The following is a 48,676-nucleotide window of genomic DNA, read 5'->3' as shown; positions in this document are numbered from 1 at the left end:
CCGTCAGGCGTGACGACCATCACCTCGGCACCACCCCTGTCCCTTATACCCATCTAGATGCGTATAACAGACAGCCTGGTGGCGGCTTCGCAAGCGATTGCGTGTCGATCGAGGCCGACCAGGCGCAGCGCTATCGGGACGATCTTGTTGATCGACCACATGGCGAGGAATTCGGCGCGCCGGATCTGATCGTCCAGCGTGCCGCGCGTGCCGGCGATCAGCGGCACCATCGGCTTCAGCAGGCGATCGCGCACGTCGGCCTGCATGTTATCGTTGAGGGTGATACCGTAGCCGCCGAGCACGGGGCAGGCGCAGGCGGGCTTGTCGCTATGTTCCTCGCCATTGAACCAGGCGACCATTTCCATGAAGCACATGCCTTCGGCGGCGCTGGCATGGCTGCCGTGCGACAGGCGAACTTCGGTGATGCCGGCGAAATCGATCATTCAATCCTCCTTGGAACCGAGCCGGTGCTGTGGATCGACGGCGGGGCCCGTGGCCGCCGGCGAACAAGGGAAGGCCGCCGCTTCCTCGATCTTGGTCTTCGCGATCGACAGTTCACGGCTGGAGCGGATGCCGTCGAGATATTCGATTACCATTGGCGCTCGTCCCAGCAGGTGTCGCACTCAGCCCAGCGGTTGCCCGATAACCGGCGAAGTTCGTGGCAGGCGGAGCAGCCCGGAAGCGTGATCAGCGACCGGAGCCAGCGGCGGAGGGTGGAGAGGAGCTTCATGCGACGGCCCTCCGTAGTTCCGGCAGGGCGTCGGCATCGGCCCGGCGGCAGTGGGCGCGCAGAACCAGTTCCAGCGCATAGGCTTCCTTGTCATCCATCGCCACGCGGTGCGCCAGCGCCATGGCCACGGTGCGGTTGCCCAGCAGCGCCTCGCGCAGGAAATCGGCGATGTCGCCCTCCCGATCGCGGCGCGGATCGTAATCGCCGCGCTCGCGGATCTCGGCGATCAGGTCATCGCTGTCGATATCGTTGATGATCGTCGCAACGTCGTCGGTCGAGTAAAGCTCGATGTGGGCATCGCCGGCCCTGCCGACGATCGCGTCGTGCTCATCCTCCTCCATGTAGCCAGCTTCCAGCATGGCGGCCGCCACGGCGCGGACGTCATATTCGATATTCTGTTCGATGGTGGTCGACATGGATCGCTCCTATCCGCGCATGGGGGTGACAAGGGCCACCAGCGACGGGCGTCGTGGGGACCGGACGAGGATCGGCGCCGATCCCACCGCCTCGTCATTGGGATCGAAGCAGACCTCCAGATGATCGGCTTCGCCGAACATCTCCGCGATCGAGGCCGCATAGGATGCGTTGACGCAGATGTTCAGCGGGTGGCCCGAGAAGCGCGCCTCGATCGGCTCCAGCGCCGACGAGAAGGTGCCGCTCGCGGACAGCACGCAATCGCCGCCCAGGTTGAGGTGGATGGCCCGCGACTTGCCATCGGTGATGGCGGCGACGTCGCGGATACCGCGCGCCAGCTCGCTCGCCTGGACCTCCAGCCTGCGGGGGCTCGGCTGGGTGGGGATGATCCGGCGATAGTCGGGATATGTGCCCTCGACCGCCTTGGCGATCATCTGGGTATCGCCGATGCGGACGGCGATCCTTTGCGCGGAGGCAGCCACCTGCACCTTCGTCTCCTTGGACCCGGCCAGGAGGCGGCGGAGCAGCCCGACCGCGCCATTCGGCAGGATGAGGCCGGGCATCAGGATCGCATCTTCGGGCATCTCGATATCGGCGCAGACGAGGCGCGCGCCATCGGTGGAGACCGATCGCAGGCTGGTATCGGTGACGTGCAGGTAGACGCCGTTCAGATAGACGCGCGCCACCTCGGTGCTCATTGCGATCGAGCTGGTGTCCAGCAGCCACTGGAACTGCGCCCGATCGACCTCGAAGCGGATCGCGCCTTCTGGATCCTTCAGCGTCGCCATATCGGTGGCCGGCAGCGTCGGCAGGGTGCGGGTGGCCCGGCCCTGCTTCATCACCGCGCGGCCATCGACCAGCTCCACCGTCAATTCGCCTGGACGGAGGGATTTCACGGCCGCCGCCAGCTTGTCCTTCGGCGCCGTGAACGCACCCCGGCCGCTGGCGCCGATCTCGATCGAGACCTGGCGATCCAGATCCGTGCCGCGCAGCACCGCCGATCCCTCCTCCCGCGCGTCGATCAGCAGGTTGTTGAGGATCGGGATCGTGTTCCGCGTCGGCACGACGTCACCGATGGTGCGGATCGCCCCCAGCAGCACGTCGCGATCGAAGGTGAAATCGCTCATTCATGGCACCTTTCGAATTAGGCGGGGCGGCAAACAGACCCTGATGCGCCGCCCCGACCCGGCTCACCGCGAGCCGGATGGGAAAATCAGAAGCGCCCGCGCCGCCGCCGGTGACCGGACGGGATCGTGCCGTCGGCATTGACCCAGCGTTCGGACCCGTCAGGCGTGACGACCATCACCTCGGCACCACGCCGGCGGATGACGGGACACGGGAATTCGAAGACGGGCGACGGCGTGCCGGCCGGGCAATAGATCTCGCGCCAGGTCGACGGGCTGTAGACCGTGAGCATCTCGGCATCGGCCGGGGCGATGCCCGCGCGCTGGAGCCATGCCAGCTGGGGATCGGTGATCCGTTCGCCCGGCCGCAGCGGCCAGCGCCATGGATTGTGCTTCGATGGCGTCTCGTAGACGATCGACAGCAGCGGGAGGAGCTCGCGACCCGCATAGGGGCCGTCGTTGGCGATGCGGCCCTCGGGCAGCGGCGGCGCAAGACGGATCGCCATCAGCCGAGCACCGCCCAGGCGACGATCGCGACCGTGATCGCGTTCATGACCGCAAAGGCCGCCCATTCGCCCGGCAGCGCCGGCCGGGGCGCGAAGAGCCAGTGCCAGGCGCCGCGGGCGATCGGCATCTTGGCCGCCCGCCGCTCGGCTTCCCGGCGAACCGCGCTGCCGCTGTGGATCGCATGCGGATGGATGCCGGCCATGTTATCGGCCCTCTGTCTTGGCGATGGCAGCCCTCAGTCCGCGCCACGCGGTCATCTCGCCGCCTCCAACNCCGAGGCGAGATACTTCCGGGCATCCTCCTCGCCGGCGTAGAACTTGCCCGCCGCCGCCGGCCCGAGGAGGATCAGGCCCGCCGTCTCGGTATCGGTATCCTTTTCCAGCCGATAGCCGTCGGAACCTTCCAGGTGGACAGCCCAGCCGGCAATGCAATGCGACGTGCCGCAGTGCCACTGATCCATGACCAGCGCGTCCGGTTCGGCGAGCGCGGCTTTCGCGACTTCGCGCAGCCGGGCATCGGCATCCGATTTGGCGGCGACAGGGCGTCCGTGCACGGTGAGATTGCCCCACGCGGTGATGCTGGTGCCGCTGAGGTCGAGCCAGCCGCCGACGCTGAGGCCCTCGGGCAGCGCGGTGATGCTGGTGCCGCTGAGGTCGAGCGAGCCGCCGACGCTGAGGCCCTCGGGCAGCGCGGTGATGCTGGTGCCGCTGAGGTAGAGCGAGCCGCCGACGCTGAGGCCCTCGCGCAGCGCGGTGGTGCTGGTGCCGCTGAGGTAGAGCGAGCCGCCGACGCTGAGGCCCTCGGGCAGCGCGGTGATGCTGGTGCCGCTGAGGTAGAGCGAGCCGCCGACGCTGAGGCCCTCGGGCAGCGCGGTGATGCTGGTGCCGCTGAGGTAGAGCGAGCCGCCGACGCTGAGGCCCTCGGGCAGCGCGGTGATGCTGGTGCCGCTGAGGTAGAGCGAGCCGCCGACGCTGAGGCCCTCGGGCAGCGCGGTGATGCTGGTGCCGCTGAGGGCGAGCCAGCCGCCGACGCTGAGGCCCTCGGGCAGCGCGGTGATGCTGGTGCCGCTGAGGAAGAGCGAGCCGCCGACGCTGAGGCCCTCGGGCAGCGCGGTGATGCTGGTGCCGCTGAGGTCGAGCGAGCCGCCGACGCTGAGGCCCTCGGGCAGCGCGGTGATGCTGGTGCCGCTGAGGTCGAGCGAGCCGCCGACGCTGAGGCCCTCGGGCAGCGCGGTGATGCTGGTGCCGCGGAGGTGGAGCGAGCCGCCGACGCTGAGGCCCTCGGGCAGCGCGGTGATGCTGGTGCCGCGGAGGTCGAGCGAGCCGCCGACGCTGAGGCCCTCGGGCAGCGCGGTGATGCTGGTGCCGCGGAGGTCGAGCGAGCCGCTTACACTCTTCAGCCCGGAAATATCATCGCCGTTTCTGGGGCTGAGATCGCCCTTATAGTGACCTTCGTATCGCATGAAACGCCCTCCAACGAGCGTCTCGCGTCGGCACCGCGCCGAGGTCTGCTCGTGGGGGGTAGCTTAGTGGGGTATTACCTACTACGTCAAGCCCAAATAGTAGGGTTAAACCTACTCATCTGGCGGGATATAATCCGGCCAGAATCCCGAATCATTGCCAGCGGGCTGGGTTCTCGGGTTATTGGATGGCGGCAAGGTTGGATGCTCGCCATCAAAAGCGATGCGGATCACGCACCCGTATGAAGTGCGCTGCTGGAAGATCGCGTGGATTTCGCAGCCGCGAGCAAACATGCCGCTGATCCAGCCGCATCGCTCGGCGGTGATGTAGCCCAGCTGAACTCCGCGCGCACTAAAAACCGCCACGGCGCGAGGGTCGGCGGGGTTGTTGGGCTCGGGAAGGAGGTCCACTGGATCGCCGGGCGCGCAGATCGCTATCTCGAATCGTCGGGTCGGGCCACGTCGGTTTGGGTAGTCAGCGCCCACGACGGCGAGGCTTAGCGACCTTCGCTCGGGGGAAGGCGAGGCTACACGCACCGTCGCACCCAGTTCCTTACGCGCGGGCGCGCAAGGGAAAAGCCCCAGACATCTGCCCGAGTGCCCGTCCCGTCTTGATATAAATCGACGATGCCTACCCCAGATTCGAACACTATCCGCACGCGATCCTTCATCGGCACGGTGGCGTGGTCCAAAGAAGTCTGAATGCTAGTGAGGCATGTATGGACGTCCTCAGACGTCTTCGCGCTTTCGAAAACGGCATCTGGCGGTCTCGCCAGCATCCGCTCCACTAAGGTCGGCTTTTCCGTGCTCGCCAAGAGGGCGGCTAGTATCAGGAACATTCACCCCTCCGCATACAGATCTACATCCGCCGTCCAACCCATATCACCCGCCCGACTATGAATAGGTCTTCGGCTTGAACCTCTTGGTTGTCGACGGCTGGATTGTCGGAGATGACCAGCACCCGGCCCTTTCCGACCGAGCGTAAGCGTTTGATCGCGCCCGCCCCGTGGATGCTACACGCCCAAATGCGATCCTGCAGGTTGAGCTGGCGTTGCAGCGTGTCGAAGATAACCATGTCATCATTGATAAGCGTCGGGAACATGCTGTCTCCGTCGCCCTTGGCAACATAAAGCCGTTCAGCGGGCGAGCGCGTAATAGACCGGAGCAGGTTCGCATCGAAATCAAGCGTCCCCTCTTCGACGTAGTCGTCGATGTTCGATCCAGGGCCCATTGAAAAGCTGAGATCGATCTGTTTAAGCGCAACAGCGCCATCAGACGCATGGGCCGATCGGGTGGGCATCTGATCTGGATGCCGCTCGGCTGATGCCCGGCCCCATGCCGGATAGACGTCCTCGCCTTGCGCTGCCCTTGTAAAAAGATCCATCGGCTGTCCCAGCACGTCAGCCATCGCCCGCAGCGTTTTAACACCGGGCCGCTCTATCTTCCCCCTCTGGACATCGTAGATAGGTTTCCCCGTCGTCCCCAGTCGCCCTTGGATCAACTTGTCGTAATGATCGCGCGCGCGCGGCTGCTGATCCAATACGCGCTGGATGAACGTTTGGAGCGGGGTCATTTTCACGTGGGGCATGTGGGTTATTTCCCACGCCGGGGCGCTGAGCGCTACGCTGGGATAAACCCCACCAATTTGGCTTGACGGTAGGTTTTTACCTACGTTAGATAGGCTCCTATGACCAGTAGCCTCATCGACCAGATCGAAAACTTTCTCGGTCAGCACAGCATGTCTCCGATCACGTTCGGCCGCAAGGCACTGGGCGATCCCCATTTCGTGCGCGATTTGCGCGGCGGCCGGGATGTCCGGCTGTCCACCGTTGAGCGCGTCAAGGAGTTCATGGAAGGGTATCGCGCCGATCAGCCCCCTTTTGTGAAGCAACCCCGTCGCCACCGTCGAACGGCACCCGGGATGGCCACAGCATGACCGACCTCGAAAGGATTACGCCGAACGAGGCGGTCTCCGAGGAGCGGGTGCGCGAGATCCTCCACGAGGAGGTGACGCCGACGCTCGATAGAATTCTGGCGGAGCTTCGGGCTCTGCGCGGCGAGGAGTGACCGGCGATGTTCGTATCCCCGATCCCTAGCCTGATCTTCGCGACGCTTCGCGGGTCGATGGCCTTCCATCCGGTCGCCTCGCGGCCAGCGGATGAGCGCGAGGCCCGCGCGCTGCGGGTCTGCGATCCGGTTAAATGCCCCTCTTTCCATGGTGATCGTAATGGCTGACGCTCACAGCAATGTCGTTCCGCCCGCGCAACCTCTGACGGAAGCAGAGTTCCGCAACGCCTGGCTGCAATCGCTGGCGCGGCTGTGCGCTGCCCACGGCGACGGGCGCGTCGCCCTGGCGCTTGGCGTGTCCGAGCGGCACCTGCGCAACCTGAAGAGCGGCGCCAGCCTGCCGGCTGCGGATCGGATCTGGAACCTGTTGGCGCTGGACCCGTCCGCCCACGACGAGATCGACGCCAGGTATCAGGTGAAGAATTCGCCGATCGACGCGCTTTGCTCCACCGATCCGCTGACGCGCGACATCATCGCGCTCGCGAACGAGGTGGCGCAATCGGAGGACCCGTCCAGCCCGGGCGGTGTCGTCGTCACCGATCATGAGCTGCTTCAGAAGGACGAGCACCGGATGCGTCGCATCCACAACACGCTCGGCAGCTGGCTGAAGCGGATCGAAGCGATGCGGCGCCCGGCCATCAAGGCGGTCGCCTGACCATAGAATTGAGGACCTGATCCGGGGCTATCCCCGAGGGGAGTGAAGACATGGAAATGCTGGGTAGCGGTGCTTCGGCGATGGCCGATGCACCGGACGGAAGCGTGCGTCCCGACGATTATCGCGCCTTTCTGGAAGCGAAGGTGCCGGTGGCGGAGCGGAGCGGTCTCGATTGCTCGATCGACGATGTGAACCCGATCCTGCTGGCGCACCAGCGCGCGGTGGTCGCGTGGGCCGTGCAGGGCGGCAGGCGGGCGCTGTTCGAGGCGTTCGGCCTGGGCAAGACGATGCAGCAGCTGGAAATCTGCCGCATCATCGCCGAGGCGGCATGCGAGCCAGGCCTGATCGTCGCGCCGCTCGGCGTGCGCCGCGAGTTCCTGCGCGATGCGGCGATGCTGGGCATCGCGCTTCACTTCGTCCAGTCCGACGACGAGATCTCCGCCGTCCTGGAGGGTGGGCCGCGGGAGGATACGGCGGCATCGCTGTTCCTGACCAATTATGAGAGCGTGCGCGAGGGCAAGATCCAGCCCGGCCGCTTTACCGTCGTGAGCCTGGACGAGGCGAGCGTGCTGCGATCCTATGGATCGAAGACCTACCAGACGTTCCTGCCGCTGTTCGAGAGCGTGCCCTACCGATTCGTCGCCACCGCCACGCCATCGCCCAACCGCTTCAAGGAACTGATCCACTATGCCGGATATCTCGGCATCATGGACACGGGCCAGGCGCTGACCCGGTTCTTCCAGCGCAACAGCGAAAAGGCCAACGACCTTACCCTCTATCCCCACAAGGAAGATGAATTCTGGCTGTGGCTGAACAGCTGGGCCGTCTTCCTCCAGCGGCCCAGCGACCTCGGCTTTTCCGATGAGGGATATGACCTGCCGCCGATCGAGGTGCGCTACCACGAGGTGAAGACAGATATCGCCGATGCCGGCGCCGACAAGCACGGCCAGGTGCGGCTGATGCGCGATAATGCGATCGGCGTCACCCAGGCGGCGCGGGAGAAGCGGGCCACCCTTTCCGCCCGGATCGAGAAGGCGGTGGAGATCGTCCGCTCCAGCGGCGACGATCATTTCATCCTCTGGCACGACCTGGAGGATGAGCGGCGCGCGATCGAGGCGAGCCTGCCGGAAGCCGAAAGCGTCTATGGCGCCCAGCTGCTCGACACCCGCGAGGGCATCATCAGCCGGTTCGCCGAAGGGATGACGCGGCTGCTGGCGGCCAAGCCGGTGATGCTGGGGAGCGGCACCAACCTGCAGCGCCATTGCCACCGCGCGATCTTCTGCGGCATCGGCTTCAAGTTCAACGACCTGATCCAGGCGATCCACCGCCTCCAGCGGTTCCAGCAGCCGCATCCGGTAATCATCGACATCATCTACGCGGAGACGGAAACCGAAATCCTGCGCGACCTGCAGGAGAAATGGGCGCGGCACAACGAGCTTACCGCCCGCATGTCCGAGCTCATCCGCCGCTATGGCCTCGACCATGCCGCGGCGGCAAACGAGATGCTCGACCGGTCGATCGGCGTCACGCGCACGGTGGAGAGCGGCGCCGGCTGGACGCTGGCCCATAACGACTGCGTGGACGAAGCCGCGCGGCTGGAGGAAGGCAGCGTCGATCTGGTCGTCACCTCGATCCCCTTCAGCAATCATTATGAATATACCCCTAGCTACAACGACTTCGGCCATACCGACGACGACGCGCATTTCTTCGCGCAGCTGGACTACCTGACCCCGAACCTGCTGCGCGCACTGGCGCCCGGTCGGCTGGCCTGCATCCATGTGAAAGACCGGATCCTGTTCGGATCGGTGACGGGCGACGGCGTGCCCACGGTGAACCCGTTCCACGCCAAGTGCATCGCCCATTATATGCGGCACGGCTTCCAGTTCATGGGGATGATCACCGTCGTCACCGACGTGGTGCGCGAGAATAACCAGACCTATCGCCTCAGCTATTCGGAGATGCTGAAGGACGGCACCAAGATGGGCGTCGGCAGCCCCGAATATGTGCTGCTGATGCGCAAGCCGCAGACCGACCGCAGCCGCGGCTATGCCGATCGGCCGGTGGCCAAGGATGCGGCGGATTACAGCCTGGCGCGCTGGCAGGTCGATGCCCACGCATATTGGCGGTCGGCGGGCGACAGGCCACTGCGCGACGACGAGATGTGGCATGCCGGCACCGATCTGGCCGAGATGCCCGTCGGATCGCTGGTGAAGGAGTTCACCACCCGCAGCCGCGATCTGCTCTATAACCACCGCGCGCATTACGCGATCGGCGAGACGATCGAGGCCCGCGAGGAGAATGACGGCCGGGGACACCTGCCCCGCACCTTCATGTCGCTGGCGCCGGGCAGCCACCATCCCGACGTGTGGGATGATGTCGTCCGCATGCGCACCCTCAATGCCGAGCAGGTCCAGCGCGGCCGGGAAAAGCATGTCTGCCCGCTCCAGTTCGATATCGTCGACCGGCTGATCGAACGGTTCAGCATGAAGGGCGAACTGGTGTTCGATCCCTTCTGCGGCCTCGGCACCGTCCCCCTGCGCGCGATCAGCCTGGGGCGCCGCGGCGCCGGCAGCGAACTGAACGGCGATTATTGGGCGCACAGCGTGGCCTATCTGCGCGAAGCCGAACGGGCGCGGGCCGTGCCCACCCTTTTCGACCTGCTGGGGGTGGCGGCATGAACGCGCCCTATACCGCATCGCCGTGGAGCGCGGGCGACGACGAGATACTGATCGCGGCCGTCGCGCAGCTGATGCCATACGGCCAGATCGCCGAATTGCTGCCGGACCGGACGGTGAAGGCGATCAAGGCCCGTGTCGGCGTCCTGCGCCAGGCCGGATCGGTCGCGCCTTCGCCAGTGACCGCCAGCCCGGAGCAGCGCGAGCGCGCCACGCTTTCGCTCACCGCCCGCGCCGCCATCCATGGCAGCCGCAAGCTGCTCGTGGCGATGCTGCGCATGGGCGCAGCCCGGCCGGGGCGCCGGGGCTTGCCCGGCCTCACCGACGAGCAGTTCCGCCGCCTCTGCGCCGAGCATGGCGTGGAGGCGCGCCCGTGAGCCTGTTCGCCCATCACGGCCGGAACACGCGCATAGGCGCGCGCGGCAGATCGATCGCCGTCCGCGAGATCGGCCGGCGGAAGATCTCGGTCTTCGCCGATGCGGTGGCGGAGGGATCGTCCCTCGCTGCGGCCGGCCGGCTGATCGGCGTCAACCAGCAACGGTCGTCCGCCATCTTCGCGCAGATCCGGCGCGATCTCGGCTGGCAGACCCAATAGCCCTCGACCATCAACCAACGGGAGAATCCATATGTCCGAAGCGAATGTCGCCGCCGATCAGCTCCGCCTCTTCATCGAGCGGGTCGAGCGGCTGGAGGAAGAGAAGAGGGGCGTCGGCGACGATATCAAGGACGTCTACCTGGAGGCGAAGAGCCAAGGCTACGACACGAAGACCATGCGCGCCATCGTCCGGCTGCGGAAGATGGAGAAGCATGCGCGCGACGAAGCCGAGGCGCTGCTGGACACCTACAAGGCGGCGCTGGGCCTGTGATGCAGCCGCCCATCAAGCGCGACACGGCGGATGAAGGCGGCCTGCTCTGCGAGAGCGAGTATGGGCTTTGCGAATGACGCGCCCGACCAACAAGTTCGGCGCGAAGAAGACGCATTGCGCCCACGGCCATATGCATGCTTCCCGGCGCGAGGCGGCGCGGTGCAACGACCTGCACCTGCTGCAGCGCGCCGGGCGCATCAGCGACCTGGAGCAGCAGCCGCGCTTCAGGTTCACCGTCGACGGACGGCCAGTCCGACACCCGAGCGGCCGCCAGATCTATTACACGGCCGACTTCCAGTATCGCGAAGACGGCCGGACGATCGTGGAGGATGCCAAGGGCGCCTACCGCGACAAAGCCTGGGAGGTGCGCCGCGCCTTCTTCATCGCCCTTTTCCCTCAACTGGAGCTTCGCGAAGTATGAGCGATGTCCGTGTCACCTCCACATCCTGGAACGAGCGCCGGCACGAGTTCCTTCAGGCCGACGGCTATTGGAAGATGTGCGCTGGTCCAGGCTTCTGCCGCGAGTGCAATCGGGAAGCGATCCGCAATCAGGCGGCGAACCGGCCGATATGAGCAAGCGCCCGTCCTTCCAGTTCTATCCGCCCGACTGGCGCAACGATCCGGGCCTTCGCCTGTGCTCGATCGCGGCGCGCGGCCTGTGGATAGAGATGATGTGCCTGATGCACGACGCGACGCCATATGGCCATCTGACCGTGCTGGGGCGGCCGCTGGGGCCGGAGGCGTTGGCGCGGCTGGTGGGCGAAGGCGTCCCCCAGGTTCGCCGGTGGCTGGCGGAGCTGGAGGCAAACCAAGTCTACTCTGTGGATGGCGAAGGCGTCATCTTCAGCCGCCGCATGGTGCGCGACGAGATGCTGCGCGACGCCCGTGCGGCCGGTGGCGCAGCCGGGGCAGAGCATGGCCACAAGGGCGCAGAGTTCGGCAAGCTGGGTGGCAACCCGCACAAGAAAGAGCTCTATAACCAGCCGGGCAAGCTCTATGCCGTGCAGCGCGATACCGGCGGCCCCATCAAGGTCGGCATCACCAAATATCCGCACCAGCGCTTCAACGGCCTGCGCAAGAAGGTCGGGCCAATCATCATCCTCGGCACGTTCGATGTCGCCGACATGAGGCGGTCGGAAGCGGCCGTGCATGCATATTTCGACGGGCGGCGCGAGGGGGAGTGGATATACGCCGAATGGGATGAGGTTAGGGGCGTGATTATGTCAGCTACTCACCCCCCCTTAGGCACCACTACTCACCCCGCCCCTTCATCTTCTTCTTCTTCTTCTTCTCCATCTCCATCTCCGATTAGTTCGGATGCTAACGCATCCGGCGGCGACGCGCCGCCGAAGCCATCGGCGATCGACCTTCAGGCTGCCATTTTCGCCTCCGGCGTCCGGCTGCTCTGCGCTGCCGGAAAGTCCGACGCACAGGCCCGCCAACTGATCGGGCTCTGGAAGCGCGACCACGGCAACGCGGCCGTGATGGAGGCCCTGGCATCCGCCGAAGCCGAGGGCACCCCCGACCCCGTATCGTTCATCACCGGCAAGCTGAGAGCACCCCATGGCAAACGAAATCACTTCGACCGACCAAGCGGACCCATCGAGAGCCGTCGTCGAGCTCGCGAGCAGTGCGAAGTGGACGACGGAGCAGGCGCTGATGGCCTGTCATGGCCTTGACGTCCGACGGCTGGTCGACAGCTACGAGCGCGGCCTCGTGCCGCTGGCGCAGGCCGAGCCGGGTGGCAAATCGGCCCGCGATCCCCAGAAGGACGGCAAGCTCTCCCGCGGCCTTGGCGACGACCTGGCGATGATCGCGACCAAGCTGAACCCGACGATGACGGCGGATCAGGCCGATGCGTGGATCAAGGCGACGACCTACTCGCTCGGCGACCTGCCCGGCCGGGTGGCGCGCGAGGCGGCCCAGGCGGTGCTGCGCCGCTGGAAATACCCCGCCATTCGCGATGATGGTGCCGTGGTGATGAAACCGATCCGTTTCTTCCCCGAGGTCGACCCCGCCATTCGCGCCGTGGCTGCCGACATCATGGCCCGGCACAGGACGGCGCTGATGCGGCTGCGCGCGCTGGAGCAGGCGATTGCCGATGCCGGCCGGCCGGCGCTGGAGGCGCCCAAGGATGAGGCGCTATCCGCCGACGAGATCGCCAGCGCCAACGCGGCGTTCGCCCGGCTCGGCATCAGGACGCGCTATGCGGCCGACGGATCGGCCTATGAGATCGATCGCCCGCGGCAGGATGATCGCGGCAACGAGACCGAGGAGGCGAAGGCGGCATAATGGGCGATTGGTGCATCCTGCGGATGAAAGGGCAGAGCACGCTGCCTGTGTTCCGGGCGCTTGCCGAGGCGGGCTATGACGTCTGGACGCCGATCCAGATCCAGTCGCGCCGCGTGCCTCGATCGAAGTCGCGCGTCGAGCGGCCGGTGCCGATCATGCCCACCTATGTGTTCGCGCGGGCGGCCCGGATCCGCGACCTGTTCGAGGTGTCGCAGACGGTGGGCTTCTCGGTCTTCCACCATCGCGACCGCGTGCCGTTGATCGCCGACCGCGAGATCGAGGGGCTGCGCACGGCGGAGGAACGGGCGAAGCCGCGCGACCGGAAGCGCGTGTTCCGTGTCGGCGAGCGCGTTCGCGTGCCCGAGGGCGCCTTCGCTGGCCTGGAGGGGATCGTGGAGCAGAGCGACGGGCGGCACACGCTGGTGTGCTTTGGCGGGCGGCTGAGCATCAATGTCGACTCTTTTCTTCTGCGGTCGAGCGAGTTAGGTAGTGGTTATCCCAAGCGGGAACCGCTGCTTCAGCAGCTTCGGTGAGTAGGTCCGGCTGGTCTTTCGACCTTACTGCCCTCGCCGCCACACGCGGTGGAAGCGCAGCGCTTCCCGCGAAGTGCGTTAGCATGGAGATTATCAGTAGATCGGCATGCCGAGGGGCGTCGACGGCGGGACCTGCCATCTGGGGCGGCACCGCAAGAGCCCGTAGATGTCGGGTCGCATGGACGGATCGTCCACTACGGCGCCCGGCGCCCGCCGCCAGATAGAGCGGGCAATAGCTATTCACAGGTCGGGCGCGAGCCGCGTGCCTGATGCGGGCCGGAAGCCCCCCGTCCGGCCCGCCCTTATTCGTTACGAACCCAATGCCCTACTACCGGCTCGGAGTAGTTTCGAATGTTCACGCGGGTATTGTCCCGCTCCTGCTGCCGGCCAAGGAAAGCAGGAGTTGCCCGCGCCGGGGATCGGCGGACTGCAACATCGCCGATCCCCACCCCTTCACGCCGGAGGCTGCCATGCTCGTCCTGCTCCCCATGTCCATGTGGAAGGCGCACGTCCACGGCGCCGGCATCTGCATCAGCCTGTGGCAGGACGAGTGCGGCAACCGCTTCTGGAAGCGGATCGGGCTGCGCTGATGGCGGAGCGCCTTCGCGGCCGGGCCGGCGTCAAGCAGCGCCTCCGCCGCCTCGCTCGCACTGACGGGCTTTGTGAACGATGCAGGGCCAAGGGCAACGTCGAGCTGGCCGCGTTCGTCGATCACATCCGGCCCCTCGCCTTGGGTGGCACGGACGATGACAGCAACACCCGCAACCTTTGCGGGCCGTGCCACGATGAGGTGACTGCCGAGCAGTTCGGCCACCGGGCGCCCATCGAGGGTCGGGGCATCGGCGCCGATGGCCGTCCGACCAGCGCCGACCACCCCTGGAACCGCGAGGGGCACCGACCGGAGGCGGGTGTTGCATCGATGCAACACACCACCCCCGGGGGGTCGAAAGTCGAGGGCCGGGTGGCCCGGACACCGACGCCCCCCTTCGTGCGCACCGCGAGCAGTTTTGAACTAAAAAGTTGGGAGCACCCCCGTAGGGGGTGATGCTGCATGAACGTGATCGACGGCACCGGCCAGATCGTCGCAGAGCCAGACTGGTCCCTGATCCTCAACGATGCGCTGGAGCGCCAGGCGGCCGGCGATCATTGGCGGCGCGTGACGACCGAGATGCGCGAGCGCGAGACGCTGGCGCCGTCCAACGCCCACGCTATCCAGCGGCTGGTGCTGACCTATATCGAGTTCGACCGCAACGCGCGGTTCGTGGCGGAGAACGGCGCGGTGATGAAGCCGAAGCGCGGAAACCCGCGCGCGATCGCGCGTCTCAGCCCCTATTTCCAGGCGATGCGGGAGATGGGCAACGATGCCGCATCGCTGGAAGCTGAACTCGGCATCTCGCCGCGCCGTCGGAGCGGCGTCGGCAAGGTGCAGCGGCGCGTAAGGCAGGCGACCGGCGCCGATGCGTTCATCCAGCGGCGGTCGGGCTAAGGGTCTCGACGGCCCCGATCCGACCACAGCCTGGGCACAGGCTGCCGTCCGCGGCGATATCGTCGTCGGAGAGCTGGTCCGGCACGCGGCCGAACGACATCTGCGCGATCTGCGCGACGGCGAGCGAAGGGGGTTATTTTTCCGGCCGGAGATCGCCCAGCGGGCTTTCGATTTCTTCCCGGCCATGTTCACGATCACGGACGGGCCGGCGGCCGGCAAGCCGTTCCACCTACTGCCGTGGCAGACTTTCGCGGTCGGATCGCTCATGGGCTGGCACAATGCCGACGGTCGCCTGCGCTTCCGGTCGGCGTGGATCGAAACCGGCAAGGGGCAGGCCAAATCGCCGCTTATGGCCGGCCTTGGCCTCTACTCCATGGGCTGGTGCAATGCGCCCCGCGCGCAGGTCTATGCCATCGCCGCCGACAAGAATACCGCCAACGTCCTCTTCAAGGACGCGGTGGCAATGTGCCGAGCGCAGATCCCCGGGTGGGATGACGGCGATACGCTGGAGGCCGTCGGCGAGGTTGTCATCCGCGGCGAAGGCGACAATGCCTGGAAGATAGAGCATCCCGGGTCGCAATCCTTTTTCCGGGCGCTTGCGGGCGGCGAAACGCAATCGGGCCCGCGCCCGAAGATGGTGCTGGCGGACGAAATCCACGAGTTCAAGACGGACGGCCAGATTGAGACCTGGCGCCGCGCCATAGCCAAGATCGCCGGCAGCGCGATGATGATCCTCGGCACCAACACGCCGGCGACGTCGCAGCATGTCGGGACCTCCTATTCGGACAGCTATCAGGACATCGCCCGCGGCAAGGTCCGCGACGACAGCGCCTTCTCGCTGATCTTTCGAGTGGACAAGTCGGACTGGAAGACGGTTTTCGAGAATGAGGCCTGCTGGCAGAAATCGCTGCCGGCGCTCGGGATCACCTATCCGATCACCAATATCCGCGAGGAGGTGCAGACCGCCAAGACGCGGCTGTCGACGTCATCATCGGTCAAGCGGCTATACTTCGGCATCCCCACTGGCGCCGCTGATTTCTGGATCGACGAGGTCGCCTGGGCGGCCGTGCTCGACGATGTGGACGATGCGACGCTGGCGGCGCTGAAGGGCTGCCCCTGCTGGCTGACCCTCGATCTGAGCCAGAAGAACGATCTGACCGCGCTGACCGCCACATGGAAGGATGGCGCGGGCATCCTCTGGCAGAAGACCTGGTATTGGACGACCAGGGAGGGCCTGGCGGACCGGGCGGTGGCCGATCAGGCGCCCTATGAGCAATGGGTGGAGGACGGCTGGCTCTACGCGGTCCCGGGCGCCACGATCGATTTCGAATATGTCGCCGAACAGGTCGAGAGGATCTGCGGCGAGCATAATGTCGTCGAGCTTGCTTTCGACCCGGCGAAGATGGCCGATTTCGAGACCGCCTGCGACAAAATCGGCTTCCCGGCGTGGGTCTATAAGGGGCCAAACGAACCTGCCGGGCGCGGCCTGCGCATGGTGAAGCATTTCCAGGGGCCTCGCGTCGCTTTCGAGGACCGGCAATATTGCATGCCGAAGTCCATTCAGCGGTTCGAGGATCGCATCCTCGCCAAGACGATCGTCATCGACCAGTCGCCGGTGACCTATTCCTGCGCCGCCAATGCGGCGCTCCTGTCCGATCCCCAGGGGAATCGGGCTTTCGACAAGAAACGATCGCGGGGCCGCATCGACGGCATCGTCACTGGCGCCATGGGCGCCGGGGCCGCGGACAATGTGGAACTGGCGGAGGGTGGATATCGTGGATCGCTCTTCGTCGACCTATAACGGCTATCGCCTGAGCGCCCGCGCCGCGGCGGCGGAAGCTGCTTATCGGTCTGGCGTCGCCGCACCGCCGGCTGCGCTCGCGGCAATCGACAGCACGACGATCATATCCAGCGACGGACCTGCGATGCTGGAATGGTTCGGCGGCGGTGGCCGGGCTGCGGGCGTCACGGTCACCGCTCAAACGGCCATGCGAATGTCGACCGTGTGGCGTTGCGTCACGCTGATCGCTGGTGGCGTGATGGGCCTGCCGCTGCGGGTGTTCCGGCGGACGGATAATGGCGGGCAGGAGCGCGCCGACGATCACCCCATCGCCAGACTGCTGCGCGACGGGCCCAATGACGAGATGTCCGGGCCCGACATGGTGGAACTCGCCACCATGGCCGTGATGCTGCAGGGCAACGCCTATACGCTGATCCGCCAGGCGCGGAACGGCACCGTGACCGGCCTCGATTTCTATCAGCCTATCCAGGTATCACCGTTCCGTTCCAATGGCCGGGTCTGGTATCGCTTCACCAACCTGGACGGGTCGCAGGAGGTCCATGACGCCGACTATGTGATCCACTGGCGCGGGCCGGGCCGAGGTGCCGACGGTATCTGCGCCCTGTCGCCGATCGGCCACCATGCCCAGACGATCGGCATCGGCCTCGCCACCCGCGACTATACCGCGACACAGTTCGAGCGCGGCCTGCTGACCAACGACTATTTCACGCTGCCGGACGGCATCACGCCAGCGCAGAAGGAAGAATTCCGCCTTTGGCTAGAGGCTCGCGCGTCGGGCGTGGCCAATGCCAACAAGCCGCTGATCCTTCAGGGCGGCGCCGACTGGAAACGAAACGCCTACACCGCCAAGGACGCGCAGCTGCTTGAGCTGCTGCAATATTCCTCGCTCGACGTCGCCCGGGTCTTCGGTGTCCCGGGCTTCATGATCGGGGACATGGAAAAATCCACGTCCTGGGGGACCGGGATCGAGCAGCAGGGCATCGGCTTCGTCCGCTACACGCTGCGCCCCCATCTTCGCCGCTTCGCCGCCGAGCTCAACCGCAAGCTGTTCCCGCCTGTCGGCCACCGCCGCTCCGAATATTTCGTCGAGTTCGAGGTCGACGGGCTCATGGAGGGCGATTCCAAGAGCCAGGGCGAATATTTCCGCCTCGCCCTGGGCGGCAACCAGTTGCCCGGCTTCATGTCGGTCAACGAGGTCCGCCGGCTCAAGAACCTGCCGCCGATCCCGGATGGCAATGCCGTCTATGTCCCGCCTCCGCCGGCGCCAGCCGGCCACAATGGCGGGCCTCCGCTCGATGACGACGACCACGACGCAAGCCCGGATGACCCCGAAGAGGATATCGACGATGAACCGTAAGCTGTTCGCACTCGCCCGGGACAATGCCGGGCGCGGTTCCGGCATCCGTTCGGAGGCCTCCGGGGATAGCGCGACGATCTACATCTATGACGTCATCGATGCTTATTGGGGGGTATCGGCCGCCGACGTTGCTGCCGAACTGTCCAAGATCACCGCCAAGAACCTGACGGTGCGGATCAATACACCGGGCGGCGACGTGTTCGAGGCCCGTGCGATCATGACCCTGCTTGTCGAGCATCCGGCCAAGATCACCGCGAAAATTGATGGCGTCGCGGCTTCCGCTGGCAGCGTGATCGCGCTCGCGGCTGAGACGGTCGAGATCGCCGACGGTGGATTCTACATGATCCACAAAGGCTGGACATTCGTGATGGGCAATGCGGATGACCTCCGCACCACCGCGGGCCTGCTCGACAAGATCGATGCGTCGCTGATTGCCGATTATGTGGCGAAGACCGGCAAGGATGCAGCGGAAATCGAGACGCTGATGAAGGCCGAGACGTGGTTTTCTGCCGAGGAGGCGGTCGCTGCCGGCTTCGTCGACGCGATCATGCCGACCACGGCGGCCAAGGCCAAGGCCAACGCCCGGGCCTTCAACCTCGCCATCTACGACAAGGCCCCGCAGGCCCTGACCGAACCCGAGCCCGAACCCGACGACAGCGTGCGCGAGCGCATGTTGGCGCGCCTCGGCCTCTACGAGCGAACGGCAGCCTGATCGCTGCCCTTCACCGGCGAGCCGGTCCCCGGACGCCTCCCTCGGCTCCGCGATAGCGGGGCCATTCCCTTGAAGGACGATCATCATGACCAAGATTAAAGCGCTTCGGGACCAGCGCGCCGAAAAGGCGCGCGAGGCCCGCAACCTGCTGGACCAGAACACCGGCGCGAAGTTCACCAAGGAAATCGAAGCCCAGGTCGATGGCCTCTACGCGGAGATCGACCGCATCGATGCCGAGGTGGAGCGGCTGGAGCGCCAGGCGCGCATTGATGCCGACGATCAGCTGGACGATGTGCGGGCCGAGCAGCAGGACCGCGAGCGCTCCGGCATGACTGCGGAGCAGCGCGAACGGGCGGACCGCTATAGCGCCGCCTTCCGCAACTTCATCCTGTACGGCGAGCGCTCGCTGTCGGCGGAGGATGCGGATATCCTGCGGCGCGCCCGTGCCGAACAGTCCGGCCAGCAGAGCAATGGCGCGGCCGGTGGCTATCTCGTCCCCACCGGCTGGGGTGGCAAGCTGCTGGAAGCGCTGAAGGCATTCGGCGGCATGCGCAACGTCGCCACCGTGCTGCCGACGGCCGGCGGCAACCAGCTGCCCTGGCCCACCGTCGACGAGACGGCGGTCGAAGGCGAGATCGTGCCGGAGAACACCGCCGCGACCGCCGGCGACATCACCTTCGGCACCACCCAGATCGGCGCCTACAAGTTCAGTTCGAAGATCGTCACGATCCCGTTCGAGCTGCTGCAGGACCAGGGGCCGGGCATGGACATCGAAGCGTTCGTCCGACGCGCGCTCGCCACGCGCATCTCGCGCATCACCAACCGGCTCTTCACGGTCGGCACCGGCACGGCGCAGCCCCAGGGCATCGTCACCGCCGCCGGCGTCGGCAAGGCGGGCGCGACGGGCAAGGCCACGGACGTCGATTTCGACGACCTGATCGATCTCGAGCATTCGGTCGATCCGGCCTATCGCTCGATGCCGGGCGTCGGCTGGATGTTCCACGACACCACGCTACGCCAGTTGAAGAAGAAAAAGGACGCGGACAACCGTCCGATCTGGCTGCCCGGCGTCACCTCGCGCGAGCCGGACACGATCCTGAACTATCGCTACGAGATCAACCAGCACATGCCGCAGATGGCGGCCAATGCGAAGTCGATCCTGTTCGGTGATTTCTCGCAGTATCTGATCCGTGACATCATGAACGTGACGCTGTTCCGCTTCGACGACAGCGCGTTCATCACCAAGGGTCAGATCGGATTCCTCGCCTGGTCCCGTCACGACGGCAAGCTGGTCTCCGCCGGCGCGCCGGTGAAGGCCTACCAGAACAGCGCGACCTGATCGCCGCCCTGCGGGTGTGGCGACGGGCTGCACCCGCATCTTCGTGCCGAACCTCAGGAGAATGACCGATGTCCCGTAAACCGACCCCCGTCGGCGGCGCAGCAGCGCCTGCCGATACTCCTGCCGCGGAGCAGGACGCCGCGATCGAGCACCAGGAAGCCGAAGCGGCGGCGCCTGCCGATGCTCCTGCCGCAGCCATCGAGCAGCCCCAGGCCGTTTCGACCGATCGCGTCGAACTGCGGGTGCTGCTCGACCATGACGGCCATGCGGTCAACGACGTGATCTGGCTCGATGCCGAGGATGCGATGACCGCCGTGCTTGCCGGCTGGGCCGACGACGACCCCGCCGCCATCGCTGCAGCGCGCGCGCTCACGGCCGAATAAGGAGAACCGTCATGGCCGACAACATCACCACGCCGGTCGGCACCGGCACGGTGCTTGCCACCAAGGAGATCTCCGGCGCCCATGCTTCCAAGGTCGTCGTCGTCGATCAGACCGGCGGCGATGTGGTCGGCCAGGCGGTTGAATCTCCGGCGGCCTTTTCCATCGCCGGTCGGCTGAAGGCCATCGCCGATAAACTGCTGGGGACCATTGCGGTCAGCGCCACCGCGCTGCCGCTGCCGGCGGGCGCGGCGACCGCAGCCAAGCAGGACGAGGCGAATGCCGCGATCCAGGCGCTGGCACCTTCCGCCGCCCCATTCGCCATTACGCCGCACGCCACGAACGCGCTGGAGCGGCAGATCAAAGCGATTTCGGTGGTGACGGGCGGCGACATCACCTTCCGCTACCCAGGCGAGACCTCGGATCGAACGATCCCTGTGCCCGCGGGTTTCTATCCCCTCGTTGCCACGCACATCCGCGCCACCACCACCGCCAGCGGCCTGACGGGCTGGTAGGACGATGCTCGCGCTGCTCGTCGCGGCCGGGGTTGTCCCCGAGCAGTCGAACCCCACGACGGGGCCTGTCGATGTTCCCGCCGAACGGCTGGCGGTCGCCGCGAAGATACAGACGGGTCTCAACATCGCCGTCGGCATCCCGCTCGGTGCCGTGGCATGGCAGCAGCCCTTCGATCCCGCCGATCACCTGCCGTTCGGCATCTCATTCACCGAACTGCTTGCCAGCGACGAATCGATCGTCGCGATAGAGCGGATCGGCCTGTCATCCGCCGGGGCGGCTTTGGGCGTGATCATCGACCAGAGCGCCGATCGTTCGCCGATTATCGACGAAGCCGGCGGCAGGAGGATCCAGCTGTGGTTCTCGGTCGATCCGGGCTTTCAGGCTTCGCCGACATTCGATGCGGCCGGCGTGAAGGTGCCCGTCACCTGCCGGGTCCTCACCAGCAAGGGTCTCCGCTTCGAGCGAACCGCGATCCTGTCCGTGAGACAGCTATGATCATCGACAATGGCTCGCGCCAGTCGCTGGCGATCGATGGCGTGTTCGAGGGTGTGGCTGGTGTCGCGGGGCCATTCGTGTCCTTCGTGCCCAATAGGTGCGCACGCAGTCCAGCGCAGGCCGTCGCCGGCGTGCTGTCGGGCGTGCCCGTGCGGCTGGCGCCGAAGAAAGATCCTGCCGGGCCGTTCTGGACCTCCCGCTATGAGGTGATCGAATGACGATTGCCGAGATGCGCGCCCTGCTGGGGCTGGGGCCTGAATATTCCGACGCGCAGGTCGCCGAACTCTATGCCCTCCACACGGGCGCCACGCCATCCGCCCTCGCGGCGGAGGAATCCCCCGTCACGATCGAAGAGGCGAGGCGGCAGTGCAAGGTCGAAGGCACCGACGAGGATGCCGATCTGGAAATCTATATCGCCGCGGCGGTCGAGTGGGTGCGCGACATCACCGCCCTTGATCCCGCCGCGGCGTGGCCCGCGCGCCTGAAGCTGGCGGTCCTGCTTCTCGTCGGCGAATATTACGCAACGCGCGAGGTGGGCGGCCTGTCCGAGCAGGCGGAGCGCAGCGCCCTATCGCTGGTGCGGCCCAACCGCCCCATGACGGCCTGATCTGATGGCGCGTCTGGCAGCTGGGCGGCTGCGCCACCGGGTGAGCATCCACCGCTTGGAGGATAGTGACGACGGCAGGGGCGGCTATGTTCGCAGCTGGCACGAGATCGCCACCGTCTGGGCAGAGGTGATCGGCCAAGGTGGTCGCGAGGCGCTGATCGATCGGTCGATGCAGGGAATCGGCCAGTATCGCGTCACCATCCGCTGGCGCGACGATATCCGCACCAACGACCAGGTGCGCTATCGCGGGCGGAACCTCAACATCCGGTCGATTGAGCCGGACGCGACCGATCGGGTGTGGCTGTCCATGATGTGCGACACCGACGCGGAGGCCATCGGCTGATGGCCGGCGGCAAATCCGGCGTGGACTGGGCATCGGCCCGGCGGATGCGCGGCATGATCAAGCGGCTGACGCCCGAGGCGCGGGCCGAAATGATCGTGGAGATGAATCTGGTCGGCGACGACGAGCTGGCCCGCATGCGGCGCGACGTGTCACGCCGGTCGGGCTTCCTCGCCTCTGGCCTGTCGAAGAAGGTCTACCCGAAATCGCTCCGTCTGCGGGTCGGGTTCATCGGCAAGAAGGTGAATCGGGATCGCTGGTATCGCTGGATCATCGAGCGTGGGCGGAAGGCGAAGACGGTTGAGGTGAACCGGCGCCGTGGCCGGACGGCGCCGGCCAGCTATCCGCTCAGGGTCAAGGCCATGCGCGCCCGGCCCTATGTATTTTCGGGCGGCGGAGCGGCGCGGATAGCGCGTAGCCAGCGACTGCAGGATTTCTGGGGCAAGGTGCTGACGCGGGTCGGCGCAGGAGGGGTGCTGTGAGCGTGGATCTGATGATCCCGGTGCAGGACGCGCTGTTCGCGGCGCTGGCCAATGGCGCGACTGGCGGGAAAGCGAGCGTCCGGCAGCATGTGCCCGACGATTTTCGAGGCGATCTCGTCGTTCTCGGCCGGATGGACGCGGCGGAGGATACGGCCAAGGGTTGCCAGGCTGAAATTCACACCATCGAGATCGCGGCCTTCTTCCATGGCCCGGCGCGGCGCGGGGTGCTGGAGATCATGGCGGCGATCCGGGCGGACCTGGACGGTCAGGCGCTGCCGGCCATCGGCGCCTATATCAGCGAATGCCGCTGGCTCAATTCCACAGCCGATCTCGACGATGACGGCGAGACCTATATCGGCCTAATGAACTTCGAAATTTCGGTCGAACCGGAAGAATAGCCGCCGGCGCGCGGCCCATCCAGCAAGGAGATAGTGCAATGCCCGTTTTGCGCGGCAAGGACGTGCGCGTGTTGATCGGCGACGGCGCGACGCCCTCGGAAGCCTTCGATCCGATCGGCGGCGAGGTTACCCTCCAGTGGGGTGACAGCTCGGCGGAATTCGACACATCGAGCAAGGATGACGGCGAATTCAATCTGGTGAGCTATGCCGGCCGCTCGATCCGTTTCACGATGAACGGCAAGGTGAAGCTGCCCGACGATGGCTATGAGAGGCTGATCGCCGTGCGAAATTCTTCGCCGCCCGAGGCGACGCTCCAGATCAAGCGTGGCACGGTTATCCTTTATCAGGGGCTGTGCGGCTGGGGATCGAACGACACGGATTTCACCAATAACCAGGCGGGCACCTGGAGCGCCATCGCCGCACCGGCGGCGGTGCCGACGATCAACAACCTCGCGGCGGTGGCGCCCTGATGTCGGCGAACACGGAGCGGGGCGAGATCGATATCGTCCTGGGCAAGAAGCGGCGGGTGCTGCGCCCCAGCTACGAAGCGGTGCTGACGATTGAGACCCTGACGGGCCGTTCGCTGCGCGAGCTGGCGCAGATGGCCAATGCGATGACGATGCCGATCGCGACCATGGCCGTAGTGGTAGCGGAGCTTATCCGCGCCGGCGCGGCCGACGATGATATCGGCGGCAAGCAGGGNGANGCGGAGGTGTGGGGCAAGCTGATTTATGAAGCGGGAATGCCAGCCATCGCGGCGCGGCTGACCGTGCTGCTGATCGCCGCCCTGACCGGAGGCGCGACGATAACGGGGGAACTGAAGCCGGTAGCGATGACGAAGGGGACCGCCACCGCTACCGGCGATTGATGGGCCTCGCGCTCGCGGCCTTCGGGTGGAGCGCCGATCAATTCTGGCGCTCCACCCATCATGAGTTCGTCGCGATGTGCGAGGCGCGACAGCAGATGAACAAACGGCCTGATTAACAGGCCTTCTGCCAGAGCGCCTCGAAATCTTTCGGGGATAGCGCTGAGCCATCGTCGATCGCGACCGGCATCCCGCTCAGCGCCCCCGCAATAAAGCGGTGGTATCCGGTCTTTCCGCCAAATCCATTGCGTGCGTTGACCTCGCCGCAGAGGAACGCAGCCCCCGGAGGAACCCTCGTGTTGCGGGTTTCCATTGAGCCTGGATCGCGCAGGCTTGCCTTGAGCTGGCGCTCCGCCAGCAGCCGGACCTTGGCTTCGTTCGACACCTCCCGGTCCCTCTCGTCCGATGCGACTGGCTTTGGCTTGACGTCGGGCTCAGCGGCTGGCTGCTCGAATCTGCTCTTGATCACGGAATAGGCGATCAGGACCCCGAAAATGAGCAACAGCACCTTCCACGTCGGCGTCGATGTCGGCCGCTGGGACAATGTTGCGGCAGGAACCGGCGGAAATTCGCGGCGGCAGAAGCGGCAGATCCTGGCATCGGCCTGGATGATCTCAGCGCAGTCCGGGCACTTCTTGATAGCCATATGAATTTCTCCCCGCCTGAGCCTGGAATTACCGGGCGCCTCGGGCGCGTCAACAGCGGACCTGAGCGATCCGTGATCGCCGGGACGTGAAATCCCAAATTCGGAGTGAAGCGGATGGCGGCAAGGTCCGACGTGCGACAGCTGCTGTTGCAGGTCGACGCCAATGTGGAACTGGCGCGGCGCGCGCTGGATTCCCTCGACAATGACATCGGCAGGAACAGCGCCTCGATCGATCGCAGTCTTGGCCGGATCGACGCATCGATCGGCCGGGTGGTAGGTGCGCTTGCGGGCTTTGCCACGATCCAGGAGCTTTCCAGCCTCGGCAAGCAGTTCCTCGACATCGCCGACCAGTCCAAGCAGATGGAGACCCAGCTCCGCCTTGCAACGGCGTCGTTCGGCAGCTTCGGCCAGGCGCAACAGGATGTCGGCCGGATTGCGAACGCGACGCGCAATGGCCTGACGGAGACGTCGACCCTCTACGGCAATTTCATCCGCGCCTCCGCGGCGATGGGGAAAACGCAGGACGAGGCGGCCAGGGCCACCGAGACCTTTTCCAAGGCGCTGAAGATCGGAGGCGCGGGCGCGGCCGAAGCAGCGAGCGCAACCTTGCAGTTCGGCCAGGCGCTGGCGAGCGGCGTGCTGAGGGGCGATGAATTCAATTCGATCGCCGAAGCCTCTCCGCGAATTCTGAAGCTGCTGGCCGATAGCCTTGGGGTCTCGACCGGGGCGCTGCGATCGATGGCCGCCGAAGGCAAGCTGACGGCCGACGTTCTCTATACCGCGCTGACGGACAGGAAATTTACCGCCGGCATCGACGCCGAATTCCAGCAGCTTCCGAAGACATTCGACGAAGCGATGACGCTCGTCGACAATGCGGCCGTCGAGACATTCGGCGCATTCGACCGTGGCGGCCAATTTTCGACGGCCATTGCCAATTTCGTCTCGGACGGATCGGACGGCTTCGGGCGCCTCGCAGATCGGGCGGAGTGGCTGGGCCGCGAGGTGCGATCTGCGCTGGCGGGGCTTGCGAACGTATGGGACGGCTTCGTCGACGCGGGGGAATCCGCCATCGAACGGATCCGGCGCAAATTTGGGCCGCTCCTATACGGGCTCGACCAGCTCAATAACGCCGCCGCCGACCTGAACCCGCTCAATTTCGTCGGACGGGCCATCATCTATAACGGCTGGGCACAGGATCGATATACAGAAGGCCGCGACCAGCAGCGCAACACGCTGGCGCGCGACCAAGCGCTACAGGACATTCAGGATCGCTTCGGCGGGGCATGGTTCCGCCGGATAATTGGCGAAGAGGATGCGCCGCCGTCTGCGGCGGCCGCAACACCGGCAAAGCGCGCCAGGCGAGCAGCTCGACCGAAGCTGACCGGGCCGACCGAGGCGCCGTTGGGAGCCGCTGTCCTGGATGCTGGGAGTGTTCCGCTGGCCAGCGGCGAATATGATCCCATCTTCGGCCGCGATGTCCCGGCGACCATCATCGAACGCACCGAACTGCTGGCCAGGCTTGAGGCGGGGCTGAAGGAAATCCAGGCTGTCACAGGCCAGATCGACATCGGCGCGATCCTGAAAGCCGAGGACCAGCAGCGGTTGCTGGAGTTCGAGGCCGACTTCGGCCGCGACCTCACCCGCAGCCTCGCGGACGCGGTGGTCTATGGCGACAATCTGGGCGACGTGCTGGAGAACACCTTCAAGCGTGCCGCCGCCGCCCTCCTGGAATCAGGTCTACTGGAACTACTGTCACCCGGCAGCGCCGGTGGCGGCACTTGGCGTGGCTTCATCGGCAAGGCCGGATCGATCTTCAGCGGGCTCGGTTTCGCAAATGGCGGTTCGCCGCCGGTGGGCAAGGCCAGCCTGGTAGGCGAACGCGGCCCGGAGCTGTTCATCCCGCGGGTGCCCGGCGTGGTGGTGCCGAACCATATGCTGGGAGACTGGGGCAGCACCGTGCAGGTCCAGCAGAGTTTCAGCGTCAATGCACAGGGCGCCGTGCTCGCGGCCGACCTGATGAGCGAGATGCGATCGATCGGCGTGCGTGCGGCGGCCGGAGGCGCCGCACTTGCCCAACAGCAGATCGGTCGGCGGAGCCGCCAAGCGCTGCGATAACCGGGGGTCATCAATGTCGATCATGCTTCCCGCCGCGCCCGGTATCCGGGGCGCGGTGCCATCGCTGCTGGATTTCGGCGGCGTGCTCACCCCTCCGCTCGGCGGTGCCGCGCAGAAGCTCAACCGGACTGGCGACCGGCACCAGATCCTTGTCCGGCTGCCCCCTATGCGATCCGAACCCAAGGGCCGCATCTATGCGGCGCGGCTGCGCCATGCCCAGCGGGAGGGTGCAATCATCCGGTTCCCGCAGGATGGCCTGATCATCGGCAATCCGGGCGCGCCCGTGGTCGACGGCGCGGGACAGGCCGGCATGGTCCTGAACCTGCGCGGCTTCACGGCCGGCTATGTCGTCCGCGAGGGGCAGTTCTTCTCCATCATCCACGGCGGCCGCCGCTACCTCTATGCCGCCCGCGCCGACATGGCGGCGGGCGAAGACGGCAAGATGGCGCTGCCGATCCTGCCGATGCTCCGCGTGTCGCCATCCAACGGCGCGGTCTGCGAATTCGCGGCGCCCATGATCGAGGGTTTTCTCGACGGCGGGCAGGTCGATTGGGAGCTGCTGCGCCAGCCCTTCATCCAGATCCCCGATTTCACCATCACCGAGGCAGAATGAGCCAGTTCACCCCTGCGGTCGACGCGGCGCTGGCGGTGCCCGTCGCCACGATCTTCAGCGCGCTCCAGATCGAGCTACCCGGCTATACGCTTCGCCTGCTGAGCGGCCCGGCGGCGCTTAAGGGCGCGCCGTGGTCGAGCTTCGTCGGCCGCGATCCGACCTTCGGCACCTGGGCGGCCGTCGCCGATATTCGCGATGGCGGCGGGGACGAAGCGCCGCGCATCTCGATTACCCTGTTCCCGGCCAGCGATGCCGCCGCCGCCACCCTTGCCGCGCCAAATATGCAGGGCAGCAAGGTTTCGATCTGGCTGGGCGTGGTCAATCCGCTGACCGGGGAGCCGATCCCCGATCCGGCCCTGATCTTCCTGGGATCGCTGGATGTGCCGCGCCTCGTCTCTGGCACGGGCTCGCGCCAGCTCGAATATGAGGTCGCGTCCGTCTTCGAATGGATGTTCGACGAAGAGGAGGGGCGCCGGCTGGCTGATACCTTCCACCAGTCGATCTGGCCGGGTGAGCTTGGCTTCGCCTTCGTCACCGGGGTGGTCGATCAGGTCTATTGGGGCCGCCAGGCCCCGGTGACGAACCTGTCGTCGATGCCGCCCTCGCTCGCGGCGATCTTCCGGTGAGCGCGGTGATGATCCGCCGCCGCGACGCGGCGCAGGCCACGCTGGATCATTTCAGCGGCCGGCCCTTCGCCTGGGGCGGCAGCGATTGCGCGCGCCTGATCGCCTGGCACCTGCGCAGGCTGGGCTACAAGCCCGGTCTTTCGCGCGGCGGGCCATATAAGTCCGCCCTGGGGGCGCATCGGGCGCTGGCCCGCGCGGGCTTCGCGTCGCTCGATCAATGGCTGGAATGGATGGGGCTGGCCCCGATCCCGCCGGCGGCCGCCATCGTTGGCGATATCGTGAAGGGCACGGGGGATGATGTGTTCGGGGCGCTGGGGGTGTGCCTCGGCAACGGCCGCCTGCTCGGCTATTCGGAAGAAGCGGAGGGCGCGGTGGTGATGCAGGCCATCGATCTTGCCGCCGCCTGGCGCGCGGAGCCGCGCTGATGGCGAAGTTTCTGAAGATCGCCGCAACCGTCGTCGGCGTCGCATCGATCGCGATCGTGACGGCCGGCGCCGGCATCGCGCTGATGAGCGGCGTCGCGCTTTCAACCGGCATCGCGGCCGCATCGGTGGTGTCCCTGTCCACGCTGGCGGCGATCGGCGCGGGGCTGGGTGTCGCCGCCAGCCTGCTTGGGAAGGCGCCGAGCGGCGTGGGCGGAGCCCAGACCTCGTGGCAGTCCGATCCCAATGCCGGCATCCCTTATGTGATGGGGCGGACGGGGACGTCCGGGAACATCATCTATCACCGCGCCTATGGCGGCGATAACAAGATCAAGTCGATCGTCACCGTGCTGTCCGGCGGCGGGCCGATCGATGCGATCGAGGGTCTTTACCTCGACGACGTGCTGCAGTCGGTCAATGGCTCCGGCGGACTGACCGGCAGACTATCCGGCCTGATGTGGCACCGCGCGCAGCTGGGCGCGACGCCATCGACAGCCCTCACCTCGCCCGAGGGCGCGATGGCCGGCTGGACGAGCGCCCACCGCCTTTCCGGCTACGCGGCATCCGTCCTCACCCTGAAATTTGACGGAAAGGGTGACAAGCAACTTACCAGCGAGCCCAAGGCGCGCTGGGTGGTGCGCGGCGTCAAGGTCTACGATCCTCGCCTCGACAGCACCTATCCGGGCGGTTCCGGCCCTTGTCGCCCGCTCCAGGAAGCAACCTACGTATATTCGGAAAATCCGTGGCTCCATGCGCTGACGTGGCTGCTGGGACGGTGGCAGAACGGCAAGCGGGTGATCGGCATCGGGGCGCCGATCGACATGATCGACATGGCGGCCTTCGTCGAGGCGGCGTCCATCGCCGATGCGAACGGATGGAAGCTGGGCGGGTCGGTCACATCGCGTCCCGACACGCGCTGGAACGCGCTGAAGGCGATGTGCCAGGCGGGCGGCGGCTGGCCGATCTCGCTGGGGGCGAAGGTGAGCTGCGTAATCAACACGCCGCGCGTCGCCCTCACCACCATCACTTCCGCCGATCTGGTTGACGATGTGAGCGTGACTGCCACCCAAAGCCGGCGGGATCGGATCAACGGCATCGTGCCGCGCTACCGCTCAGAGGCGCATGGCTGGGATATCGTCCCGGGCGCCGCGATCCGCGTGCCGGCGCATGTAACCTTCGACGGCGACGAGAGGACCCGCGAGGTCGAATATTCGCTGGTCCAGAACGTCAACCAGGCGGCGCAGCTCGCGCGCTACGACATCGAGAACAGTCGCGAGTTCGGCCCGATCGAACTGCCGCTGAAACTGCGGTTCTGGGGCTACAAGCCAGGCGACGTGGTGCGGCTGAACGTGCCCGAGGCCGGCCTCGTCAACCAGGACGTGCTCCTGCTCGACCGCAATCTAAGCCTCCAGAACGGATCGGTGACGCTGACCGCCCGGTCGGAGACCGCCGGCAAGCACCCCTTTGCCCTCGGTCAAACCGGCACGCCGCCCCCCACCGCCGCCGTCTCCGGCCCGGCTCTGGTGCCGACCCCGACCACCGCCGAATGGGCGATCTCCGCGACGACGATCACGGCGACCGGCGACGCGGCGCCCGCNCTGGTGGTGACCGGCGCCAGCGCGACCGAGGGAATCGACTCGATCCTGTTCGAGTATCGCCGATATACGGGATCACAGGGCGACGGCGACGACTGGATCGCCGCGGGCACGGTCGATCCGGCCACCCAGCGCATAACGATCACGTCGGTGACGGCGGCGACGCAATATCAGGTCTCGATCCGCTATCGGCTGCGGGACGAATGGGGCGCCCGCCTGATCCTTGGTCCATCGACGACGGGCGCGCGTCCCGGCGCGTCGAACACGGCGATCGTTTACATCTACCGCCGATCGGCGACCGCGCCGGCGCTGCCCACGGCAGATGCGACCTACACCTTCGCGACGGCGACGCTGACCGGCCTCAACAATGGCTGGTCGACGACGATCCCGGCGCCATCGGGCGGGCAGCCACTCTATGTGGCCGTCGCCAGCGCGGTGAATTCGACCGCGACGGACACGATTGCGCCCGGCGAATGGACAACGCCGGAAATACTCGCGCAGGACGGCACGAGCGGGGCGGCGGGCATCAATTCGGCGACCGTCTATCTCTACCAGCGCAACAATACGGGCACCGCCCCTCCGCTGCCGACGACGAACCTGACCTATACATTCGCCACAGCCGTGCTGAGCGGCGCGCTGAACGGATGGTCGCAAACGGTGCCGGCGGATAGCGGCGGTAGCTTCCTGCACGTCACCACCGCCACGGCCGCATCTGCTGCTGCTACCGACAATATCCTTTCCACCGAATGGGCCGCAGTGCGGACCATGGCGAAGGACGGGAGCGATGGTGCGGACGCCATCAACAATGTTAACCGGGTTCGGAACAGCCAGTTCGAGCGGGACGAGGCTGGCTTCGGGATCAGTGTTGCGGGCCTTACGGCGACCGTCAGTCCCTTCACGATCGAGGGGGGGATCAAGCAATACCGGGCGAGTTACACCGCCACGGCGGCAGGCCAACGGCTCAATATGTATGAGCATCCGGCCTATGCGGTGAAGGTTAATCCGGGCGAGCGCCTCGCCGTCCAGTGCAATATCCGCGCGAACGGTCCCATCGACCGAACGGAACTGCAAATCTGGTATCGCGACGCGGCCGATGCGAATTTTAGCCAAGAGACCCTGCAAACTCTGACGGGCCAGCGCGGCTATAATACGTTGATGCAGGGCTTTGCTGTTGTGCCGGCCGGGGCGGTGAAAGCCTTCATCCACGTCAGCAGCTACACCAACGCCGCAGGGACAGGGATCAACGCCATCGCGCAGCCGATGATATCGTCGGCGACCGCCTCTCAAACGCTGTTTCCTCCCTTCACTTCCGGCCCGGCCGATGGTGCGGACGGGAGCCCAGGGGCGCCGGGCACGGACGGCACGGACGGCGTGACGATATCCGCGAGCCCGCCCTCGATCATCGTCCAGGCCGATCGCGACGGCGGAGTCTATAGCGGCCAGTTCCCGGCCACGGCCCAGATCACGGTGCTGGACGGGAACGCAAACGTCACCGAAAGCTGCACCTTCAGCAGCTCTACCGGCGGGGGCGCTACCGGCAGCGTCAGCAATGCCGCCGGCATGAAGGGGCTGGTGACGGCCACGTCGCTGCCGAGCCCCAACATCGCCGGCTATATCATGGTGACCGTGACCTACGGCGCCAAGACGCTGACCCTGCGCATGAACGTGTCGAAGGTGCGCGACGGCACGAACCCATCGGCCGCCTATCCGGCGGTGCCGGTCGGGCTGACGACGACGGCCTATCCGAATCCTATCCCGCTCGACGGCGGGCAGACGCTGACCGTCTGGGCCGTGCTCGACGGGATCAACCCGACCGGCGGCGGCACAATGTCCGGATCGCTGCAATATAGCCTGGACGGAGGCAGCAGCTGGAACGCGATGGGCGGCACCGCATCCGGTTCGGCGACCTTTGCCGTGGGCGAGCCGGCCTCGGTCCATCTCAACGGGACCTATACGGCACCGTCCGGTGGCGCGACCGTGACGGTGCGCTTCATCGGCTCGAAGGTGGGTGCCGGCAATATCACCATCTCGTCCCGTTCCTACATGCAGCCCAAGTGAGGCCCCGATGCCCTGGATCATAATCGATGCGGAGACGAAGGCGCTCGTCTCCGGCCCGCATGCCGACGCGCCCGAGGTGGACGAGGGGCGCGAATCGTGGCCCGCGCCGCCTGAGTTTCCGGCGCTGATGTTCTGGGACCCCGTGGCGCTGGCCTTCCGCGACATCGTGCCGCTGACGGGCCGCATCCTATCCCCGCTCGCCTACCAGCGGCGGTTCACCCAGACGGAGCGGATAGCGATCCGCGGATCAGCGGATCCTGCGGTGATCGACTGGCACGCGCTGGCGATGATCGCGACCGAGATCGACCTGACCGACCCGGATGTCGTCGCCGGGACCAACTACCTCGAAGCCATTGGGCTGATCGGCGCGGGCCGCGCGGCCGAAATCCTCACGATCTGAGTGAAAGGACCGGAATAGGTGCCACCCGAATTGATCACCGCATTCGGCCAATTCGGGCCGCTCGGGCTCATGATCTGGTATCTCGTCTGGCGGGAGCGGACGGGCGCGGAGAAGCGCGACCAGATCGAGCGTGAGCGGATCGAATCCGATAAGGCGCTGGCTTCCGCCCTGACCGCCCTGACCGTCACCATCAACAATATGGACCGGAGGGCGCCGTGACGCCCCCGGCGCGGCTGGCGGCGATCCGCGCCGTGCGCACGGCCGCCCATGACCTCGCCGCCGCCTGCGCCCTGCTGCTGGCAGGCCAGCGCTGCGGCTGCCGCGCGGACGATCTGATCCGCTCATCCTTCCCGGTCGATCCGGCGACGCCGCCGGACATGATCGAAACCCTGGCGCGGATCGACAAGGCCGCGTCCTAACCCAAGGAAATCGCGATGATCGACTGGAAACGCGCCCAGCAGCGGCTGGGCGTGGCCGCCGACGGCGTGCCCGGACCCATCACCATGACGGCGCTGCTGGCCTTCGTCGCCGGCCGTGCCGCGGATGACGCGATCCGCGCCATGGGCGCGATGCTCGCCAGGCAGGCGACGGCCTACGGCATGACGACGCCCGAGCGACTGGCCGAATTCGTCGCGCAGATCTGCAACGAGACGGGCGGGTTCCGGCGGTTCGTCGAGAACCTCAACTATTCGGCGGAGGCGATCCAGCGGACCTGGCCGAGCCGGTTCCCGACGGTCGCCAGCGCTGAGCCCTTCGCCCGTAACCCGGAGAAGCTCGCCAACCGGGTCTATGACCGTGCTTCCGAGGGCAACACTCAGCCGGGCGACGGCTGGCGCTATCGCGGGCGCGGCGCGCTCCAGTTGACCTTCCGGGGCAATTATCGCCGGTTCGGCCAGGCGCTCGGCCTGCCGCTGGAGGATGCGCCGGATCTGGCGGCCAACCCGGCAACGTCGGTGCTGATCGCGCTCCATTTCTGGCGGCTGGGCAAGGTCAACGACGCGGTGGACCGCCACGATTATCGGCAGGCCCGGAAGATCACCAATGGCGGCTATATCGGCCTGGAGGAGGTCGCCCGCCTGCGGGTTCGCGTGCTGGGGGTGCTGGCATGAGGCGCCATCGGCTGGCGGCCGGCCTGCTCGCGCTGGCGGCGCTCGTCGGCTGCAATCCGCCCACCGCCAAGGACGGCTATCGCTTCGAGCGGGCCGAATGGTCGAGCAGCCAGTTGCGGGTGACGCTGGTGCTGCATCCGTCGATCGAGGATCTGGACCGCGAGGGCCGCCGCGCGGGCGCGATCGTCCAGAGGGACGAGGGCATTGCCGCCTGGAGCCTGATCGACGCGCACGGCAACTGCACGATCCATATCGTCGATCCGACCCGCCTCTACCTCCCCGAGTTTATCGGCCACGAGCTGGCGCATTGCGCCTTCGGCCGCTTCCATGGAGCCCGGTCATGACCCCGCTTCCCATCGCCCTGCGCGCCGCTCTCCCGATCGGAGCCGCCCTGCTGCTGATCGGCGCCTATGCCTATGGCCGATCGGACGGCCGCCGGCTGGCGGAGGGGCCTGCCATCGCCGCGATCGAGCGCGTCAAGGCGGCCGCCCTCGCCACGGCCGACGCGGCGCGGACCAAGACGGCCGCCGCCCACGCCGCCGATCTCGCGCGCGCCCGCGCCGCCGAACAGCGCGCCGCCATCATCAACCAGGAGGTATCGAATGATTATCAGGCTCGCCTTGCCGATGCTCGTGCTCGCTATGACCGCCTGCTCGCGGACGCCGCCGCCCGCCCCGCTGCCAGTGGTGGCGCAGGAGCGGGTCTGCCCGGCCTTCCCGGTGCCGCCGGCAGACCTGATGCAGCGGCCACGCAAGATAGACTTCCTCCCGCCGACGCGCTGACGGCGACCGAGCAGGCCCTCCAGCTGGACGCGCTGATCCGATGGGTGGAGGCGCAGATCGCCGCCGCGAAGGCGGATGGCCGATGATGGCAGCGCCAGCGTCGCCGGCATGCTGCCCGAACTGCGGGCACAGCTTTCGGGGAGAGGGGCCGATATCCAGCGCGGGCCTGATCCTCGACCCGCTCCGTCGCGAGGCGATCTGGCGGGGGCAGCAGGCCCGCATCTGCCCGCGCGAATTTGATGTGTTGGAGATCATCGTCCGCGCCGGTGGTCAGCCTGTCAGCCGCGACAGCATCATGGCGCGGCTGGACAGCGATGGGTGCGCCCCGACCGCTCAGGTCCACGTCTGCCGGCTCCGCCAGAAACTGCGGGGCATCCCGATCTCGACGATTTTCGGCTCCGGCTATGCCTGGCGCCCCACGGAAGGATAGCCATGCTGATCAGCCCGAATAGCCTCGCGATCGTCGCCTGCGCGCTGCGGAACCGGCCGGCGGTGGTGGCGCCTCCCGCCGGCATCGACGCCGCCGCCGTGCTTGGCGAGGCGACCTTCCACCTCGACCCGGCCACCTTGATCGGGACGGTCGCCTATGATGCGGAGATCACCGGCGCGATCGTCGATGGCAAGGGCGGCGCAGCCTGCCCGGCAGGCAAGACGTCCGCCAGCGCCTATCCCCTCCTGCGGCAGGATACGTTTGGCACCGGGCACCCGGGCATCGAGATGAACGGCAATAACTGGATCAACCTCCAGCGCGCGTCCGGCCTCATCAACGCGCTCAGCGAATATGGCACGGGATCGGCCAACGCGGGCCGGGGCTATACGATCATCTATGAGGCGGATGTTGGCGCCACCGCGACCGGCAATTTCCGCACGGCCTTCAGCGACGACGCGAATAATAGCGGCCGCGCGATGCGCACCGGCGTCGGGACCTTCGGCCTTGGCGACCAGGGGGCGAGCTATCCGCGCCGCCCGAAGGCCGGCTATCAGCTCGCCATGCTTGGGGCGCAGCGCCTCGCCTCGGGCGGCGCCTGGGGAACGCAGGCGCGGGACAATGTGTTCTCGCCCGCCCCGGCGGCTGGGCTGCCGGTCCATGCGAGCAACAATTATCTCTATGGGCGCGGCGTGACGGCCGAAAGCAGTTCTTCGGGCTTCATCGGTCGCCTCGGGCGCCTGTGGGTCATCCCTCGCCGGATCACGTCTGCCGAGTGGGTGGCCATCCAGAAATATCTGCGGGCGCAGAAGGGCGCGGCCCTCCCCTGGGCCGAGGCGCCCGTCCATCTGATGTATGGGGACAGCAACGGCGCCAACGGCGCCCTCGGGAACTTCTGGCACCTGGTCATGGACGCGGTGGCCGTCGCGGACGAAAATCGCATGTGGCAGGCGCAGAGCGGCCTGTCGGCGGCGGACTGCACCACGCTGATCCCGGCGGACGTCGTGGGCCTCGAACGCGAGCTGGGCGTCCCGCTGCTGGTGACCTATCAGCTATATGGCAACGCGACGAGCGGGGCGACGGCAGTCACCATCATCAGCGGCATCCATTCGGCCGGCGTGTCGGGCATCTACGTCGCCACCCCTGCCGATTATTCGGATTCACTCACCGGGAACACGGAGGCCGCGCGCAATGCCTGGATCGCGGCGGTCGATGGGACCGGCATGGTCGACCTGCGATCCCCGGAAAATCTCGATATCCGGTTCGGGCTGGACGGCACCCAGGGCAGCACCGTCTATTTCTCGGACGAGCGACATCTATCGGTGACCAATCCCGGCGGCCAGCGCGCGCGGGGTGAAGCCGATGCGCCCTATTACAAGCGGTTTCTGCATCAGGTGCTCGGCACCGCCGATGCCGGCGCGCCATCGTTCCCGACGCCGCCGAGCATCGCCGGCACAGCCCAGGTGGGTCAGGTGCTCACCCTCAACCTGGGCGCGGACCCCGATGCGGGGCTTGTCACCCAGGTCGAATGGCTGCGCGACGGCGTGGCCGGGCCTGTCGCGACCCTGCCGGAGCTCTGGAAATACACCCCGGTTGCAGCCGACGTCGGCAAGGCGATTACCGCCCGCGTGACGCGCCAAGGGCCGGGTGGTGCGGTGACGGCCACGTCGGCGCCAACGGCTGTGGTGGGAAGTTGACCGAATAGTCTCCGGGCGACGTCAATTCTGTGTCTGGGCAGTTGCGCGCCCCTCAGATTCGGGAGATTGAGGTCGTCTTCGACCAGGCCTTCAAGCTTCGTCACCCGCCCACTCGATATCCACGTCGATCCCTTCGGCCTCCAGCGCATCCGCTGCCCATGCGATCATCATTGCGTGGGCACCGAGCGGCAGGCTGCGCGCATGTGGGCTGCGATCCTGTTCAGCCTGCGTGCGATAGCGCCACAGTAGGACCGGCCCTTTCGCTACCCTATCCGTGGCGAACGTTACCAGCTCGTCAACCGCTAGCCCCATGGCGTCTTCCAGAGACTCCAGCGCGCCCGACGCGTCGGCCGGGATCGGCGTGGCTCCCGACTGCCAGCGCCGCACCGTGCGGTCCTGGACGCCGCACAGGGCCGCCGTCTCATCGACGGACAGCCCCAGCGAACGGCGGCGAGTATCGAACTCGGCCGGGCTCACTCTTCGTCCTCGGCGCCCTGGGCCAGCATCTCGGCATAGGCCTCGTCGGTGATCGCCTCGCAGTGACCGCGAAAGCGCGGGCTCAGCACGATGGCGGTGAAGATTTCATCTTCGGCCTGTTTCCGGTCGGAGTTGGTCGAAAAGAAGGTGGTCATTTCCCAGCCCCGGTTCGCGACCTGCTGGCGGGTCCAGAGCGTGAAACCCCCGTCATCATCCTGACGAACGTCGTACTCGCGGCTGTCGCTGGTCAGAATTTCGTGAGCGGCTTCGGTGAGCGTCAGGCCCTGCGCCTGGACTTCGCCTTCGCCGGAAAGGATCGTGTAGGTGGTCATCTCAACTTCTCCCTCTGGAGTTCGACCGGCCCATCGCCCGTCGTTGGAACCTTATATGTCCGCTTTCCGGACACTGCAACAACTATTTTTCATCCGCCGCCGGATATCCCTGCCCAGGAGGAATCAGTGTCATGTCACGACACTCCGGATTGTCCGGAGAACCGATATTTTTTAATGTCGTTGCCGGTTAGAGGAGGGCACGGTGGCGGCCACTTCAGCGCCCACGGCTGTGGTGGTCGCGCCGTCATGACGCGCTCGTGACGCCGATGTGCGGGAACGGTTGGCCGGCGGCCTCCGGCCCATAGACATCGAGCCCCGCGAACCGACGACTTATCCGTTGGGCGACCTCATCCTTGGCCTGATCCCGCTCCAGCCGATCCTTGGACCGAAGCCGCTGGATCAAATAGGGCGGCATCTGCCCGATCTCGTATCGGACCATGATTTCCACCTCCAACTGGGACCACAGGCGGGTGTTGTGTTTTTCGCGCTCCATGCTCCCGCTCCTCAATTCGGCAGGGCCGGGCGGCAGTCGAACTCGACCAGCGCGGCGCCGATGCGATACCAGGCATGGACGGCATCGGTTCGGCCGGCATCGCGCGCGGCGACCAGGGCGGCCATGATCGCATCGCCCACCCCATCGCCATGCTGCTCGACCATCGCGAGCAACTGCGCCCACGCTTCGGCTGTTGCCTCGTAGACTGGTTCTGGTGTCATATTCCCCTCGAATCATCCTTGGCCAGCCGCCATTGTGTTCCCGATATGTTCGATATCCAAATCGCTGCGGAGTAGGTGCAAATTATTTTGGGGGCACCCGTGGGGGCACTGAATTAACACACAGCGCCAGACATGGCTTATATATTGACTAAATGGCGCATAATATGGTGGGCGGCGGACCCACCATCGCTCCACTTTTTCCATCGAATTGGCTCGACAGCCGCCGCCGGTTTTTGCAGCCTGCCGCCACGGCAAATTGCAAGAGGATCAGGCGATGGCCCACCATCTGCTCCGCACTGCTCCGATCGCGGCGCTCGCCCTGCTGGCGGCCTGCGGCGATTCGGGCAGCCCTTCCCCCACCAGCCAGCCGACCGCCACGGAAATCGAGCCGGTCGACAATATGGTCACGTCCGCGCCGTCCATGGCGGATGCGGCAAATGCCGCCGATGCCAATGCGGTGGACGCAAACGCCGCCGCTCCGGCCTCGGCGCTGCGCGAAGTGACCTATAGCTGCGTGCCGGCCACCACGATCATCGCGCATTACGACAATAGCGATCCCGACGATGCCGAGGTGAAGATCAGCTTCCAGGGCAAGGTCTACGATCTCGATATCGCGCGCTCCGCCTCGGGCGCCCGCTACACCAGCGACGATGGCCGGGGTCCCGGCAAGACGCTGACCTGGTGGACCAAGGGCTTCGAGGCCACGCTCTACGAAGGCACGAAGGGCGGCAAGCCGGAAGAGGACAAGGTTATCGCAACCTGCAAGGAGAAAGCCTGAGGCACACGCGCCCCAAGCGGCCCCCCTCGCCCCCGGTTTCAGGCGGCGCGTATCTCCTCCAGGAACGCGCCCACCTTGCCGCGCAGCCGGCCCGATCGGTCGGCCAGCACGGCGGCCATCTCCTCCATGTCGCAGGCCTTCGCCGCCGCCGCCATCGCCGCCTCGTTGATCGCCTCGGCATTCTGATGGATGTGGGCCGATGCGGTCACCGCCTCGCTCACATTGGCGGCGATGGCGTGGGTGGCTCGTCCTTGCTCGGCCACCGCCTCCTCCATCGCCCCGGCAAAGGCGTCGATCCGCGACACGATCGTCTCGATATCCCCATGTCCCGCATGCACCGCGCCGATCGCCTGGCGGATATGGGCGACCTGGCCGTGGATGCCGGCCGCCGCCGCCTTGGTCTGCGAGGCGAGCGATTTCACCTCATGCGCCACCACCGCGAAGCCGCGCCCCGCCTCGCCGGCCCGCGCGGCCTCGATCGTGGCGTTGATCGCCAGCAGGTTCACCTTGCCGGCGATGGTCTCGATCAGCGTCACCACGCCGCCTATCTCGTTGGCGGCTTCGGCAAGCCCCGCCGCCCGCGTGCCGCCATCGGCCACGATCGCCACCGCATCCACCGTCGATGCCCTGGCCACGCGCATCGTCTCGCGCACATGATCCAGCGCGCCGGCCAGCCCGTGGCCCTGCGCCGCCACCTCCGCCATGTTGACCGACGCCTGCGAGGCCGCGCTCGCGACCGCGCTCACCCGCGCGCCGTTCAGCGTCGCGCGCTCGGCGATGCCGCTCGCGGCGTGGAGCACGGTGGTCGAAAGCGCGCTTAGTTCGTCCGCCAGTGCCGCCGCCTCACTGCGGAAACGCTCGCTCGCGGCATCCATCGCCGCCAGCCGCGCGGCCGCGCCCGCCGCGCGCTCCGCCTCGCGCCGGGCGGCCAGCCGCAGCAGCGCGCCGTTCGCCATCACCCCGGCATAGCGGCCCTCGCGCGTCAGGATCAGCCCCTCGCGCCCGCCGCTGGCGGCATAAGCATCCAGCAACGCGCCCGCCGCCATGTCATGCGGCGCGGTGGGGCAAGGGCGCACATGGTTGGCCAGCGCCATGCCGATGCCGATCCCCGGATTGCTCAGCAGCGCATGGCCGAACGGATTGAACAATATGCGCTTCAGGTCCGCCTCGAATATCGCGCCCAGCGGCCGGGCATCGCCGTCGATCACGGGCAGCAGCCGCAGGGTCGGCGCCGCGCGGAATATGTCGATCGCATCCGCCAGCGGGGCATCGATGCGGATCGCCGGATGCGCGGCGGCTTCCCAATCCGCCATGGCGGCATCCGCCCTCGCCCGCGCCCTGTCCTCGCCCGCTCGCGTCACCCGTCGCCCCATTTCCGGTTCCGATGCCGCCGGATAGGCGCCGAAGGGTAAACAGGGCGTAAGGCTTATGTGACAATTATATGAAATACAGGCTTTTTCGGATCATCCGCGGACCATGGCCAAAGAAATCCGCTCGCCGGTTGCGCGGGTGGCGGGCAAATAGCTATATAGGGCAATATGGCTGTCCAATCTGCATCCCCTCTCTTTCTGCGCGAATCCGAGATCCGCCGTGGCGTCGAACTGCTCTATTTCGGCTACAGCCATCTCTATCGCGAGATCGAGGCCGGGCTCGGCCGCCAGGGCCTGGGCCGCGCCCATCATCGCGCGCTCTACTTCATCGCCCGCCAGCCCGATCTCACCGTCAGCGACCTGCTTCGCATCCTGGGCATCACCAAGCAGTCGCTCGGCCGCGTCCTCAACGAGCTGAGCGAGCGCGGCATGATCGAAAGCCGCGTCGGGCGGGAGGATCGCCGCCAGCGCCTGCTTCGCCTCACGCCTGCCGGCGCGGCGCTGGAGGCCGAGCTGTTCGAGGCGCTGCGCGCCCGCCTGTCGCGCGCTTATGCCGAGGCGGGCCAGGGCGCCGTCGCCGGCTTCTGGACGGTGCTGGAGGAGCTGATCCCCGCCGAGGAACGCGCCCGCGTCGCCGATCTGCGCCGCTGAAAGCCTGCGCCCGGGCCAATTCTGGCCGCTTGCAACGCCGCGCCATGCGGGCATCCTCCGGCAAAGACATTGGAGGGGACGAATCGCATGGCCGGCATCTATGATTTCCAGGCGGAAACGATCAACGGGGCTCAGGCCTCGCTCGCCAATTATCGCGGCAAGGTGCTGCTGATCGTGAACACCGCCAGCAAGTGCGGCTTCACCCCGCAATATGAAGGGCTGGAAAAGCTGCACGAGGCCTATGCCGATCGCGGCCTCGCCGTGCTGGGCTTTCCCTGCAACCAGTTCGGTGCGCAGGAGCCGGGGGACGCGACCGAAATCGCCAATTTCTGCACGCTGAAATATGACGTGAAGTTCCCGATGTTCGCCAAGATCGACGTCAACGGCGAAAATGCGCACCCGCTCTATAAGTATCTCAAGCATGAGGCGAAGGGCGTGCTCGGCACCGAAGGCATCAAGTGGAACTTCACCAAGTTCCTGGTGGATCGCCAGGGCCATGTCGTCGATCGCTTCGCCCCCACCACCAAGCCCGAGAATCTGCGCGGCGCGATCGAAAAGCTGCTCTGACGGCCCTGCCCCGGCCGCTTTTCCGGGCGGCGGCCAGTGGCTACCCCAATTCGCCGCTGCTACCTCCTAAGATTTCCCCGCCGCCGCGCGGGGCCCTTCCGCTTGCGCCACGTGCCTTAAAATCATTTCGTTCCCGCACCTTTGCCACCGCAGCCCGCCGGCCTCGCCGCGTCCCCGCGCCCCTGACGGGGGCCGGGCCGTCGATTGACTCCGGTCCGGCGCCAGCGGATGCTCATCCCCGGTCGCGGTTCTGATCCCGCAGGAGCACTGAGCATGTTCGGACCGATCAAGCGCCTCAAAGCCTTGTCCGAAAAGACGGACAAAGCCTTCAAGGAAGCCGAGGAGAAGGACAAGGACAGCCCGATCGACGACGGCAAGCCGAAGAAGAGCGAGGATGACGCCAATGCCGCCGTCGACGCCGCCGAAGCGGTGGTCGAAGTGGCCAAGCGCGCGGTGCTGAACGCCATCGCCGACAGGAAGGGCACCGATCGCTAGGAGCCCCGCCCGCGGGGCACCTGCCAGCATCGTCGGCCGGCCGGATCGCTCCCCCCGTTGATCCGCCGGCCGGCGAACCCCGCTGCGGCCCCGGCATGCTCCGTTCCGGCCGCCGCCGCTCCTGCCTTTCCGCGCTCATTCCGGAAACATTTCGTTTCACTAATGATGGTTTGACAGTCGCGCGCCGCACCGTCAGCCTCGCGCGGCTTTTCAACGACCGGAGCCTGAAATGCGCAAGATCATGATCGCCGCGGCGCTTGCCGTCACGTCCGCCGTCGCCATCCCCGTCATCGCCCAGATGCCCACCACCGCGCCGGGCGCCAAGGATCCGTCGCGGGTGAAGGCCGGAACCTACACCGTCGACAGCGCCCACACCCAGGTGCTGTTCGAGGTGAACCACCTCGGTTTCAACGATTATTTCGGCCTGTTCGGCAACGCCACCGGCACGCTGAAGCTTGATCCCGCCAATCCTGCCGCCGCCAGCGTCGCGATCGAGATTCCGATCGCCAAGGTCGCCACGAACAGCGATGGCCTCACCAAGCATCTGCTCGGCCCCGATTTCTTCGATGCCGCCAAATTCCCCACCGCCACCTTCAAATCGACGAACATCACCGTCGACGGCAACGATGCGAAGATCACCGGCGATCTCACCATCAAGGGCGTGACCAAGCAGGTCGTGCTCGATGCCGAGTTCGAAGGCGCCGGCGTCGGCCCGATGAACAAGAAGGATACGGTCGGCTTCGAAGCCGAAACCAAGATCCGCCGGAGCGATTTCGGGATCAGCTACGGCATCCCGATGGTGCCGGACCAGGTGGAGCTGAAGATCAGCGTCGCCTTCGAACGCGAGGGCTGATCCCCCAGGACATGAAAAGGCCGGGTCGCCACGGAGGCGGCCCGGCCTTTGTCTTTACCCCGATCGGGGGTTCGGCTTACCGCCAGTCGAAAGCCAGCGGCGCCTCGCGGAAGGCGAAGCGATCGAGGTGGCGGGCCACCGCGCCCTTCAGCGCCTCCAGCTGCTCGGGCGAGCTCGCATCGATCCGCACCGTCAGCGCATCCGCCGCCGCATCGAAGGTGGCAACGGCGTCGCCCGGAAAATCGGCGCCGCGCGCGTCCTTCGGGAAGGTCACCGTGCCGTGATCGGCGGTGAACTCCACCTTCAGATTATGCGCCCAATGCTTGCAGAGCTGCTGCAGGTAACGGCTGCCATGGCTGGTCGGCACGCTGGCGGCGGCACTGGTCGTCGTCGGGTTGGTCAACGGGCTACTCCCTTCCCATGTCCGTGCGGGAAAGCGCGTGGGGGCGATACGGCCCCAACGCGCGCCCGCGGATCGCGCATATGTAGGGGCGGCCGGGTCGATCCCCAGCCGCCGCCGCATGATATCGAGCCGAGACGTCTTCACATCCGCTCGATCTTGCGGGCCACCTCGTCGATCAGCGCCACGGCGTCGTGGATCGTCTCGGGGGTCACGTCCGGCCGCGAAAGCCGGTGCCGCAGCACGACATGCAGGTTGTGCATCGCACGGCGCACCGCCATCACGTCGGGCCGCCCGCGCTCCTCGGCCAGCCCGGCCAACCGCGCGAACAGCGCCTCCACCTCGGCCTGCCGCTCGGCCAGATGGGCCGTGCCGGCTTCGGTGATGGCAAAGGCCTTGCGGTTGCCCTCGGCTTCCGCCTCGGCGATCAGGTCCATGTCCTGCAGCAGGGTCACCGTGGGGTAGACCACGCCGGGGCTCGGCGCATAGGCGCCGCCGGTCAGTTCCTCGATCGCGCGGATCAGGTCGTAGCCGTGGCGCGGCTGGTCCCCGATCAGCTTCAGCAGCACGAGCCTCAGCTCGCCGCCGTCGAACACGCGGCGCCGGCGGCCGCCGCCTTCCTCGCCTTCCAGGCCCCAGGCCATGGCGAAGCGCCCGCCCCGGAAGCCGCGCGGCCCGCCGTGCCGGCCGAATTCATGGCCGAACTCCCGGCCGCCTTCAAATCCCGGGCCGAAATGCCCGCCACGTCCGCGGCGGCCATGCCCTTCATGGAATCCAAATCCGAATCGCATCTGTCATATCTCCTTTAGATGCGTCTAAGATATATCTTGATGTGACGAATGCAAGCCCCCTCCCGCATGCCATCCGCCCTTTGTGCCGATGCGCCCACATCCCTATATTCCGGGGCGATGGCCGATCTCTTCGCTCCCGCCCTTGCCGCCACTCCGCCGGAAACCGCCCCGCTGGCGGATCGGCTGCGTCCCCGCTCGCTCGCCGATGTGGTGGGCCAGGAACATCTCACCGGCCCGGATGGCGCGATCGGCCGCATGGTCGCGGCCGGGCGCCTGTCCTCGATGGTCTTCTGGGGGCCGCCCGGCACCGGCAAGACGACGATCTCCCGCCTGCTTGCCGACGCGGTGGGCCTGCGCTTCGCGGCGGTCTCGGCCGTCTTCTCCGGCGTCGCCGATCTCAAGAAGATCTTCGCCGAAGCGCGCGAACATGCCCGCATGGGCACCCGCACCCTGCTGTTCGTGGACGAGATCCATCGCTTCAACCGTGCCCAGCAGGACGGCTTCCTGCCCTATGTGGAGGACGGCACCGTCATCCTCGTCGGCGCCACCACCGAAAACCCCAGTTTCGAGCTGAACGCCGCCCTCCTCTCCCGCGCGCAGGTGCTGATCCTCAACCGGCTGGACGCGAAGGCGCTGGAAACCCTGCTCGCACGCGCCGAGGAAGCCGAAGGCCGCCCCCTCCCGCTCACGGCCGAAGCCCGCGCCGCCCTGGTTGCCTCGGCCGATGGCGACGGCCGCTTCCTCCTCAACCAGGCGGAAACGCTCTTTTCGGTCGATCTGCCGGAGCCGCTCGATCCCGCCGGCCTCGCCGGGCTCCTCCATCGCCGCGTCGCGGTCTACGACAAGGATCGCGAGGGCCATTACAACCTGATCTCGGCGCTCCACAAAAGCCTGCGCGGGTCCGATCCGCAGGCCGCGCTTTATTATCTCGCGCGCATGCTCACGGCGGGGGAGGAACCGCTCTACGTGCTGCGCCGCCTCGTCCGCTTCGCATCGGAAGATGTCGGCCTCGCCGATCCGCAGGCCCTGGTCCAGTGCCTCGCCGCCAAGGATGCCTATGATTTCCTGGGTTCGCCCGAAGGCGAGCTAGCGATCGTGCAGGCTTGCCTCTATCTCGCCACCGCGCCCAAATCGAACGCGGCCTATGCCGCGCAGAAGGCGGCGTTCCGCTCCGCGAAGGAAACCGGCTCGCTGATGCCGCCCAAGTCGATCCTCAACGCGCCGACCCGGCTGATGAAGGATGTCGGCTACGGCAAGAACTACGCCTACGACCACGACACGGCCGATGCGTTTTCCGGCGCCGACTATTGGCCGGAAGAGATGGGGCCCCAGACCTATTACGCCCCCTCCCCGCGCGGTTTCGAGGCGAAGATCGCCGAACGCCTGGCCTATTGGGAAAGGCTGCGCCGCGAACGGAACGGCGGATGAACTGGGAGGAAGCCGTCGCCTTCGCGCTTTCGCTGCCGGGCACGGAAATGTCGACCAGCTATGGCGCGCCGGCGGTCAAGGCCAATGGCCACACCATCCTTTCGCCGGGACGCGAGGCGGGTTCCTTCTGCCTCCATATCGATCGCGACACCGTCGAGATGCTGATGGAGACCGATCCAGACAACTGGTGGCAGACGCCCCATTACGCCGGCTGGCCCGCCGTGCTGGTGCGCCATGACAGCGCCGATACCGATCGCGTGCGGCTGATGATCGAACGCGCGCGCGATCAGGCCGCCAGCCGCCCGCGCCCGAGGCCCCGCCCGGTCAAGAAAGGCTGATGCGCCGCTTCACCCGCTTCGCCTGCATCGACTGGTCGGGCGCACGGGGGGAGAGGCTTCCCGGCATTGCGGTCGCCGAATGCCATGCCGATGCCGGGCCGCCCCGCCTCGCCGGCCCGCCCGGAAGCTGGTCCCGCCAAACCGTGCTCGATTGGCTGGTCGATCGCGCCGACGAAAGCGCGGACATGCTGATCGGCTTCGATTTCTCCGCCTCCTTCCCTTTCGCCGATCGCGGCGCCTTCTTCCCCGGCTGGGATCGATCGCCCGCCGATGCCCGCGCGCTCTGGGCGCTGGTGGACGGCATCTGTGAAGACGAACCCCATCTCGGCGCCAACGGCTTTGTCGATCATGAGGATGCCGCCCGCCATTTCCGCCGCCATCGCGGGCGGGAAGGCGTGGATTTCGGCGGCGGCGCCGGCCGGATGCGTCTGGTCGAAACCCGCACGCAGGCTCGCCCGGCCTCTTGCTTCAACCTGGTCGGCGCCAAGCAGGTCGGCAAATCCAGCCTCACGGGCATGCGCCTCCGCCACCGCCTCGCCGGCCGCATCCCGGTCTGGCCCTTCGATCCCCTTCCCGAAAAAGGGCCGCTGATCGTGGAGATATATACCAGCATCGCCGCTGTCGCCGCGGGCCGCCCGCCCGGCCGCACCAAGATGCGCGACGCGACCAGCATCGCCCAGGCCCTCGCCGCCCTCGGCAGCGCCCCGCCGCCCGCGCCCGAGCATCATGACGATCACAGCGCCGACGCGCTCGTCACCGCCGCCTGGCTCCGCACCGCCGCCGGCCAGCCGCACCTCTGGCATCCCGCCCCGCCATTTTCTCCCGCCATCACCGCAACGGAGGGCTGGACCTTCGGCGTCGCCTGAAGCATGGAGCGTCGGTCGCCGGCTTAGCTCAGTTGGTAGAGCACCTGATTTGTAATCAGGGGGCCACGGGTTCGAATCCTGTAGCCGGCACCAGCACCGCCTTGGCACCAAGCCATGACGCCGGAGCAAGTTTTCACCCTCATTGATGCTGTCGGATAACATGGAGACGATCCCGCTCGACATCGCGGGTAGCGGTGGCAATCTTGCCGCATGAACCAACTCTTTCGCCTTTCCGGCGCCGTCAGTGGATCCGAACGTCGATCCATGGTTCGCGGCGGGCGCGGATGAATTGCGAAGCCTGGCCAGGCTGTGGTTCGATCGCATGCGGGCGTGCGGACCCGACGTTCGCGAGCTGCTCCATGACGGGCAGCCCACCGCCTGCGTCGGCGGCGCTGCATTTGGATATGTCGACGCCTTTACCAGTCACGTGAACGTCGGGTTTTTTCCATGGCGCGGCGCTGGAAGACCCGGCGGGCCTCCTGGAAGGCACCGGCAAGCGCATGCGGCACGTAAAGCTGCGCCGTGGCCAGCCGGTCGACGACGCCGCGCTGGGCGCGCTGCTGGCGGCTGCTTATCGCGACATCCGCCTGCGCCTGGAAAGCGCATCGTGAAGGCTATTCCGGCGGACGCTTCTCAGCCCTTCTTCCCGTTCAGCGCCACCGCCGCGCGGACCAGCGCCTTCAGCGCCGGCTCGTCGATGGCATCGCCCTCGTGGAAGTCGATCGCGCGGCGGGTATTGCCGTCGAGGCTCGCGTTGAACAGGCCGGCGGGGTCATCCAGCGCCGCGCCCTTGGCGAAGGTCATCTTCACGGCCGTCTTGTAGGTCTCGCCGGTGCAGACCATGCCGTCATGATACCAGACCGGAACCCCGCGCCATTTCCATTCCTCGACCATGTCGGGGTCGGCCTCCAGGATCAGGGCGCGCAGGCGGGCGAGCATCTCGCCGCGCCAGTCGCCCAACGCCCTGATCCGCTCGTCGATCAGCCTGGATGGGGATTTGTCGTCCGCGGTCGCGCCGTTGGCCATGTCGATCCTTCCTCCTTGCCTTGCGCTACGGAACCCAGCCGGGCAGCGCCGCCGCCTGCCTGATCCAGTCCGCCAGCGCGTCCTCGTCCAGCGCATCATCTTCGTGGATGTGGAAGTAACGCGTATCCTTGTCCTTGGAGTCCACCGGCGGCAGCGGCCGCAGCGCGGCGCCGCGAAAGAAGGCCAGCTTGATATAGCGGGTGAAGCAATGCACGCCGAGGAACCAGCCCTGCCCTTCCACGCCGTATAAGGGCGAGTTCCACTTCACCGCCTTGCGCACGCCGGGCACGGTCCGCTCGATCAGCGCGTCCAGCCGGCGCCCGGCTTCGCTTTTCCAGCCGGGCATGGCGGCGATATAGGCCTGCACCGGGCCATCACCGTCGCCCTTGGCGATCTGCGGATTGCCGCCCGAAAGCAGCACGGGCTGCCCTGTCCCGCCCTTCGCCGATCCCCCGGATGCCTTGCGCGCCATCCATCCTCTCCTCGGGCCCAACCCATCCCGCCGGGCGGACGGGTGGTTGAACATGGCCCTCGCATGTCCTATCTCATTGCCGGTCAATCGCATAAGCGGATATACCAGATCATGGATTTCAACCCGACAGCAACCTTTGTCCGTTCCGCTGCTCGGGAAACCCGCATCCATGTCCGCCTCGATCGCTCTTTCCAACCTCGCCTGGTCCACGCCTGAAGGCCATCCGGTCCTTTCGGGCCTCACGCTCAGCTTCACCACGGAACGCACCGGCCTCGTCGGCCGCAACGGCGTCGGCAAGACGGCGCTGCTGAAGCTCATCTCGGGCGAGCGCCAACCCCGCTCGGGCACCGTCACGATCAACGGCAGCCTCGGCTTCCTTCACCAGGCCGTCCAGCCACGGCCGGGCGAGACGATCGCCGACCTGTTCGGCATCGCCCCCGCGCTCGCCCTTCTCGCCCGCGCCGAACGCGGCGAGGCGACGATGGAGGAGCTGGGCGACGCCGATTGGCTGCTGGAATCCCGCCTCGC

68 protein-coding genes and 1 tRNA gene are annotated in these 48,676 nt (G+C 66.7%); 50 read left to right on the top strand and 19 right to left on the bottom strand.

What is annotated here, in order from left to right; genetic code table 11:
- Positions 1-53: 53 nt before the first annotated feature.
- The 8 genes from BHE75_RS09510 to BHE75_RS23195 form a co-directional block, all read right to left on the bottom strand.
- Entirely contained in the window at positions 54-443 is a 390-nt protein-coding gene (locus tag BHE75_RS09510; protein WP_070933715.1) for a hypothetical protein, read from the bottom strand.
- Positions 444-596, bottom strand: a complete 153-nt coding sequence (locus BHE75_RS24425) for a hypothetical protein (RefSeq protein WP_191225173.1) — start codon at positions 594-596, stop codon at positions 444-446.
- A 130-nt stretch (positions 597-726) separates the two neighbouring features.
- Complete coding sequence (locus BHE75_RS09505; RefSeq protein WP_070933714.1) at positions 727-1,146, bottom strand: hypothetical protein; 420 nt, start codon at positions 1,144-1,146, stop codon at positions 727-729.
- A gap of 9 nt (positions 1,147-1,155) precedes the next feature.
- On the bottom strand, positions 1,156-2,271 hold the full coding sequence (dnaN, locus tag BHE75_RS09500; RefSeq protein ID WP_070933713.1) for a DNA polymerase III subunit beta: 1,116 nt from the start codon (positions 2,269-2,271) through the stop codon (positions 1,156-1,158).
- Positions 2,272-2,357: 86 nt separating this feature from the next.
- On the bottom strand, positions 2,358-2,774 hold the full coding sequence (locus tag BHE75_RS09495) for a hypothetical protein (protein WP_070933712.1): 417 nt from the start codon (positions 2,772-2,774) through the stop codon (positions 2,358-2,360).
- A complete protein-coding gene (locus tag BHE75_RS09490) occupies positions 2,774-2,977 on the bottom strand; it encodes a hypothetical protein (protein WP_070933711.1) in 204 nt (67 codons plus the stop codon). Before BHE75_RS09490 ends, BHE75_RS09495 begins: the two co-directional genes overlap by 1 nt.
- 1,371 nt (positions 2,978-4,348) lie before the next feature.
- On the bottom strand, positions 4,349-4,720 hold the full coding sequence (locus BHE75_RS23200) for an HIRAN domain-containing protein (RefSeq protein WP_302622704.1): 372 nt from the start codon (positions 4,718-4,720) through the stop codon (positions 4,349-4,351).
- A gap of 373 nt (positions 4,721-5,093) precedes the next feature.
- On the bottom strand, positions 5,094-5,822 hold the full coding sequence (locus BHE75_RS23195; RefSeq protein WP_191225172.1) for a S24 family peptidase: 729 nt from the start codon (positions 5,820-5,822) through the stop codon (positions 5,094-5,096).
- A gap of 99 nt (positions 5,823-5,921) precedes the next feature.
- Between BHE75_RS23195 and BHE75_RS09470 the strand changes: the two genes are divergently transcribed.
- The 11 genes from BHE75_RS09470 to nusG all read left to right on the top strand — a co-directional run bounded on the left by BHE75_RS09470 (position 5,922) and on the right by nusG (position 13,322).
- Positions 5,922-6,170, top strand: a complete 249-nt coding sequence (locus tag BHE75_RS09470) for a hypothetical protein (RefSeq protein WP_070933708.1) — start codon at positions 5,922-5,924, stop codon at positions 6,168-6,170.
- Positions 6,167-6,301, top strand: a complete 135-nt coding sequence (locus BHE75_RS25205) for a hypothetical protein (RefSeq protein ID WP_302622703.1) — start codon at positions 6,167-6,169, stop codon at positions 6,299-6,301. The genes BHE75_RS09470 and BHE75_RS25205 overlap by 4 nt, the downstream gene beginning before the upstream one ends.
- Before the next feature lie 160 nt (positions 6,302-6,461).
- Complete coding sequence (locus BHE75_RS09465; protein WP_107395072.1) at positions 6,462-6,956, top strand: hypothetical protein; 495 nt, start codon at positions 6,462-6,464, stop codon at positions 6,954-6,956.
- A 50-nt stretch (positions 6,957-7,006) separates the two neighbouring features.
- On the top strand, positions 7,007-9,634 hold the full coding sequence (locus BHE75_RS09460; RefSeq protein ID WP_084653054.1) for a DNA methyltransferase: 2,628 nt from the start codon (positions 7,007-7,009) through the stop codon (positions 9,632-9,634).
- Positions 9,631-10,008: an SANT/Myb-like DNA-binding domain-containing protein gene (locus tag BHE75_RS09455; protein ID WP_070933706.1), complete on the top strand. Its 378-nt coding sequence runs from the start codon at positions 9,631-9,633 to the stop codon at positions 10,006-10,008. Before BHE75_RS09460 ends, BHE75_RS09455 begins: the two co-directional genes overlap by 4 nt.
- On the top strand, positions 10,005-10,226 hold the full coding sequence (locus BHE75_RS09450) for a hypothetical protein (RefSeq protein ID WP_070933705.1): 222 nt from the start codon (positions 10,005-10,007) through the stop codon (positions 10,224-10,226). Before BHE75_RS09455 ends, BHE75_RS09450 begins: the two co-directional genes overlap by 4 nt.
- A gap of 31 nt (positions 10,227-10,257) precedes the next feature.
- Positions 10,258-10,497: a DUF2312 domain-containing protein gene (locus BHE75_RS09445; RefSeq protein WP_070933704.1), complete on the top strand. Its 240-nt coding sequence runs from the start codon at positions 10,258-10,260 to the stop codon at positions 10,495-10,497.
- 73 nt (positions 10,498-10,570) lie between these two features.
- Positions 10,571-10,918: a DUF1064 domain-containing protein gene (locus BHE75_RS09440; protein WP_070933703.1), complete on the top strand. Its 348-nt coding sequence runs from the start codon at positions 10,571-10,573 to the stop codon at positions 10,916-10,918.
- Between the two features lie 148 nt (positions 10,919-11,066).
- Positions 11,067-12,176 (top strand): GIY-YIG nuclease family protein, encoded by a 1,110-nt coding sequence (locus tag BHE75_RS09435; RefSeq protein ID WP_070933702.1) that lies wholly within the window; start codon positions 11,067-11,069, stop codon positions 12,174-12,176.
- Positions 12,157-12,789: a hypothetical protein gene (locus BHE75_RS09430; RefSeq protein ID WP_070933701.1), complete on the top strand. Its 633-nt coding sequence runs from the start codon at positions 12,157-12,159 to the stop codon at positions 12,787-12,789. The genes BHE75_RS09435 and BHE75_RS09430 overlap by 20 nt, the downstream gene beginning before the upstream one ends.
- Entirely contained in the window at positions 12,789-13,322 is a 534-nt protein-coding gene (nusG, locus tag BHE75_RS09425; protein WP_070933700.1) for a transcription termination/antitermination protein NusG, read from the top strand. Before BHE75_RS09430 ends, nusG begins: the two co-directional genes overlap by 1 nt.
- A 355-nt stretch (positions 13,323-13,677) precedes the next feature.
- Here nusG and BHE75_RS24945 read toward each other — a convergent pair whose 3' ends face one another.
- On the bottom strand, positions 13,678-14,136 hold the full coding sequence (locus BHE75_RS24945; protein ID WP_254684568.1) for a hypothetical protein: 459 nt from the start codon (positions 14,134-14,136) through the stop codon (positions 13,678-13,680).
- Here BHE75_RS24945 and BHE75_RS23185 point away from each other — a divergent pair.
- The 16 genes from BHE75_RS23185 to BHE75_RS25290 all read left to right on the top strand — a co-directional run bounded on the left by BHE75_RS23185 (position 14,017) and on the right by BHE75_RS25290 (position 24,219).
- Complete coding sequence (locus tag BHE75_RS23185) at positions 14,017-14,367, top strand: HNH endonuclease signature motif containing protein (RefSeq protein ID WP_254684545.1); 351 nt, start codon at positions 14,017-14,019, stop codon at positions 14,365-14,367. The two genes, BHE75_RS24945 and BHE75_RS23185, sit on opposite strands and share 120 nt — an antisense overlap.
- 6 nt (positions 14,368-14,373) lie before the next feature.
- Entirely contained in the window at positions 14,374-14,808 is a 435-nt protein-coding gene (locus tag BHE75_RS09415; protein ID WP_070933698.1) for a P27 family phage terminase small subunit, read from the top strand.
- The gene (locus BHE75_RS09410) at positions 14,780-16,609 is read left to right on the top strand and encodes a terminase large subunit (protein ID WP_070933697.1); all 1,830 of its coding nucleotides are present in this window, start codon (positions 14,780-14,782) and stop codon (positions 16,607-16,609) included. Before BHE75_RS09415 ends, BHE75_RS09410 begins: the two co-directional genes overlap by 29 nt.
- A complete protein-coding gene (locus tag BHE75_RS09405; protein WP_254684408.1) occupies positions 16,584-17,966 on the top strand; it encodes a phage portal protein in 1,383 nt (460 codons plus the stop codon). Before BHE75_RS09410 ends, BHE75_RS09405 begins: the two co-directional genes overlap by 26 nt.
- Positions 17,956-18,678, top strand: a complete 723-nt coding sequence (locus tag BHE75_RS09400; protein WP_070933696.1) for a head maturation protease, ClpP-related — start codon at positions 17,956-17,958, stop codon at positions 18,676-18,678. The genes BHE75_RS09405 and BHE75_RS09400 overlap by 11 nt, the downstream gene beginning before the upstream one ends.
- 85 nt (positions 18,679-18,763) lie before the next feature.
- Complete coding sequence (locus BHE75_RS09395; RefSeq protein ID WP_070933695.1) at positions 18,764-20,017, top strand: phage major capsid protein; 1,254 nt, start codon at positions 18,764-18,766, stop codon at positions 20,015-20,017.
- 68 nt (positions 20,018-20,085) lie between these two features.
- On the top strand, positions 20,086-20,400 hold the full coding sequence (locus tag BHE75_RS24940) for a hypothetical protein (protein ID WP_254684407.1): 315 nt from the start codon (positions 20,086-20,088) through the stop codon (positions 20,398-20,400).
- A gap of 11 nt (positions 20,401-20,411) precedes the next feature.
- Entirely contained in the window at positions 20,412-20,912 is a 501-nt protein-coding gene (locus BHE75_RS23180) for a spike base protein, RCAP_Rcc01079 family (protein ID WP_084653046.1), read from the top strand.
- A 4-nt stretch (positions 20,913-20,916) separates the two neighbouring features.
- Positions 20,917-21,408: a hypothetical protein gene (locus BHE75_RS09380; protein ID WP_070933694.1), complete on the top strand. Its 492-nt coding sequence runs from the start codon at positions 20,917-20,919 to the stop codon at positions 21,406-21,408.
- On the top strand, positions 21,405-21,626 hold the full coding sequence (locus BHE75_RS09375; RefSeq protein ID WP_070933693.1) for a hypothetical protein: 222 nt from the start codon (positions 21,405-21,407) through the stop codon (positions 21,624-21,626). Before BHE75_RS09380 ends, BHE75_RS09375 begins: the two co-directional genes overlap by 4 nt.
- Positions 21,623-22,015: a head-tail connector protein gene (locus tag BHE75_RS09370; protein WP_070933692.1), complete on the top strand. Its 393-nt coding sequence runs from the start codon at positions 21,623-21,625 to the stop codon at positions 22,013-22,015. Before BHE75_RS09375 ends, BHE75_RS09370 begins: the two co-directional genes overlap by 4 nt.
- A gap of 4 nt (positions 22,016-22,019) precedes the next feature.
- Complete coding sequence (locus BHE75_RS09365) at positions 22,020-22,358, top strand: phage head closure protein (protein WP_070933691.1); 339 nt, start codon at positions 22,020-22,022, stop codon at positions 22,356-22,358.
- Complete coding sequence (locus BHE75_RS09360) at positions 22,358-22,837, top strand: hypothetical protein (protein WP_070933690.1); 480 nt, start codon at positions 22,358-22,360, stop codon at positions 22,835-22,837. The genes BHE75_RS09365 and BHE75_RS09360 overlap by 1 nt, the downstream gene beginning before the upstream one ends.
- Entirely contained in the window at positions 22,834-23,235 is a 402-nt protein-coding gene (locus BHE75_RS09355) for a DUF3168 domain-containing protein (RefSeq protein ID WP_139181687.1), read from the top strand. The genes BHE75_RS09360 and BHE75_RS09355 overlap by 4 nt, the downstream gene beginning before the upstream one ends.
- 38 nt (positions 23,236-23,273) lie before the next feature.
- The gene (locus BHE75_RS09350; RefSeq protein WP_070933688.1) at positions 23,274-23,705 is read left to right on the top strand and encodes a hypothetical protein; all 432 of its coding nucleotides are present in this window, start codon (positions 23,274-23,276) and stop codon (positions 23,703-23,705) included.
- A 397-nt stretch (positions 23,706-24,102) separates the two neighbouring features.
- The gene (locus tag BHE75_RS25290) at positions 24,103-24,219 is read left to right on the top strand and encodes a phage tail assembly chaperone (RefSeq protein ID WP_084653044.1); all 117 of its coding nucleotides are present in this window, start codon (positions 24,103-24,105) and stop codon (positions 24,217-24,219) included.
- Here BHE75_RS25290 and BHE75_RS24935 read toward each other — a convergent pair.
- Positions 24,216-25,163, bottom strand: coding sequence for a hypothetical protein (locus BHE75_RS24935; protein ID WP_254684567.1), 948 nt, complete (start codon positions 25,161-25,163; stop codon positions 24,216-24,218). The two genes, BHE75_RS25290 and BHE75_RS24935, sit on opposite strands and share 4 nt — an antisense overlap.
- On the opposite strand from BHE75_RS24935, the gene BHE75_RS09335 reads away from it, so the two are divergent.
- The 12 genes from BHE75_RS09335 to BHE75_RS24020 all read left to right on the top strand — a co-directional run bounded on the left by BHE75_RS09335 (position 25,107) and on the right by BHE75_RS24020 (position 36,590).
- Positions 25,107-26,861, top strand: coding sequence for a tape measure protein (locus tag BHE75_RS09335; protein ID WP_254684544.1), 1,755 nt, complete (start codon positions 25,107-25,109; stop codon positions 26,859-26,861). The genes BHE75_RS24935 and BHE75_RS09335 overlap by 57 nt on opposite strands.
- Positions 26,862-26,874: 13 nt before the next feature.
- Entirely contained in the window at positions 26,875-27,474 is a 600-nt protein-coding gene (locus BHE75_RS09330; RefSeq protein WP_070933684.1) for a hypothetical protein, read from the top strand.
- On the top strand, positions 27,471-28,100 hold the full coding sequence (locus BHE75_RS09325) for a hypothetical protein (protein ID WP_070933683.1): 630 nt from the start codon (positions 27,471-27,473) through the stop codon (positions 28,098-28,100). Before BHE75_RS09330 ends, BHE75_RS09325 begins: the two co-directional genes overlap by 4 nt.
- Positions 28,097-28,525 (top strand): DUF6950 family protein, encoded by a 429-nt coding sequence (locus BHE75_RS09320; RefSeq protein WP_015457789.1) that lies wholly within the window; start codon positions 28,097-28,099, stop codon positions 28,523-28,525. Before BHE75_RS09325 ends, BHE75_RS09320 begins: the two co-directional genes overlap by 4 nt.
- A gap of 3,657 nt (positions 28,526-32,182) precedes the next feature.
- Complete coding sequence (locus tag BHE75_RS09310; RefSeq protein ID WP_015457791.1) at positions 32,183-32,575, top strand: hypothetical protein; 393 nt, start codon at positions 32,183-32,185, stop codon at positions 32,573-32,575.
- An 18-nt stretch (positions 32,576-32,593) separates the two neighbouring features.
- Positions 32,594-32,794, top strand: a complete 201-nt coding sequence (locus BHE75_RS09305) for a hypothetical protein (protein ID WP_015457792.1) — start codon at positions 32,594-32,596, stop codon at positions 32,792-32,794.
- The gene (locus BHE75_RS09300; protein ID WP_015457793.1) at positions 32,791-32,994 is read left to right on the top strand and encodes a hypothetical protein; all 204 of its coding nucleotides are present in this window, start codon (positions 32,791-32,793) and stop codon (positions 32,992-32,994) included. The genes BHE75_RS09305 and BHE75_RS09300 overlap by 4 nt, the downstream gene beginning before the upstream one ends.
- A gap of 15 nt (positions 32,995-33,009) precedes the next feature.
- The gene (locus BHE75_RS09295; RefSeq protein WP_070933681.1) at positions 33,010-33,684 is read left to right on the top strand and encodes a glycoside hydrolase family 19 protein; all 675 of its coding nucleotides are present in this window, start codon (positions 33,010-33,012) and stop codon (positions 33,682-33,684) included.
- Complete coding sequence (locus tag BHE75_RS09290; protein WP_070933680.1) at positions 33,681-34,028, top strand: hypothetical protein; 348 nt, start codon at positions 33,681-33,683, stop codon at positions 34,026-34,028. The genes BHE75_RS09295 and BHE75_RS09290 overlap by 4 nt, the downstream gene beginning before the upstream one ends.
- Positions 34,025-34,552 (top strand): hypothetical protein, encoded by a 528-nt coding sequence (locus tag BHE75_RS09285; RefSeq protein ID WP_070933679.1) that lies wholly within the window; start codon positions 34,025-34,027, stop codon positions 34,550-34,552. The genes BHE75_RS09290 and BHE75_RS09285 overlap by 4 nt, the downstream gene beginning before the upstream one ends.
- Positions 34,552-34,896, top strand: coding sequence for a winged helix-turn-helix domain-containing protein (locus BHE75_RS09280; RefSeq protein ID WP_191225171.1), 345 nt, complete (start codon positions 34,552-34,554; stop codon positions 34,894-34,896). Before BHE75_RS09285 ends, BHE75_RS09280 begins: the two co-directional genes overlap by 1 nt.
- A 2-nt stretch (positions 34,897-34,898) precedes the next feature.
- A complete protein-coding gene (locus BHE75_RS24020) occupies positions 34,899-36,590 on the top strand; it encodes a hypothetical protein (protein ID WP_070933677.1) in 1,692 nt (563 codons plus the stop codon).
- Positions 36,591-36,680: 90 nt separating this feature from the next.
- Here BHE75_RS24020 and BHE75_RS09270 read toward each other — a convergent pair whose 3' ends face one another.
- The 4 genes from BHE75_RS09270 to BHE75_RS24015 form a co-directional block, all read right to left on the bottom strand.
- Positions 36,681-37,067, bottom strand: a complete 387-nt coding sequence (locus BHE75_RS09270; RefSeq protein ID WP_015457800.1) for a helix-turn-helix domain-containing protein — start codon at positions 37,065-37,067, stop codon at positions 36,681-36,683.
- Entirely contained in the window at positions 37,064-37,399 is a 336-nt protein-coding gene (locus BHE75_RS09265; protein ID WP_015457801.1) for a hypothetical protein, read from the bottom strand. The genes BHE75_RS09270 and BHE75_RS09265 overlap by 4 nt, the downstream gene beginning before the upstream one ends.
- A 244-nt stretch (positions 37,400-37,643) precedes the next feature.
- Positions 37,644-37,892, bottom strand: coding sequence for a hypothetical protein (locus BHE75_RS09260; RefSeq protein WP_015457802.1), 249 nt, complete (start codon positions 37,890-37,892; stop codon positions 37,644-37,646).
- 11 nt (positions 37,893-37,903) lie between these two features.
- The gene (locus BHE75_RS24015) at positions 37,904-38,113 is read right to left on the bottom strand and encodes a hypothetical protein (protein ID WP_139181685.1); all 210 of its coding nucleotides are present in this window, start codon (positions 38,111-38,113) and stop codon (positions 37,904-37,906) included.
- A 274-nt stretch (positions 38,114-38,387) separates the two neighbouring features.
- Between BHE75_RS24015 and BHE75_RS09255 the strand changes: the two genes are divergently transcribed.
- Positions 38,388-38,891 carry an MliC family protein gene (locus BHE75_RS09255; RefSeq protein ID WP_015460320.1) on the top strand — a complete coding sequence of 168 codons (504 nt, stop codon included), beginning with the start codon at positions 38,388-38,390 and terminating at the stop codon, positions 38,889-38,891.
- 38 nt (positions 38,892-38,929) lie between these two features.
- Here BHE75_RS09255 and BHE75_RS09250 read toward each other — a convergent pair whose 3' ends face one another.
- Positions 38,930-40,252 carry a methyl-accepting chemotaxis protein gene (locus tag BHE75_RS09250; RefSeq protein ID WP_254684406.1) on the bottom strand — a complete coding sequence of 441 codons (1,323 nt, stop codon included), beginning with the start codon at positions 40,250-40,252 and terminating at the stop codon, positions 38,930-38,932.
- A 177-nt stretch (positions 40,253-40,429) separates the two neighbouring features.
- Between BHE75_RS09250 and BHE75_RS09245 the strand changes: the two genes are divergently transcribed.
- From BHE75_RS09245 to BHE75_RS09230, 4 genes are all read left to right on the top strand, one after another.
- Positions 40,430-40,912 (top strand): MarR family winged helix-turn-helix transcriptional regulator, encoded by a 483-nt coding sequence (locus BHE75_RS09245; RefSeq protein WP_015460318.1) that lies wholly within the window; start codon positions 40,430-40,432, stop codon positions 40,910-40,912.
- Positions 40,913-40,999: 87 nt separating this feature from the next.
- Positions 41,000-41,479, top strand: coding sequence for a glutathione peroxidase (locus BHE75_RS09240; protein ID WP_070933675.1), 480 nt, complete (start codon positions 41,000-41,002; stop codon positions 41,477-41,479).
- Between the two features lie 273 nt (positions 41,480-41,752).
- Positions 41,753-41,974 carry a hypothetical protein gene (locus BHE75_RS09235; RefSeq protein ID WP_015460316.1) on the top strand — a complete coding sequence of 74 codons (222 nt, stop codon included), beginning with the start codon at positions 41,753-41,755 and terminating at the stop codon, positions 41,972-41,974.
- A gap of 229 nt (positions 41,975-42,203) precedes the next feature.
- The gene (locus BHE75_RS09230) at positions 42,204-42,827 is read left to right on the top strand and encodes a YceI family protein (RefSeq protein ID WP_015460315.1); all 624 of its coding nucleotides are present in this window, start codon (positions 42,204-42,206) and stop codon (positions 42,825-42,827) included.
- Between the two features lie 76 nt (positions 42,828-42,903).
- On the opposite strand, the gene BHE75_RS09225 is transcribed toward BHE75_RS09230, so the two are convergent.
- Both BHE75_RS09225 and BHE75_RS09220 read right to left on the bottom strand, forming a co-directional pair.
- Complete coding sequence (locus BHE75_RS09225; RefSeq protein ID WP_015460314.1) at positions 42,904-43,230, bottom strand: DUF2218 domain-containing protein; 327 nt, start codon at positions 43,228-43,230, stop codon at positions 42,904-42,906.
- A gap of 140 nt (positions 43,231-43,370) precedes the next feature.
- Positions 43,371-44,018, bottom strand: a complete 648-nt coding sequence (locus tag BHE75_RS09220; RefSeq protein WP_070933674.1) for a PadR family transcriptional regulator — start codon at positions 44,016-44,018, stop codon at positions 43,371-43,373.
- 117 nt (positions 44,019-44,135) lie between these two features.
- Here BHE75_RS09220 and BHE75_RS09215 point away from each other — a divergent pair, with 117 nt between their 5' ends.
- The 5 genes from BHE75_RS09215 (at position 44,136) to BHE75_RS24675 (ending at position 47,261) form a co-directional block, all read left to right on the top strand.
- Positions 44,136-45,446 carry a replication-associated recombination protein A gene (locus BHE75_RS09215; RefSeq protein ID WP_070933673.1) on the top strand — a complete coding sequence of 437 codons (1,311 nt, stop codon included), beginning with the start codon at positions 44,136-44,138 and terminating at the stop codon, positions 45,444-45,446.
- Positions 45,443-45,784, top strand: a complete 342-nt coding sequence (locus BHE75_RS09210; protein ID WP_070933672.1) for an MmcQ/YjbR family DNA-binding protein — start codon at positions 45,443-45,445, stop codon at positions 45,782-45,784. Before BHE75_RS09215 ends, BHE75_RS09210 begins: the two co-directional genes overlap by 4 nt.
- The gene (locus tag BHE75_RS09205) at positions 45,784-46,650 is read left to right on the top strand and encodes a hypothetical protein (RefSeq protein ID WP_070933671.1); all 867 of its coding nucleotides are present in this window, start codon (positions 45,784-45,786) and stop codon (positions 46,648-46,650) included. Before BHE75_RS09210 ends, BHE75_RS09205 begins: the two co-directional genes overlap by 1 nt.
- Positions 46,651-46,667: 17 nt before the next feature.
- Positions 46,668-46,743 (top strand) — tRNA-Thr (locus tag BHE75_RS09200).
- A 407-nt stretch (positions 46,744-47,150) separates the two neighbouring features.
- A complete protein-coding gene (locus tag BHE75_RS24675; RefSeq protein WP_368073063.1) occupies positions 47,151-47,261 on the top strand; it encodes a hypothetical protein in 111 nt (36 codons plus the stop codon).
- Between the two features lie 22 nt (positions 47,262-47,283).
- On the opposite strand, the gene BHE75_RS09190 is transcribed toward BHE75_RS24675, so the two are convergent.
- Both BHE75_RS09190 and BHE75_RS09185 read right to left on the bottom strand, forming a co-directional pair.
- The gene (locus BHE75_RS09190; RefSeq protein WP_070933670.1) at positions 47,284-47,676 is read right to left on the bottom strand and encodes a DUF1801 domain-containing protein; all 393 of its coding nucleotides are present in this window, start codon (positions 47,674-47,676) and stop codon (positions 47,284-47,286) included.
- A gap of 25 nt (positions 47,677-47,701) precedes the next feature.
- Positions 47,702-48,148, bottom strand: a complete 447-nt coding sequence (locus BHE75_RS09185; RefSeq protein ID WP_070933669.1) for a DUF1801 domain-containing protein — start codon at positions 48,146-48,148, stop codon at positions 47,702-47,704.
- 169 nt (positions 48,149-48,317) lie between these two features.
- On the opposite strand from BHE75_RS09185, the gene BHE75_RS09180 reads away from it, so the two are divergent.
- On the top strand, positions 48,318-48,676 hold a 359-nt coding region (locus BHE75_RS09180), incomplete at its 3' end, for an ATP-binding cassette domain-containing protein (protein WP_139181830.1).

The organism is Edaphosphingomonas haloaromaticamans, from assembly GCF_001853345.1.
Taxonomy (GTDB): Bacteria; Pseudomonadota; Alphaproteobacteria; order Sphingomonadales; family Sphingomonadaceae; genus Sphingomonas_E; species Sphingomonas_E fennica.
Note: the sequence above shows the minus strand (reverse complement) of the source record. Positions and strands in the feature narration are given on the sequence as shown.

Excerpts from the sequence above, each read along its gene's own strand:
- BHE75_RS09445 (WP_070933704.1), top strand. The coding sequence starts at position 10,258 with ATGTCCGAAGCGAATGTCGCCGCCGATCAGCTCCGCCTCTTCATCGAG.
- BHE75_RS09215 (WP_070933673.1), top strand. The coding sequence starts at position 44,136 with ATGGCCGATCTCTTCGCTCCCGCCCTTGCCGCCACTCCGCCGGAAACC.
- BHE75_RS09255 (WP_015460320.1), top strand. The coding sequence starts at position 38,388 with ATGGCCCACCATCTGCTCCGCACTGCTCCGATCGCGGCGCTCGCCCTG.
- BHE75_RS09190 (WP_070933670.1), bottom strand. The coding sequence starts at position 47,676 with ATGGCCAACGGCGCGACCGCGGACGACAAATCCCCATCCAGGCTGATC.
- BHE75_RS09360 (WP_070933690.1), top strand. The coding sequence starts at position 22,358 with ATGGCCGGCGGCAAATCCGGCGTGGACTGGGCATCGGCCCGGCGGATG.
- BHE75_RS09335 (WP_254684544.1), top strand. The coding sequence starts at position 25,107 with ATGGAGACCCAGCTCCGCCTTGCAACGGCGTCGTTCGGCAGCTTCGGC.
- BHE75_RS24425 (WP_191225173.1), bottom strand. The coding sequence starts at position 596 with ATGGTAATCGAATATCTCGACGGCATCCGCTCCAGCCGTGAACTGTCG.
- BHE75_RS09460 (WP_084653054.1), top strand. The coding sequence starts at position 7,007 with ATGGAAATGCTGGGTAGCGGTGCTTCGGCGATGGCCGATGCACCGGAC.
- BHE75_RS09290 (WP_070933680.1), top strand. The coding sequence starts at position 33,681 with ATGAGGCGCCATCGGCTGGCGGCCGGCCTGCTCGCGCTGGCGGCGCTC.
- BHE75_RS09260 (WP_015457802.1), bottom strand. The coding sequence starts at position 37,892 with ATGGAGCGCGAAAAACACAACACCCGCCTGTGGTCCCAGTTGGAGGTG.
- BHE75_RS09435 (WP_070933702.1), top strand. The coding sequence starts at position 11,067 with ATGAGCAAGCGCCCGTCCTTCCAGTTCTATCCGCCCGACTGGCGCAAC.
- BHE75_RS23180 (WP_084653046.1), top strand. The coding sequence starts at position 20,412 with ATGGCCGACAACATCACCACGCCGGTCGGCACCGGCACGGTGCTTGCC.
- BHE75_RS09235 (WP_015460316.1), top strand. The coding sequence starts at position 41,753 with ATGTTCGGACCGATCAAGCGCCTCAAAGCCTTGTCCGAAAAGACGGAC.
- BHE75_RS09510 (WP_070933715.1), bottom strand. The coding sequence starts at position 443 with ATGATCGATTTCGCCGGCATCACCGAAGTTCGCCTGTCGCACGGCAGC.
- BHE75_RS09240 (WP_070933675.1), top strand. The coding sequence starts at position 41,000 with ATGGCCGGCATCTATGATTTCCAGGCGGAAACGATCAACGGGGCTCAG.
- BHE75_RS09295 (WP_070933681.1), top strand. The coding sequence starts at position 33,010 with ATGATCGACTGGAAACGCGCCCAGCAGCGGCTGGGCGTGGCCGCCGAC.
- BHE75_RS09205 (WP_070933671.1), top strand. The coding sequence starts at position 45,784 with ATGCGCCGCTTCACCCGCTTCGCCTGCATCGACTGGTCGGGCGCACGG.
- dnaN (WP_070933713.1), bottom strand. The coding sequence starts at position 2,271 with ATGAGCGATTTCACCTTCGATCGCGACGTGCTGCTGGGGGCGATCCGC.
- BHE75_RS09265 (WP_015457801.1), bottom strand. The coding sequence starts at position 37,399 with ATGACCACCTACACGATCCTTTCCGGCGAAGGCGAAGTCCAGGCGCAG.
- BHE75_RS09310 (WP_015457791.1), top strand. The coding sequence starts at position 32,183 with ATGCCCTGGATCATAATCGATGCGGAGACGAAGGCGCTCGTCTCCGGC.
- BHE75_RS09230 (WP_015460315.1), top strand. The coding sequence starts at position 42,204 with ATGCGCAAGATCATGATCGCCGCGGCGCTTGCCGTCACGTCCGCCGTC.
- BHE75_RS09330 (WP_070933684.1), top strand. The coding sequence starts at position 26,875 with ATGTCGATCATGCTTCCCGCCGCGCCCGGTATCCGGGGCGCGGTGCCA.
- nusG (WP_070933700.1), top strand. The coding sequence starts at position 12,789 with ATGGGCGATTGGTGCATCCTGCGGATGAAAGGGCAGAGCACGCTGCCT.
- BHE75_RS09415 (WP_070933698.1), top strand. The coding sequence starts at position 14,374 with ATGAACGTGATCGACGGCACCGGCCAGATCGTCGCAGAGCCAGACTGG.
- BHE75_RS24940 (WP_254684407.1), top strand. The coding sequence starts at position 20,086 with ATGTCCCGTAAACCGACCCCCGTCGGCGGCGCAGCAGCGCCTGCCGAT.
- BHE75_RS23195 (WP_191225172.1), bottom strand. The coding sequence starts at position 5,822 with ATGCCCCACGTGAAAATGACCCCGCTCCAAACGTTCATCCAGCGCGTA.
- BHE75_RS24020 (WP_070933677.1), top strand. The coding sequence starts at position 34,899 with ATGCTGATCAGCCCGAATAGCCTCGCGATCGTCGCCTGCGCGCTGCGG.
- BHE75_RS09370 (WP_070933692.1), top strand. The coding sequence starts at position 21,623 with ATGACGATTGCCGAGATGCGCGCCCTGCTGGGGCTGGGGCCTGAATAT.
- BHE75_RS09505 (WP_070933714.1), bottom strand. The coding sequence starts at position 1,146 with ATGTCGACCACCATCGAACAGAATATCGAATATGACGTCCGCGCCGTG.
- BHE75_RS09495 (WP_070933712.1), bottom strand. The coding sequence starts at position 2,774 with ATGGCGATCCGTCTTGCGCCGCCGCTGCCCGAGGGCCGCATCGCCAAC.
- BHE75_RS09400 (WP_070933696.1), top strand. The coding sequence starts at position 17,956 with ATGAACCGTAAGCTGTTCGCACTCGCCCGGGACAATGCCGGGCGCGGT.
- BHE75_RS09380 (WP_070933694.1), top strand. The coding sequence starts at position 20,917 with ATGCTCGCGCTGCTCGTCGCGGCCGGGGTTGTCCCCGAGCAGTCGAAC.
- BHE75_RS09440 (WP_070933703.1), top strand. The coding sequence starts at position 10,571 with ATGACGCGCCCGACCAACAAGTTCGGCGCGAAGAAGACGCATTGCGCC.
- BHE75_RS09470 (WP_070933708.1), top strand. The coding sequence starts at position 5,922 with ATGACCAGTAGCCTCATCGACCAGATCGAAAACTTTCTCGGTCAGCAC.
- BHE75_RS09430 (WP_070933701.1), top strand. The coding sequence starts at position 12,157 with ATGGCCTGTCATGGCCTTGACGTCCGACGGCTGGTCGACAGCTACGAG.
- BHE75_RS25290 (WP_084653044.1), top strand. The coding sequence starts at position 24,103 with ATGGGCCTCGCGCTCGCGGCCTTCGGGTGGAGCGCCGATCAATTCTGG.
- BHE75_RS09465 (WP_107395072.1), top strand. The coding sequence starts at position 6,462 with ATGGCTGACGCTCACAGCAATGTCGTTCCGCCCGCGCAACCTCTGACG.
- BHE75_RS09490 (WP_070933711.1), bottom strand. The coding sequence starts at position 2,977 with ATGGCCGGCATCCATCCGCATGCGATCCACAGCGGCAGCGCGGTTCGC.
- BHE75_RS09395 (WP_070933695.1), top strand. The coding sequence starts at position 18,764 with ATGACCAAGATTAAAGCGCTTCGGGACCAGCGCGCCGAAAAGGCGCGC.
- BHE75_RS09210 (WP_070933672.1), top strand. The coding sequence starts at position 45,443 with ATGAACTGGGAGGAAGCCGTCGCCTTCGCGCTTTCGCTGCCGGGCACG.
- BHE75_RS09350 (WP_070933688.1), top strand. The coding sequence starts at position 23,274 with ATGCCCGTTTTGCGCGGCAAGGACGTGCGCGTGTTGATCGGCGACGGC.
- BHE75_RS09365 (WP_070933691.1), top strand. The coding sequence starts at position 22,020 with ATGGCGCGTCTGGCAGCTGGGCGGCTGCGCCACCGGGTGAGCATCCAC.
- BHE75_RS24675 (WP_368073063.1), top strand. The coding sequence starts at position 47,151 with ATGCGGCACGTAAAGCTGCGCCGTGGCCAGCCGGTCGACGACGCCGCG.
- BHE75_RS09410 (WP_070933697.1), top strand. The coding sequence starts at position 14,780 with ATGCGTTCATCCAGCGGCGGTCGGGCTAAGGGTCTCGACGGCCCCGAT.
- BHE75_RS09325 (WP_070933683.1), top strand. The coding sequence starts at position 27,471 with ATGAGCCAGTTCACCCCTGCGGTCGACGCGGCGCTGGCGGTGCCCGTC.
- BHE75_RS09455 (WP_070933706.1), top strand. The coding sequence starts at position 9,631 with ATGAACGCGCCCTATACCGCATCGCCGTGGAGCGCGGGCGACGACGAG.
- BHE75_RS25205 (WP_302622703.1), top strand. The coding sequence starts at position 6,167 with ATGACCGACCTCGAAAGGATTACGCCGAACGAGGCGGTCTCCGAGGAG.
- BHE75_RS09285 (WP_070933679.1), top strand. The coding sequence starts at position 34,025 with ATGACCCCGCTTCCCATCGCCCTGCGCGCCGCTCTCCCGATCGGAGCC.
- BHE75_RS09280 (WP_191225171.1), top strand. The coding sequence starts at position 34,552 with ATGGCAGCGCCAGCGTCGCCGGCATGCTGCCCGAACTGCGGGCACAGC.
- BHE75_RS09245 (WP_015460318.1), top strand. The coding sequence starts at position 40,430 with ATGGCTGTCCAATCTGCATCCCCTCTCTTTCTGCGCGAATCCGAGATC.
- BHE75_RS09185 (WP_070933669.1), bottom strand. The coding sequence starts at position 48,148 with ATGGCGCGCAAGGCATCCGGGGGATCGGCGAAGGGCGGGACAGGGCAG.
- BHE75_RS24015 (WP_139181685.1), bottom strand. The coding sequence starts at position 38,113 with ATGACACCAGAACCAGTCTACGAGGCAACAGCCGAAGCGTGGGCGCAG.
- BHE75_RS09220 (WP_070933674.1), bottom strand. The coding sequence starts at position 44,018 with ATGCGATTCGGATTTGGATTCCATGAAGGGCATGGCCGCCGCGGACGT.
- BHE75_RS09375 (WP_070933693.1), top strand. The coding sequence starts at position 21,405 with ATGATCATCGACAATGGCTCGCGCCAGTCGCTGGCGATCGATGGCGTG.